Here is a 56,412-nt window from a genome sequence, read left to right on the forward strand (position 1 = left end):
ACGCGCAACTCCGTCCCGTCGACGGTGACGCGGTCGCCCGCCGCGACCTCGCGGTCGACGGGCACGCTGGGGGCGTAGTGGACGAACGCGCCGGGGAGTTCCGTGACCGTGTCGGCCGTCGAGGGCGCCATGCCGCAGCGCTCGAAGAAGTCGCGGAAGAAGGCCTGTTCGGCGTCAAGTCGGCCGGGGAAGTCCGCCATGATCGACGCCGCGTCGGGGTGGGCGACGACCGTCGCGCCGCGCTCGCGGAAGCGCTCGGCGAGCCCGAAGTGGTCGGGGTGGGGATGGGTGATCAGTAACTGCTCGATGTCCTCGGGAGCCAGGTCGCGCTCGGCCAGCGCGTCCGTGAGGTGCGACCAGGCCTCGTCGCTGTCGGGACCGGGGTCGACGAGCGTCCGACCGGTCAGGTAGGCGTTGATCGGCCCGACCTGGAACGGCGTCGGCACCGGTACCTGCTCGAACATGGCTCCCGCTACAGGGTGCGAGCGTAAGGGTGTGGCGGGTGGACGGTCCCGTTTGACCCCGAAAACCGGCCGCACACGGCGATGCCCACCGTCGCGTGCAAGCCTGACAGTATGGGACAGACAGCGGCGCGGGCCGTGGCGGCCCTGCGCCGACGTATTTTAGGTTGGCCTAAACATTGATAAACGTTGCGGTGGGGGAAACGCATATATCTGTTGGCTGCGTAAGGACAGATATGAACAGGCACTTCCAAGACACCCTGTACTACCTGAAGCGAGCGGGCGAGACGGCCAGGAAGGGCGTGAGCGAGGAGTTGGCGCCCGTCGAGAAGCGGGTCAGGGGCCTGACCGGACGCGAGCGCGAGCCGGAACCGGGACGTGTCGAGGCGGTCCGGGAGCGAGTCGCGGGTGAAGCGAACGCGGCGGTCGGCGACGTACGCGAGGCGGTCGGCCGGCGCCGGAGCCGGGACACCGGGTCGCAGTAGCGACCGCGGAAAGCAATTCTTAAGGGCGGTGCTGGATTACCGACGAGTGTCCGGGTTGGTGATCTAGTCCGGTTATGATACCTCCTTCACACGGAGGAAGTCGGCGGTTCAACTCCGCCCCAACCCACTTCTGATGGCGCAATCTGACGAGTGGTGCGAGCGGCATCGCCGCTCGCCCGTGAGTCAGCGCGCCGAGCGTGGGTAGTTGGAGTCGAACCCTGGAAGACGAGCGCAGCGAGTCTTCCTCCGGTTCAACTTCGTTTCAAGCCATGTGCGGTCCTGACCGTTTGGAAAATCCCGTATTATCAGTTTCCAGGCACTGGAGAGTACTATTCTGAAGTCTCCGTGGATACCGGTCTGAACACCGGTGAATGTATCAAAAAACAGGTGCGGTGTATCTCGCTACACCTACGTATCAGATAAATTGATATCGGACTGCGAGTTTAGCTGGTCACTCCCACTCGTAGGCCGATTCGTACTTAGCGTGTACCTCGAGGATGCGTCGAACACTCTCGGACGGATCTCCCCTCCGAAGCTCTTCGTATGTTTCTACTTCCTCTCTGACTATCTCGCGTGTTACGTCGGCATCGGCCATCATAATCTCCACCCACACCCGCGTCTCCTTGACTGTAAGTGGGTGTCCTGTTTCGATGATGCAATCGTACGCGACTCGGATATCGTCCGTACTGTCGAACACTCGTTGTAGTTCAGCGATAGCAGAATACGAGAGTCCGTCTTCCTCGAACTCCCGTTCAGGAAACATCTCGTAAACTCTCTCTGAACGCTCGATTTGAAGCCCGCTTGCCCCCTCGAGATCGATCTTTTCGGCGATCTCCTCATAGGAGAGTCCGGACTTGATCCGTGCTTTGCGGAAGATCCGTCCCCACTCCCACTTCTGCGTGACGCCCACGTAATCGTCTTTGAGTTCCTGAATCCGGTTCGACAGTTCATCGAACGAGACCTCTGTGGTATTGTCGAACGGAGTGTCAGGAATTTCCGGGCCAGTGGCCGGTCGTGTTTCCAGTGTTCGGTGATGGGCACAACGAACTTGCTCCGATCCGACAGCTGTGACAGTACAGTTTACAACGAGCGCTTCGTCTGGAGCCCCTTCGATACAGACACGCCGCCCATCGGCCAGGCTCAATTCACCGCTTCGCAGTCCACCGATGGTTAATCGGTCCCCTCTCTCGATTGGCTCAAAGCCGAACAGTTTCCGATGCACCTCGATGAAGCGCTCCGCTGGACGAAGGTCCGCTGTACTGGGTGTGAGCAGAGATTGATCGCGAAACTGGTTGAAGTAGTCATAGCCCGAGACAGTCTCGTCGCCCGCGACGACGATCCGGCGGTCGCCGTCGAGACTTAACCAGCCAGAATCGAACCCCCAGTGACAGCGTCGGCACAGCAGTAATCCATTTGTCTCCCTATCTGGTCCCCCGTGCTGGGCTGGATGGATATGAGCCGCTTCGGTCTCCGGATGCCCGAACGGAGATTCGTACCGTTGGCGACATATCGCACAACGATTCGAGTAGAGGTCCCGAAGGTTCTGCTTCGTATCGGCAGAGAACTCCCCTGAAAACCTGCTAGCCGTCCAGTCGCCAGCCATACCCCACCCCAAGAACCCGATAGGTGATATAATGCTCGAGGACGTTCCCGAACAACGATCCTCTCAGTGACGAGCCCCAGCCGCAAGCACGCGGTGTAGACCGGTGGATCGGTCCCCGTGGCCCCAACACGTAATCGGCTGGCACCGAGTACCGTGGTATGGGCGAGGAGCCACTGCACGAGCGGATGGCGGAGTACGAGCGGCTGGCGACCGAGGCCGCACAGACGGCACGAGAGCGCGACGCGGTCGGCGACGCGGTCGCCGAGCGGCTGGCGGGGACGGTCGCGGACGTGGCCACACAGGAACGGATCAACGTCGAGGCGGCAGGTCGGTCGGACGACGGGAACCGCCATCGGATCACCGCACGGCTGGACCGGGCGGCGCTGGTTGCGGCGGTGACCGAGGCGCTCCCGAACGGGTTCGTGGTGTCACACGTCAACGACGACGGGTCGCTGAGTATCGAGTGGACGGGCGAGCGGGAGACGCCGTCGAAGCGCGCTCGCGGTGCGGTACTGAAGGCGATCGTCGCCGAGGAAACCGTCAGCGACGACGACGGCCTCATCGAGTCGGTCCCGTCCCGCGAGCGGGTCCTCGAACGCGCGGTCGAGCTGGGGATCGACGAATCGGACGCGGCGGCCCGTCTCGACCGACTGGCGACGCTCGACGTGGTCGATATCGCCGACGGGCGAGTGTACCCCGATACGAACTTCTCGCGGTACTGAGACGCCGGCCACGGTGGTGGACCGACCGATATCGGCCGCCGGTCGTCGACGCTCGGGACCGGTCCGGGGCGAGACAGCAGAAATCGACGGCTGGAGGCGCTATCGCATCTGGTCGAGCGCGACGACGGTATCGGACATCAGATAGGCGGTGTCGCTGTCCTCGCGCTCGATGCTGAGCGCGTAGAACGAGTCACGTCCGCCGTCGACGGTGACGTGGTAGGCGGCGGTCGTCAGCGGATCCAGCGTCGACGGATCCTCGGTTTCGGAGGAGGTCACACCACTTCTCACCGATGGCCACGGATAACCGACTCGATCTCTGTTTTCTCGCCCGTGTCGACAGACATATTGGAACGAGAGGATAGACATGGATCCGACATTCGAACGACAGCCGCGATCGCTTCGATTAGAATCGCTGTCTCCGGGTCATTCCGTGCGGATACGTCGACCACCGATATCGCCATCAGTGGACATCGGTCTCCGAGAGACACACGTAGATCGCCTCTCGGGGGCTGAAACACATGCTCGCGTCTCGAGATGAATCGGAGCCGTGTTCGTTCACTCTCAGGTCTATTTCCTCGTATTTAGCAGAAACGATAGCAGTGTTTCAGGACGACAGTTAATCGCCGGAGAGCGTCGCCGTCCGGGGATTGAGGCTGCCGGTCTGGGAGTAGATGCCGGCGACGAGCAGACCGCCGGCGACGAGTGGTATCAGGGCACAGGCTGCGTAGACGGGGGCGAAGCCGACCGCTTCGACGAGAGGGAGCGAGATCATCGGGCCGAGACCGCCGCCCAGGTCGCCGAGGACGTTGTTGGTGGCCATCGCCCGGCCCGTGCGGCCGTTCGGCGTGAGATCCGCCAGCAGGGCCATCAGCGGGCCGTTAGCGCCGCCCTGGCCGGTACCGATGAGGACGCAGGCGGCGACGAGCCGTTCCAGACTGGCGGCCGTCGAGAGGGCGGCGAATCCGACGAAGGAGACGACGAGGAAGGCGAGCAGGGTGGGAACGCGGGCGCCGAGGTCGTCGCTGATCTTGCCGCCGGCGAGGGTGAACACCGAGGCCGCGAGGACGGTCACGGCCATGAGCAGGCCGGACATGCCCTGTGGGCCGTAGCCCCAGACCGCGATGTCCTTCGCGTCGACGAAGAGGACGAGCGTGGCGAACAGCGCGCCGAGGTAGGCGAAAAAGAGGCCGAAGTTGACGAGGCCGACGGTCAACGTGGGCAGTGCGGTGTCGATCTCCCAGGGCTTGACGGCGGTGCGCTCCTCCTCGACGTGGGTTTCGGGGATGGTGCGGTAGGCGACCGCGCTGGCGAGCAGTCCGAAGCCGGCGGCGAGGGCGAAGGCGGCGAACACGGAGTAAGCGTCGCTGACGACCCCGCCCATGACGAGGCCGGCGGGGAAGCCGAGCGTGATGCCGCCGCGGACGACGCCCATGTTCGTGCCGCGGTCGCCGCCGTCGCTCACGTCGGCGGCGATGGTGTAGGCGGTGGCGAACACCAGCGCGCTGCCGATCCCCCAGAGGACGCGAGCGAGGAGGAACCACGCTTCGGGCAGCGGCGCGCGGAGCGCGACGACGTAGCCCGTCGTCGCCAGCCCCTCGACGAACAGGCCGACGACGAAGGGCGTCCGGGTGCCGACGCGGTCGACGATCGACCCCGCCGGCGCGTTGGCGAGGATGCGGGTAAAGCGGTTGGCACTGAGGATGAACCCGACGAGGAACGGCGAGATACCGAGTACGGCGCCGAGGTTCGGCAGGATCGGGAAGACGACGCCGCCGCCGAGCCCGACGAGGAACGTGCTGACGATGACCGACGCGACGACCGTCCGGCGGCGTTCCATGGCCGCAGTGGGGTCGCCGGGCGAATAAGAACTGCGAGTCCGTCCGAGCGGTCGTCCCGGGTTCGTCGGGTCGGTCGAGAGCGCGGTCGCTCGGGAGCGATTCGGCGGGCGCAGAATGGGTGTCCGGACCCGCGGGCGACGGGTCCGAACGGGCGAACGGGCCGCCCCGCGGGCGACGGGACGGCCGGGCACGGGCGGCGGGCGGCCGCCCGGCCGTGTCGGGTCGCGGGTGGGGTTTTCGGGTACGCGGTTGGCCCGCCAGGTGGAGGGCGCGCCGACCGCATCCGAAGCGTGGGCCCCCGCCACAATAACCCCTCGCGAGACTAAAACAGCGATTTAACGTTTCACTCGGAAGCCCGAACCCGGGCCGGTCCCGGGAATAGACCCTTCGCGACGGCGTCTCGCCGGCTCACTCGCAGTCGTTGCGCTCGTCGCCGTCGGGCGTCGGGGCCGAGACCGGGTCGTCGGCCCGCACGGAGTCGTCGTCGGCCGCCGCGTCGTCGAACGCACGGTCCGATTCGAGGTCGGCCTCGACGGGGTCCTCGCCGCGGCCGGCGACCCGGCGGGCGACGACCGTCGCGACCGCGGAGACGACGACGCTCGCGACCGCCAACTTGACGAACCGACCGCGGCCGTCCGACGACTCCGTCCCGCGGCCGTCGAGGTCCGATTCGGCGTCGGCGACCGTCTCGGCGTCGGCGACCGTCCCGTGGCCGTCGACCGGTTCGCCGTCGGGCGCCCGCCGGCCGTCCGCGTCGGCTCGTCGACCGTCGGATCGACCGGCGTCGGCACTGAACTGGGCGTCGTCGAGGTGGACTTCGAACAGGGTGACGTTCTCGAATACCATGGAGACACCGACGACCGCTGATGACTTAACGACCCATTGAGCCGTGCTGACAGCGCGACCGGAGTCGCAGTGGCGGGCGAGCGGCGGTTCGAGGGGTCGGGGAACGGTCCGTGACGCCGCCCGCGGGGCCCGCGGCGGTCCTGTCGTCGGATCGACCAGAACGGTTAACCGCGCGATGGCCCAACTCCCGGGCGATGAACCGACGGAGATTCCTCCACTCCGCGACGGGCGCCGCGGCGGTCGGCCTCGCCGGCTGTCTCGGCGACGGCGGCGGTGACGCGACCGACACCGCCGCGACCGACACCGGATCGACGCCCACTCTGACCCGGTCCCCGACCGACGGCCCGGCGCCCACCTCGACTCCCCAGGGGCCCAGCGGCGTCTACGTCCAGTCGTTCCGCGAGACGATGGTGATGCCGGGGACCGCGACCGCCGGCGCGGGCGACTACCGCTTCGCCCTGTTGCTCGCGGTCCCCCATCGGTTCTGGACGGTCAACCTCGACGAGCGCTCGGTCACCGAGATCGAAGACGGGGACGACCTCCACCTGATGGCGACCGTCTGGGACCCCGAGACCCGGACGGTCCTCCCGGACTCGAACCTCTCGGTGGAGATCACCCGCGACGGCGAGTTGGTCACCCAGGAGGTCATCTACCGGATGCTCTCCCAGCGGATGGGGTTTCACTACGGCGCGAACTTCCCGCTCGACGGCGACGGGACCTACACCGCGCGGCTCAGCGTCGGCGGCGTGAGCGCCCGCAAGACCGGCGCCTTCGAGGGCCGCTTCGAGGACGGCGCGACCGCGACCGTCGAGTTCGAGTGGTCCAAACGGGTGCGCGAACGGCTCAAGACCGAACAGCTGGACCAGGCGGGCCAGCGCGGTGCGCTGCGGCCGATGGAGATGGGCGAGGTGCCCCAGCCCCGCGCGCCGAAGCCCGCCAACCTCCCCGGAACCGTCCTCGGCACCGGCCGCAGCGACGGCGCCAAACTCGTCACGACCCGGCTCCCCGCGGCCGACGCCGACCGGTTCACCGACGGGGCGCCCTACCTCGCCGTCTCGGCGCGGACGCCGTACAACCGGCTTGTCCTCCCGGCGATGGGGCTGTCGGCGGCGGTCGCCCGCGACGGCGAGACCGTCTTCGAGGGACCGCTCGAACCCACGCTCGACCCCGAACTCGGCCACCACTACGGCGCGGCGCTGCCCGAGCCGGTCCGGTCGGGCGACGAGGTGACCCTCCGGGCGGGGACGCCGCCGCAGCTGGCCCGCCACGAGGGCTACGAGCGGGCGTTCCTGAAGATGGAGCCGGCGACGATCACCGCCTGACATGTCGGGGACCGCTTCCCGTCGGGTCGCCGTCGCCGTCGCGCTGGCGCTGGCGCTCACCACGCCGCTGGCGGTCGCGACCGTCCAGGCCCACGGCGACCACGTCGCGGCCGATTCGCAGGTGACCGACGACGGGACCGTCGTCGTCGAGGCGGTGTCGGCGCTGCGGCCCGGGTTCGTCGTCCTCCACGCGGACGACGGCGGGCGTCCCGGCGCCCCGATCGGACACGAGTACGTCGGCCGGACGCCGGACCTGACCTACCTGACGAGCGTGCCGGTCCGGATCGACGACTCGACCTGGAGGGACTGGTCGGGCAATCGGACGGTCTGGGCGGTGCTGCACAACGACGTCGACGGCGACGAGACGTTCGACCCCGGGACCGACGTGTCGGCCGCGCGGCTCAGCCCGGCCGCCCGGACGGAGATCACGGTCCGAAAGAGCGATTCGGTGGCCCGGGTCCTCGGCATGCGGTTCGAGGCCCAGTCCGTCGCCGACGGGACGCTCACGGTCCGACGGGTCGACCTGTCGGCGCCCGGTCACGTCGCGGTGTACCCGCTCGGACGGAACGCCAGTATCGGGTCGCGCTCGCTGGCAGCGGGCGTCCACCGCAACGTCACGGTCGCGCTGAACGAGTCGTTCGTCGCCGAGCGCGAGCGCGACTTCCGGGTCCGCGTGGTCGCGCATCGCGACGACGGCGACGGCGCGTTCGGCCCCGCGGACCCGCAGATCGCCGCGGGCGACCGGCCGGTCGGGACGTATCTGACCGTCGCGCCCGGGAACGGCACTGACGACGGTCCCCTGATCAACACGCCGACGGTGACGACCGCCCCCGAGGCATCGCCCACGGCCTCACCGACCGGCGGACCGACAGCCGGCGGTTCCGGAACCGCCACGACCGCCCCGACGAGCGCACCGGCGGGCGGAGTGACCGACGGTGGCTCCGGCGCGACCGACGGTACCGCCGAATCCGGCGCCGGCTTCGGCGCCGCGCTCGCCGCGCTGGCGGTCGCCCTCGCCGCGCATGTCGCCGTCGCACGCTCCCGTCGGGCGGAGCGCTGACCGGGACAGCCGCGGACCGTCAGGGCTCGCCGACGGAGCCCCAGCCGTCCGGACAGAGAACACCGAAAACCGAACTGGCGACCGACGAGTTAGAGGTAGTCGCCGTCGACGGTCACCGTGACGGACTCGTCGCCGACGACCAGGTCGTAGTCGCCGGCCTCGACGCGGTGGCCGTCACCGGGCGCGTAGACGCCGAGGTTCTCGACGGGGACCTCGACGGTGACGGTCGCCCGTTCGCCGGCGTCCAGCTCGACGCGCTCGAACGCCTGGAGGCGCCGCTCGGGCATGACGAGCGTCTTCGACTCCGTCTCGCTGTACGCCTGGACCACCTCGGACCCGGGGCGGTCGCCGACGTTCTCTACCGTCACGTCGAGTTCGACGGTGTCGCCGGGCCTGACGACCGCCTCGTCGACCGAGAGGCCGCCCGTCTCGAAGGCCGTGTAGGAGAGCCCGTGGCCGAACGGGTAGAGCGGGTCGTAGGAGTCGGGGTGTTCGGAGTCGCCGATGGGGCGGGGCTGGTGGAGGTGGTCGTGATGCACGTCGACCTGCGTGCCCGAGCGCGGAACCGTGACCGCGAGTCGACCGCTCGGGTTGTTCTCGCCCACCAGCGTCTCGGCGACGGCCTTCCCGCCCATCGTCCCCGGGAAGTACGCCATCAGCACGGCCTCGGCCCGCTCGTCGAGGTGCTCGACCGCGAGCGGGCGGCCGGTGACGAGGACGCCGACGACCGGGGTCCCGGTCTCGGCGACGGCCTCGACGAGCTCCTGCTGGGCCTCGCCCAGCGCGATCCGCTCGCGGGTGGGGAACTCGCCGGTCTCGGTTCGGGGGTCGCCCGCGCCGAACTCGTGGAGGTACCACCCCTCGCCGAGCGCGAGGACAGCCACGTCGGCCTCGGCGGCTTTCTCGGCCGCCGCGTCGACGTCCAGCCGGTCGCTGTGGGTCGTCCCCTGCTCGTAGGTCACCTCGCCGTCGACGTGGGCGCGGATCTCCTCGGCGATCGTCGTCCCGTCGACGTGTTCCTCGCGCTCGACGGACCACCCGCCGACCTGGCTGACCAGATCGTCGGCGTTCGGTCCGCCGACAAACACGTCCTCCTCGCCCGAGAGCGGCAGGCAGTCGTCGTTTTTCAGCAGCGTCATCGCCTCGCGGGCGGTCTCCAGGGCGGCCCCCTGGTGGTCGTCGGACCCGACCGTCTCCAGCGCCGCCTCTTTCTCGACGTAGGGGTCCTCGAACAGTCCCATCCGGAACTTGCGTTCGAGGACGCGCTCGACGCTCGAATCGAGGACCGACTCGGACAGGTCGCCCGACTCGACGAGGTCGACCAGCTCTTGCTGTTCGAGGTCGTTACCGACCGAGGCCACGTCCAGCCCCGCGGTGCGGGCGTCGTAGGTCGCCTCGCGCAGGTCCGCCGCGGTCTTGTGGTCGTCGGTGAGGTGGCGGACGCCGCCCCAGTCCGAGACGATCGTTCCGTCGAAGCCGAGGTCGCCGCGGAGCAGGTCGGTCAGCCAGCGCTCGGAACCGTGGACGGGTTCGCCGTTGATGGAGTTGTAACACGGCATCACGGACTCGACGCCCTCGTCGAGAGCGGCCTCGAACGGCGGGACGAACGTGTTCCGAAGTTTGTACTCCGAGACGTCGACCGGCGCGGCGTCCTCCCCGCGCTCGGGCTCGCTGTAGGCCGGGAAGTGTTTCGCCGTCGCGACGACGGTGTCGTCGGCCTCGAGCCCCTCGCCCTGGTAGCCCCGCACCTTCGCGGCGGCCATCTCAGCGACCAGTCGCGGGCTCTCGCCGAAGGTCTCGAACACGCGGCCCCAGCGCGGGTCCCGGCCCACGTCGCAGGTCGGCCCGTAGTTCTGGTGGGCGCCGGTGGCCGCGACTTCCGTCGCGGTGACCCGCGCGCCGGCCTCGACCAGTTCGGGGTCCCAGGTCGCCGCCGCGCCCAGCCCGTTCGGGAACACCGCCGACCCGGCGACGTAGGCGTGACCGTGGACCGCGTCGACGTTGAAGAAGAGGGGGATCCCGAGTCGCGTCTCCTCGGTCGCGACCCGCTGGAGGTCGTTGACGATGTCGACGATCTCGCCGACTTCCGTCCCCGCCGAGCCGCCCCAGCCGAAGGGCGCCGCACAGCCGAGGTGGTTCTCGCGGACGAGCTCCGCGACCTCTTCGACGTCGACGTCTCGGTGCATCTGCCCGGCCCACGTTCCGACTAGCTGACCGGCCTTCTCTTCGACCGTCATCCGATCGAGCAGATCCGAGACCCGCCGCGATACCGGGAGATCCGGGCGTTGATACTCGGGATCCGCGTCATTCGATGGCATGTTCGGATGGATTTCCGACGCCCACATAAACATTGCGAGGTGAATGTCCGATCGAGCCGTCCGCGTGAGTCGAACGGTCACCCGTGGTATCGATATCCACACGTATTTGTCGCTCGGCGGGCTGGACTCCGGTATGACCGACGAGGAGTCCGCGCCACTGGAAGGAGCCGATATCGGTTCGGAAGCGCTCGACGACGAGGACCGCGACCAGATCCGTGAGGCGCTCACCTCGGAGACGAACATCAGGCGAAACGAGGCCGCACAGGCGCTGTCGCAGCTCGCCGAACGGGACCCCTCGACGGTGCGTCCGTTCGTCGACGACTTGCTCCCGCTGCTCGCCGACGAGCGCAACGCGGTCGCACAGCAGGCCGGGACGGCGCTGCTGGGCGTCGTCCGGGAGTACCCCGAGGACCTCGCCGGCTCGGTGCCCGCGGTCTTCGACCTGATCGATCGGGACCTCAACTCGCTGGAGCTGCTCGGGACCCAGGTCGTCGTCCAGGTCGTGCTGGAACACCCGGAGGAAGTGGCGCCGCACCTCGACCGCATCGTTGCGGTGCTCGACGGTCGCTCGCCGGCCTACGAGACCACGGACGGTATCGACATGGTCGACGACGAGGAGGCCCGCCAGACCATGCTCGAACACGACAAGCAGGAACACCAGCTGCTGGTCCAGTCACAGGGCCGGCTGGCCAACGTGATCACCGCCGCCGCCGAGGGCGACCCGGAGTCCGCCGCCGACCACGTCGACGCGCTCGTCGGACTGTTCGACACGCCCGACGTGACGGTCGTCGGCGCGGCCATCGACGCCGTCGCCGAGATCGCGCAGGCCGACCCCGACGCGGCCGCCGAGGCCTACGACCCGCTGGTCGCCTGTCTCAACCACACAAACGACACCGTTCGGGCCCGCGCCATCCAGGCCCTCGGCTACCTCGGGGACGACCGGGCGGTCGGACCGCTCGAGGACCGCGCGCGCGTCGAAACCGACGAAGACCTCGCCGACCTCGCCGCGGAGACCGCCACGTTCCTCGACGAGTCCTGACCGACGCGGCGCCCTTCTCCGCGGGACCGCTCGGTGGGACCCGCTAGTCGTCCATCGCGCGCCTCGTACAGTAGTAGTACGTGACGAGGAAGAAAGCCGTCGAGCCGACGATCAGCACCGCGTCGATGACGAGGACCGTGAACGCCTCGTCACCGGGTGAGACGAAGAGGAACGAGAACGCGAGCAGAATCCCCATCGATATCATGACCGCCAGTCCCACCGGGATGTTGTCGCGCTGAGCACAAACGAGGTCGACCGCGCTCGTTCCTCCGGGCACGTTCGAACCTGTCGACCGACGGTATTCAACCTCCCGGTTCCGCGCCTCGTCGCGAGCGCCCGCCGCGCGACGAGCGGCGCGCTACGTGAACCGGCTCCGCGAACCCGTGAAAACCGAGGAGACGCGTCCGATCGACTCGGTGAGACCGGTCGGGCGGCGGTGGTCAGTCGCCGGCGGTCTCGGCGCCGAAGTCGTTCGAGACGTCGTCGGTGTCGAACTCCTCGTCGGGGCCGATCCGCTCGGCGCCTTCGAGGGGTTCGCTGTCCCAGTACTCGTGGTCCGGGTCCTCCCGGAAGCACGCGGCGCCGTTGCCTTCGCCGCCTTCGACGTCGTACAGCGGCGGCTGCTCCTCCGTACAGGCCTCCCTGGCGACGGGACACCGGGTGTGGAACCGGCAGCCGCTCGGCGGGTCGACCGGGTCCGGCACGTCGATCGACCGCATCGGCGGCTCGCCCGCCTCCACCGCGTCGAGCTGGAGGGTCGGGGTGGCCCAGCGCAGCACCTTCGTGTAGGGGTGGCGCGGGTCCTGGATGAGCCGCTCGGCGGTGCCGACCTCGACGATCTCGCCGAGGTACATCACCGCGATGCGCCCGTCACCGTGCTCGGTGAAGTAGCGGGCGTTCGAGAGGTCGTGGCTGATGAACAGGAACGAGGTGTCGAACACGTCCTGCAGTTCGAGCATGAGGTCCATCAGCTCGACGCGCAGACTCACGTCGACGGCGCTGATGGCCTCGTCGGCGAGGATCGCGTCCGGATTCATCAGCAGGGCGCGGGTCAGCGCGACCCGCTGTTTCTCCCCGCCGCTCAGCTGATGGGGGTACCGGTCGGCGAAGTCGCCCGGCGGGTTCATGCCGACCCGGTCCAGCAACGAGTAGATCCGGTCGCGCCGTTCGTTGGGGCTGATGTTCGGGTGGGTGTGGTGCAGCGGCTCCGAGAGGATGTCGATGATCCGACGATTCGGGTTCAGCGACGCGCCGGGGTCCTGGTGGATGATCTGCAGCGCCTGGCGGATCTCGTCGTGCGAGATGTCGCCGTCCCCGTCTTTGGCCTCCCAGATGTCCTGCCCGCGGTATTTGACGCTCCCACCGGTCGGCCGCTGCAGGCCGATGGCGGTCTTGCCCAGCGTCGTCTTCCCGCAGCCGGACTCGCCCAGCAGCGCGACGACGTCGTTCTCGTAGATGTCCAGGTCGACGCCGTCGACCGCCTTGACGACCTCGGGGTCGTCGCCGAAGATGTCGAACAGGCCCTGGTCCTCCTCGAAGTGGACCTCGACGTCGTCGAGTCCGAGAACGGGTTCCTCGTCGGTCCGCGCGGTCACGTCGCGGCCCGAACCCGCCTCGTACTCGGGGTCGGCCGTGCTCTCGCCGTAGTTGAGGGTGATCTCCTCGCGGGCCTGCTCCCAGTGGTGACAGGCCGTCTGGTGGTCCTCGTCGATGTTCTCGAGGGGCGGGTCGTCGCTGACGCACTCCTCGGTCGCGAGCGGACACCGCGGGTGGAAGCTACACCCCTCCGGGACGTTGACCGGCGCGGGACCCTCGCCCTCGATGGGCTGCATCTCCGACAGCGGCGCGTCGAGGTTCGGCGTCGCGTTCAACAGCGCCCTCGTGTAGGGGTGGCCCGCGTCCGCGATGATCTGGTCGCGGGTGCCGACCTCGACGAACTGGAACGCGTAGATGATGCTCATCCGGTCGGCCAGCGCCGTGATCAGCGGCAGGTCGTGCGTGATGAACGCGAGCGTCAGGTCGTAGGTCTTCTGGAGGTCGTTCAGCAGCATCAGGATCGACCGCTGCATCAGCAGGTCCAGTGCGGCGGTCGGCTCGTCCATCACCAGTACCTCGGGTTCGAGCACCAGCGACAGCGCGATGAGCGCGCGCTGCTGCATGCCGCCCGACAGCTCGTGTGAGTAGGAGTCGAGGACGCGCTCCGGTTCGAGATACAGGTCCTCGAGCAGCTCGCGAGCGAACTCCATCCCCTCGTCGACGTTCGCGTCGTGGGCCTTCAGCGTCTCCTTGAAGTGGGTCCCGACCTTCATCGTCGGGTTGAACGAGGACATCGCCCCCTGGAAGACCATCGAGATCTCCTCCCAGCGGAACTGCCGGAGTTCCTCGTCGCTCTGTTCGAGCACGTCGATCGTCCGGCCGTCCTCGGCGTGGTAGAGGATCTCGCCGCTGAGAACCCCGGGGTCGGGGATCGAGTCGAGCAGCGCCGACGCGAACATCGACTTGCCCGACCCGGACTCGCCGACGATCCCCAGCACCTCGTCGCGTTCGATGTCGAGGCTCACGTCGTCGAGGACGTACGTGTCGCCGCCGTCGAATGTCACCTTCGCGTCGGTCACCTCGACGATCGGGTCCTCGACGGTGGACTGTACCGCCGCGTTCGAGCCGGATCGTTGATCGGTTGCCATCTAGAGCGTTCCTCCCGTTATCGTCTCGTCTTCTTCCGCGGTCGATTCGGACTCGCCGGCCATCCGGGTGCGGACCCGCGGGTTGAACACCCGGTCGAGGCCCTGACCCATGAGGATCAGCGCCAGCGCCAGGCCGACGATGAAGATCATCGGCGCGATCAGCCAGTGGGCCGCCTCGGGCACGAACAGCGCGCCGTTCTCCTGGGCCCGCGCCAGCGTCACGCCCCACGTCGGCTGGCTGTAGGGCAACACGCCCAGGAAGAACAGCCCGACCGACGCGAAGATGGTGTATCGGGCGGCGAACACGAAGTTCACCGTCACGTACGGCATCAGGTTCGGGATCACGTCCTTCCGGAGGATCCGGAAGGTGCTCGTCCCCATCGTCCGGGAGGCCTCGACGTAGCTGTCCTCGCGGATGGTCAGCACCTGCGAGCGCAGCGACCGGCCCAGCCCGGCCCAGTAGTTGATCGTCAGGATGACGCCGACGAAGATCGGGTTCTCCGGACTGAACGTGATCGCGAGGATGATCACCAGCGGGAGCCCGGGGATCGCCATGAAGAAGTCCGAGATGGACATCAGGACCCTGTCGACCCGCCCGCCTTTGTACCCCGCGACCGTCCCGACGAGGACCGCGAGACCGGTCGCCCAGACGCCGCCGGCCAGCACCATCAGCATGATGTCCGGCGTCGCGTGGACGAGTTCGGCTGTCAGGTCGACGCCCGCGGAGGTCGTCCCGAGCGGGTACGACCAGTTCTCGAACATCCCCAGGAGTCGCGGCGCCTGGCTCGACGACGGTTCGCGCCACAGTCCGAAGACGGCGACGGCCGTTATCGCCAGGTAGACGCTGAGCATCAGGAGCCCCACGCGGGTCCGCATGTCGGCCCACGCGACGACGGCGGGCTCGTAGATGCTCCGCTCGTAGAACTCACGGATCCGGTCTCCCCTGGTCATGTCCGCGCCGGTGCTCTCGGTCTGCCAGTCGAGCCCCTCGGTGGAGGCGTCGGATTCAGTATGCTTCACTGGAATCACCCGAGCTGATCCGCGGGTCGATCATGCTGTAGGTCAGGTCGGCGACGTACACCCCGATGACCAGTGCCACCGTGATGACGAGGAAGGTCCCCATCATCATCGGGTAGTCGTTGGAGTTGACTGCGTCCAACAGGTACAGCCCCAGTCCCGGATAGTTGAATATCTGCTCCAGAATCACCGTGCCGCCCAGCCGGAAGCCGAGCAGGAGCAGGAACCCGGTGTACATCGGCAGGATCGCGTTGCGCGCGACGTACCGGGTCGCGATCCGACCGTCGGACAGTCCCCGAAGCCTGGCGACCTCGACGAAGTCCTCGCCCAGCACCTGGATGCTGTTCCCGCGCATCGCCAACGCCTGTCCGCCGATCCCCACGATCGTGTACGACAGTATCGGTAGCGCGCCGTGGAGAACCACGCTGATAGCGTAGTCCAGGCTCCAGTGGTTCTCGATGTTGGGGTTGGCCGTCCCCGACGCCGGGAGCAGCCCCCAGCGGTACGACACGAACAGCAGCAGCAGGATCGCCGCCACGTAGAACGGGATCGACATCCCCACGATCGACAGCGAGGAGGCGATGGTGTCGAACTTCGACCCCTCCCAGTAGGCCTGGATCGCGCCCAGAAGGATCCCGAACACGAACATCAGTATCGTCGACGCGACGACGATGAAGATCGTCCACGGCGCCGCCTGGGCGACCACCTCCGTGACGGGACGGCTGTACTGGATCGACGTCCCCAGGTCGAGCTGGACCGCCGATATCATGTAGTCGATGTACTGTTGCCACAGCGGCGCGTCCGGCCGAACGTTCTGCAGGTTCCTGATCTGCTGGTTGACTTGCTCTGGCGGAATGCCTTGTTGAAGCAATTGCGTCCGCAGTAGCGTGAACGGTCCTCCCGGGAGCAGGCGGATCAGCCCGAAGGTGAGCGACATGACCCCGAAGATCGTGACGAACACCCGTGCTGTCCGCCGCACGTAGTAGTTAACCATGCGTCTTGATAGTCGTATTCTCTGCCGGCACTCTAAGGTCTAACGACTCGCGTCGTGAGAAGCGGTTCGGTGCGAGACCGATCGATACTCCCCCCATCGACTTGGTAGGAGTCCGTTACTCCTGAGCCGTCAGCTTACCCGTGCGGGGCAGCCAGAACGGCGGCCACTTGATCCCGCGCTCGGGGTCGCCTTCCTCGAGGTCGACGTTCCACTCGTCGGTGGTGAGCCACGACTGCTCGAACTTCGAGACCAGCGAGAGCATCGGCAGATCGTAGTTGTTGTGCCAGGCGGCTTCCTGAACGATCGGCCGCGCCTCCTCGTTGGTGGACTTGGTCGCGATCTCGTCGACCTTGGCCAGCGGACTGACCGTCATCTCGCCGTCGCCGCTCATGGCCGGGATGGTCTGCTCGGACTCGCCGTCGTAGTTGTGTCCGCCGTTGAACGCCTCCAGCGCGATCTGGTGTCGCAGCGGGAAGTACGGGAACGACGACCGGGCCTGGCCGGGCAGCCAGTACAGGGTCCCGACCTTGAAGTTGCCGTCGATGAACGCGCCCTGCCAGTCACTGGTCGGCCGGCTGGCGACCGAGAGATCGAAGCCGAACTCGTTGAGGCGGTCGACGATCGTCTCGGTCATCGTCGTGAAGTCCGTCCACCCGCCGGGCGTCAGGTAGTCGGCGCTGATGGGCTCGCCGTCGGGGCTCGTCCACGTGCCGTTCTGCATCGAGTACCCGGCGTCCTCGAGGATCTGTGTCGCCTCCTCGGTGTTGGTCGAGCCGACGCCGTAGTCCTCGAAGTTGCTCTGGGTATCGCCGAGCCAGTTCTCGATGTCCCGCGGGGCGATCCCGCAGGGGACCGACGCCGGGAACTTCGTGCGCGGACCCGCGTTCGCGACGAGTTCCTCGCGGTTGACGACGTGAGCGATCGCCTGGCGGACCGCGCGGTCGCCGAAGATGGGGTCGTCGTGATTGAAGATCATCCCGTAGCCCCACTTGGCCGGGATGGACCGGATCTCCATGACGTAGTCCTGGAAGGCGTTGACCGTCTCCGGCGCGGCGAACATGCTCCACTGGCTGTCGAAGCGCTTGCCGCCCGTGGTGAAGTCCTGCTGGGGGACCGAGGCCTCCTGGTAGGAGTCGAACCGGAAGTTCGAGAAGTTGACGTTGTCGATGCTGTGGAACTCCTCGTTGCGCTCGAAGTTCCACTGCTGCTGGTTCTTGTCGACGTAGGCCCACGCGCCGCTCGTGATGACCTCGGTGTCGCTGTCCTCCCAGTTCCACTGCTGGACCTCGGCGGCGTCGGCGTCGAGGAACTGCTCGAAGGCCGCCGCCGGCGTGTCGATCCACATGTTCCCCAGCTGGTGTTTGACCATCACGGGGTTGGTCGGGCCCGTGAGGTTCAGCTGGTACGTGTAGTCGTCGACGACTTCGGTGCTCTCGACGTAGCCCCAGATGGCGCTGCCGACCTTCTCGAGGATCTGGAACTGCACGTCGATGTCCTCGGTGGTCACGTCGCTGCCGTCGGACCACGAGAGGTCCTCGCGGAAGGTCAGCGTGACCGTCTCGCCGTCGAACTCCCAGTCGTCCAGCGCCGCGAGCTGGAACTCTCGGGTCTCGAAGGAGTACGCGGCGAACCGGTCGAACGCCAGCCGGCGTGCCGGTTCCGAGGAGATCTGCGTGTTGTGCGTGTTGAGTGTGCGGTTGGTCGGGTCGGCCTGGAGGGCACTTACGTGGGTCTTGTCGACGACGTTCGTGCTACCGCCGTCGGAGCCGTCCGAACCGTCACTGCCGTCGGAGCCGTCCGAGCCGTCCGAGCCGTCACTACCGTCGGAGCCGGACCCGTCGGTCGGTGTCCCGTCCCCGCCACCACACCCTGCGAGTGCCGCGGCACCGGACGCTCCTGCGAGTGTCAGGAACTTCCGGCGGTCTACGACATCGCTGTACTCATTGGTACTGTCAGACATGCCTCTGATTGGTTTACAATAACGAGTAATAAAGGTTTTGGAAGGAGGCGGACGTGTTCGGCCGATTTCAAACCGGCGACCGGCGGAGAACGCCCCCTCTGACACCCTAGACCCACGATATCGAGCGGTTACTGTTCGGGTGTTCGACCGCTCTCGACCCAGAGCTTCGCAGACGGGCGATATCGGACGCGTTTCGGAGAACGGAACCGATTCGGCGTCGGCTCCGCACCGTACGGTCGTAACTGACATCGTCTATCATCCGAATTTTCCGTCGCGAAGCCCGACAGTCCGATGCCGGACGGACCGGCCGACCCTCGAACTCGAGGAACGGTCGTTCGGAATAGCTGAACAAAACAGTGTCACGGGTAAAGAAGTTTTCGTCGGACACGCTCGCGCGCGGGCGCCACCGAAAGGTGTACGCAGTCGCTTCGACCGGGGAAACCCCGTAGGAGACGTGCCGGTCGGCGCGACCGTTCGTAGAAGGGTTTTTCACCCGGACCGACTAACCCTGTGCAAATGTCACCGGACAACGAGCGTGGCATCGGTCGTCGCGAGTTCGTCGCGGCGGCCGTCGCTATCGGTGGGGCGAGCGCGCTCTCTGCGTGTCAGGAACGGGAACGGGAGCTGGTGGGGACCGCCTCCGACGCGACCGAGGGAACCGAAGGGGGCGAGCGCCCCCGTCCGGGAACGGACACGGAGTTCGACCTGTCGGTCCCGTCGGGCGAGCCCGACGCGCTGTCCGAGCGCCAGCACGCCTGGAACTACGCCGTCGTCCACGACGCTCACGGCAACACCGTCATCCCCCAGCAGCAGCTGATCCTCGGGCTCTCCTACGAGGGGTCGAGCCCGCCGACCGAAGCCGAGCGCGACCAGGTCGAGGGCGCTCTTCGGACCCTCGAAACCGCCTTCCAGTGGGGGACCGGCGGGAACCCCTCGGCGTCGTTCACGCAGGGACTGCTGTTCATGCTCGGCTACTCGGCGACGTACTTCGAGCGGACCGGCGGCGTCCCCGAGCGGCTCGTCCCGGCCGAGGACGTGCTCCGCGAGGTCGGCGAGGACCCCGACAAGGCCGACGACTTCGACGCCGTCCTGCTGATGAACAGCGACATCGGCTCGGTCGTCATGGCCGCCGAGGCCGCGCTGTTCGGCGAGATCGAGACGGTAAACGGCGTCGAGGTGACCGACACCTTCGAGGGCGTCTTCTCGAAGGCCGACCGGCGGGCCGGCATGGTCGGCAAGGGCATCCCCGCGGACGTGCTGGACAACGACTCGATCCCGGAGTCGGCCCCGCTGTCGATGGGGTTCAAGTCCGGCTATCGCGACAGCCAGCCATCCGAAGACGGGATCACCATCCGCGAGGGGCCGTTCGCCGGCGGGACCACGATGGCCGTCTCGCGGCTGGGCATCGACCTCGACCGCTGGTACGACCAGTCCCACGAGGAGCGGGCCGCCGAGATGTTCTGTCCCGCCCACGACACCGACGAGATCGGCGAGATCGGCGAGAAACTCGGCGCCGAGAGCGGCATCACCGAGGAGAACGCCGAGAGCGTCGAGGAGTTCGCCGAGGAGTACGGTCGTGTGGGTCACACTCAGAAGGTCGCCCGCGCACGCGACGACGAGTTCGTCCCGACGATCCTCCGGCGTTCGGAGGGGGTCGCCACGGACGCCGCCCAGGGGACGGAGTTCAACTTCACCGGTCTCCAGGGCCACGTCGAGGACTTCGTCGAGACCCGCAAGGCGATGAACACCGACGAGTACGACGACGACGTGGCCGCCGAGGACCACGGGATCATCGACTACCTGGAGACGCACCATCGCGCGACGCTGCTCGTGCCGGCCCGCCCCCAGCGGGCGCTCCCGACCGGGACCGACGCATGACAGGTGACTCGCTTCGGCGGGCTCTCCTCACCGTCGCCGTCGCCGCCGCCCTCGTCGTCTCCGGCTGTGCCGTCGCCCCGGGTAACGACGACGGGGCGGGCGCCGACCGCGCGAGCGCCGAGATCGGGTTCGTCGACGCCACCGCCGAGGCCGGCCTCGCGTACAACGGGACCGGCACCGGCGCCGCCGGCAACGGCAACAACGGCGTCTACGTCGCCGATATCGACAACAACGGCTGGGAGGACATCCTCGCCGTCGGCGGCGAGCATCCCGCTCTCTTCCGTAACACCGGCGGCGCTTTCGAGCGCACGGGCGAACTCGACGGGCTCGAACGCGAGTACAAGAGCGCCGCCTTCGTCGACTACGACGGCGACGGCTGGCGCGACCTGCTCCTGCTCGCCAAGGACGGCCCCGCCGCCGCCTTCCACAACGACGAGGGGAGCTTCGAGCGGACCGACATCGGCCTCGGTAACTTCACGCACCCGCTCGGGGCGTCCGCCGCCGACTACGACGGCGACGGCGACCGCGATCTCTTCGTCTACCAGTCGGGCGACTGGGCCGACGAGCGCCCCGACGGGTACTTCTCGCCCAACAAGTCCATCGCCGACGACAACGGCAACCCCAACGTCCTCTTCGAGAATACGGGCGAATCGGGCGAGGACCGCTTCGAGCGCGTCGACGCGCCGGGTATCGCGGGCGACCGCTGGAGCCTCGCGGCCAGCTTCGTCGACCTGACCGGCGACGGGCGCCCAGACATCCACGTCGCCAACGACTACAACAACGACACCGTCTACCTCAACCGGGGCGACGGCTCCTTCCGGCAGATCCAGCTCGGCGGCGCCACCGCCCGCAACGGCATGGCCTCGGAGGTCAACGACATCAATCGCGACGGCCGCCCCGACGTGTTCGTCACCAACATCGACATCCCGGCCTCCCGGGAGACGCTCTCTCCGGACCGCTACGAACGGCTCAAGCGGTTCCTCCAGTACGTCATCCACTCCGGCCGGACGAAGGGCAACACCATGCTCGTCAACCAGGGCGACGGCGAGTTCGTCGACCGCGCCGGCGCCTACGGCGTCCGCGAGGGGGGCTGGGGCTGGGCCGCCAGCGTCACTGACCTCGACAACGACGGCGACCGTGATCTCATGCACACCACCCAGAACGTCGTCGCGCTCAACCAGTCCGACCCCGTCTTCACCCTCCCGATGGTCTGGGAGCGGGGCGGCGACAACTTCACCCGCCTCGACGCCGCCGACCGCGGCCTTGCCGAACAGGACGGCCGCGGGATGGTCACCGTCGACTACGACCGCGACGGCGACCGCGACGTGATCATCGCCGACTACCACGGCCCCTACGCCGTCTACGAGAACACCGTCCGGTCGCCCGGCACCGAAGGGGGCGCCGACGCGTCGGCCCCCGCCGGCGCCGTCCAGTTCGAGGTCGTCGACGGGAATGGCGCGGTCGCCATCGGCGCGAACGCGACGGTCACCGTCGACGGCCGGGAGACCGCGGTCTGGCAGAACTCCCGGACGGACTTCATCTCGCAGGGCTCGTCGGTCACCCACGTCGGCCTCGGCGACGCCGAGGGGGCGACCGTCGACGTGACCTGGCCCGACGGGACCGAGCGGACGGTCGACCTCGACGCCGACCGACGCTATCGGGTCGGTCCCGACGGCGTCGAGGTCGTCGCCAACTTCACCAGTCCAGATGCGGGCGGGGACTGACGGCGACGGGCTTCGGTCCGGCGAGAGAGACCGCCTCGTTCAGACCCGTTCGCTGTGCATGATCACGTCCTCGCCTCGCCCCGGACCCCACACGATCCGGAGCATCGACCCCTCGCTCGCCTGGACGACCGTGCTGTCGGATTCGGTCACAGGGTCGCTCCAGTCGGCCGCCCGGCGGTAGCTCTCGACGCGCACCGTGAGGTCGTCCGTTCGGACCGGCTCGCGGCCGGCGTGGGTGATCCGGACGGCCGTGTCGTTGACCCGCTCGACGGTCCAGTTCACCTCCGGGGCTTCCGTGTCTCCACTCCCGCCCGCGATGTTCAGTCCCACGACGACCAGCCCCCCGACCACGGCCACGACGATGGCCGCGCCAACCAGATTCAGCATCGTGTCCCCGTCCATGCGCCGAACGTGGGGACCGAACGGTATGAGCGTGTGGGCCGATTCGATCATCGTGGTCCGTTCGTGTCTCAGTTGTGCCGGCTGTTTCTGTTCGATTCGGTGTGGACGGAAGTCGAGCGGCGCTCGCGGACGACGGTTAGCGCTGAAAGCCCTCGACCCGCTTGCGGTCGCTGAGGCGGGATATCCGCGCTCTTCGCACGGCCCGCGCGGATAGTACCCGCTCAGGCGACTGAATAAACGCAAGCGCGCCTCGCCCTTTCAGTCCGCCAGGGACAGCACCACACCGCAATCACCCCGCACAGCACCGCGGCCGGCCACGAGCCTCCCCAGCCGATTCGGTGCTCGTCGCAAGCTCCTGCGCGCCTCATCCCTCGCGCGGCTGTTTCGAGCGGCTCTCACAGGGTTCGAGCACGCTCGACAGCACGCGCCGACCGCACCGCTAGCTCCACTACCTCTACTGAACGCCGCCAATTCGTGCGAACGTCTCGCGTTCGGTCGCCATCGCCGTGACACAGACCATCCGCAGGCAAGCGTTTTCACGCGCCCACACCGAGATCCGATATGCGCTGGGTGTTGCGCGGGCTGATGGCCGTCGTCGGGGTGCTGACGCTGGCGGTGTATCTGGCCGGCGCCTATTTCGCCTACGGACTGGCGCGAGCGGTCTGGTCGATCCGGCCGTCGCTGGGGACGCTGGCGCTGTACCTGGCGGTGCTGACGGTCGTCTTCGCGTTCGTCAGCTATCGGGTCGGCACCGCCCAGATCCTCCGGAGTCTGCAGGTGTGGGAACTCCCGGAGGGCCGAGCACCGATGCTCTACCGGCGGCTCGGGGGCTTCAGCGACGCGATGGGCATCCAGCGACCGGACGTGCTGGTCGCGGAGATGGGGCGGCCGAACGCGCTGGCGCTGGGCGGCGGGTTCGGTCCGGGCCACGTCGTCGTCGACCGGCGGCTGTTCTCGATCCTGACCTTCGACGAGCTGTCGGCGATCGTGGCCCACGAACTGGCCCACATCGAGCGCAAGGACAGCCTGGTCCAGACGGTCGGATACAGCGTGTTACAGACGCTGTCGGGGCTTGCGGTGCTTGCACTCGCGCCGGTGCTCGTCGTCGCGGCGGGGCTGGCCCGCGGGGTGGCGTGGATCCGCGGGCGGCCCGAGGCGTGGACGCGGACGGTCCCGGGCAAGCTTCAGCGGGCGGTCGTCGGCTCCGTGTCGCTCGCCTTCTTCGCGCTGACGCTGGCGCTGCTGGCCCACTCGCGGCGCCGGGAGTTCGCGGCCGACGACCGCGCGGCGGCGGTGACCGGCGACCCGCTGGCGCTGGCGCGGGCGCTCCGGAAGATCGAACGCGCGGGCGAGGGACCGTGGTCGCTGCTCTCCCCGCTGTACGTCGACGGCGAGGAGGAGGGACCGCTGACGCGGCTGCTGTCGACCCATCCCGCGACCGACGAGCGGGTCGAACGCCTCCGAGAACGGGCCGAACGCGACCGGGGGATCCGGGTCGAGCGCCGCCGCCCGTGACCGGCCCCGTCGCGCCCGCACGGCCCGACTGCGGCGGCCGGGACCGCGGTCACCGTGCGTGAACGAACGATCCGCCTGTTCCGTATTCGAAAACTCTATACTCGTCTCGGGAGACTGTGCATTCAGCATGAGTGAATCCGACGAGGGGACCGTACGCATCGGTCTGAACGGCTTCGGCCGCATCGGACGCAACGTCTTCCGCGCGTCGCTTGGGGACCCGCGCGTGGAGGTCGTCGGCATCAACGACGTGATGGACGACGAGGACATGGAGTACCTCGCGCGCTACGACACGGTGATGGGGACCCTCGACGGCGTGACCCTCGACGAGGGCGTCATGACCGTCGACGGCACCGATTTCGGCGCCTCCGTCCACGGGGAGACCGACCCCGCCGAACTCCCGTGGGACGAGCTGGACGTGGACGTGGCCTTCGAGGCGACCGGCATCTTCCGCAACTACGACGACGCGAGCAAACACCTCGACGCCGGCGCCGACAAGGTCGTCATCTCGGCGCCGCCGAAGGGGGAGAAGCCGGTCAAACAGATCGTCTACGGCGTCAACCACAACGAGTACGACGGCGAGGACGTGGTCTCGAACGCCTCCTGCACGACCAACTCCATCACGCCCGTCGCGAAGGTGCTCGACGAGCAGTTCGGGATCGAGGCCGGCCAGCTGACGACCGTCCACGCCTACACGGGGTCGCAGAACCTCGTCGACGGCCCCAAGTCCAAGACCCGACGCGGCCGCGCCGCCGCCGAGAACATCGTCCCGACCTCCACCGGCGCCGCCCAGGCCGCCACCGAGGTCCTGCCCGAACTGGCGGGGAAACTCGACGGCATGGCCATCCGCGTCCCGGTCCCGAACGGCTCGATCACCGAGTTCGTCGTCGACCTGAACGAGGAGGTCACCGAGGCCGACGTGAACGACGCCTTCCGCGAGGCCGCCGCCGGTGACCTGGAGGGCGTCCTCGGCGTCACCGACGACGAGGTCGTCTCGACGGACATCCAGGGGACCCCCTACTCCTCGCAGGTCGACCTCCAGTCGACCAACGTCGTGAACGGCATGACGAAGATCCTCACCTGGTACGACAACGAGTACGGCTTCTCCAACCGCATGCTCGACGTGGCCGAGTTCGTCACCGAGTACTGATCCTGTCGAACACCCAACCGCTTTTTGCCGTCCGCGTCTACGCGCCGACAGCGATGTCCCTCCGAGCGAAACTCGGTCGACGGCCGGACGAGTGGAACAGCGCGGGACGACTACAGTGGGTGGTCCCCAGCGGCGCGGGCCTCGGCGGCGTCGCCGGTGCCCTGCTCGCGCTCGCGGTCCAACCGTGGTCGCTTCCGGGCGGAGCCCTCGCGGGGCTGGGCGCCGGGTCGGGCGCCGCCCTCGCCGTCGTCCTCGCCGCCGCACTGGACTGAGTCCGCCGTGCGAACGGTCGGTTTTTTCTCGTCGCCGGGCGACGGTCCGAACAGACACATGGCCTCGTTCAAGACCCTCGACGACCTCGAAGACGGACAGCGCGTGCTCGTACGGCTCGACCTGAACTCCCCCGTCGAAGACGGCGAGGTACGGGACAACCGCCGCTTCGACCGCCACGCCGAGACGGTGCGCGAACTCGCCGACCGCGACTGCGCCGTCGTCTGCATGGCCCACCAGGGCCGCCCCGGTCGCGAGACGTTCGTCTCTCTGGAACAGCACGCCGACATCCTGGGACGACACGTCGGGAAGCCGGTCGGGTTCGTCGCCGACACCTTCGGCGACGACGCGCTCGCCGCTATCGAGGACCTCGACGGCGGGGAGATCCTCCTGCTGGAGAACACGCGGATGTGCGACGAGGAGCTGCCGGAGGAGGACCCCGAGACGAAAGCCGAGACGGAGTTCGTGCGGGCGCTGGCACCGGCGTTCGACGCCTACGTCAACGACGCCTACTCGGCGGCCCACCGCAGCCACGCCTCGCTCGTGGGGTTCCCGCTGGCGCTGCCCGCCTACGCCGGCCGCGTCATGGAGACCGAGTACGAGGCCAACACGGCCATCGCCGAGCGGGAGTTCGACGGGCCGGTGACGATGGTCGTCGGCGGAACGAAGGCGACCGACGTGATCGACGTGATGACCGCCCTGGAGGAGAAGGTCGACACCTTCCTGCTGGGCGGGATCGCGGGCGAGCTGTTCCTCCGGGCCGACGGCGTCCCCGTCGGCCGGGACATCGAGGGGATGGATCTCTTCGACGACCAGTGGGCCGAGAACGAGGCGACGATCGGTAGTCTGCTCGACGACTACGGCGACCAGATCCGGCTGGCGCTCGATCTGGCGTTCGAGGACGACGACGGCGAGCGGGCGGAGATCGAGGTGCTCGATATCGAGGAGAAAGACCGGGCCTTTCTCGACGTGGGGTCGAACACGGTCTCGGAGTACGCCGCCACTATCGAGGACTCGGAGGCCGTCTTCGTTAAGGGCGCGCTGGGGCTGTTCGAGGACGAACGGTTCGCCGACGGCACCGTCGGCGTCCTCGAAGCCATCGCCGAGACGGACTGCTTCTCGGTCGTCGGCGGCGGCGACACCTCCCGGGCCATCGAGCTGTACGGGATGAGCGAGGACGACTTCGGGCACGTCTCGATCGCCGGCGGCGCGTACATCCGCGCGCTGACGGGCGAGCGGCTGGTCGGCGTCGAGGTACTGCGCGAAGGGGAGTGAGCGGCGTCAGGCGCGGCGACACCAGGCGTGTCGCGCGCTCCAGTCGTCGGCGCGCGGGTCCGCACGGACGACCCGCCCGCCGGATCCCCCTCCGTTTTCCGGTGGCGTGCCACCCTGTTTACCCTCCCAGGTGAGCCGTGCGTGCCGCCGCGTCCAGTCTCCGCCGGTGTCTCCCATGTGTTCCGCTTGGTCCGAGTCAATAAATTTCTTTCTCCGAGACGTGAAATAAAATGACTCGGCGACGAGTTAATCTCTCCCGATCGTCGCCGGGTCGCAGTCGGCGGGTCGGAGCGGGGTGAGACCGCCGGAGCGGTCCCGCGGCGGTCAGGACGGCGGGGCGTCCCACTCGTCGGCGGAGTCGCGGGGGTCGTAGCCGATCACGTCGCGGGCGTGGTCGATGTCGAACCAGCGGTTCTCGTTGTCGCTGACGCCGTAGAACACGTCGAAGGAGACCGAATCGTCGGCGAGACAGCGCTCGACCATGTGGGCGATGTCCCGGCGTGACTGCCACATGCAGTGCATCCGGGCGACCTGCTCGTCGTAGGCCGCCGAGTCGGGCTCGAAGCGACCCCCGTCGACGCCGCGCCGGGCGTCGCCGTAGGGGTGGTCGTACTCGGGGTCGCGGACCGCGCAGATCCGCAGGGCGTACACCGAGAGGTCGGTCGTCTCGGCGGCGAGTCGGCCGACGCCCTCGCCGTAGACCTTCTCGACGCCGTACATCGAATCGGGCCGCGGCTGGACCGTGTGGTCGACCTCGAAGTCCGAACCGTAGTAGATGTCGGGGGCGGCCTCGACCTCGTACATCCCGACGGCGTGGTTCGAGGAGGCGTAGACGAAGCTGTCCAGGTCCGCGTCGACGGCCGCCTCGTAGGCGGTCGCGTGGAGCCGGAGGTTCTCGAGGTGCTCGTCGCTCCAGGCGATCGCCCGGTCGTTCGGACCGCCCTCGTCCATGTGGACCCGCGCGAGGTGGACCACCGCGTCCGCCGCTGCGACGTGTTCGCGGACGACCGCCTCGTTGGTCGCGTCGGCGACGACCGAGTCCACGTCGTCGTCCGGGTGTTCAACCACGTCGAGGCTGGTGAACGAGTACGCCTCGCGGTCGCCGAGTTCGTCGGTGATCGCCGTGCCGATGGTGCCCGCGCCGCCCGTTATCAGTACGTCCATGCCGGCGGTTCGACGGGGAGTCTCTTGAACCCGCGCCTCCCGGAACGCCGCGCCGCGAGCGGGTCGAGGGACACGTTGATGGCGCGACCGGGCGAAGTCCGCCCATGCGACTCGGTATCGTCTCCGACACGCACGACGACCTGGACGCGGTCGAGGCGGCCGTCGAGACGTTCGAACGCGAGGACTGCGACGTCGTCGTCCACTGCGGCGACATCGTCGCCCCGTTCTCGGCGACGCCGTTCGCCTCGTCGTTCGACTTTCACGCCGTCCGGGGCAACAACGACGGCGAGTGGGCGCTGGCCGACACGGTCGGCGACTTCGGCACCTACCACGGCGAGACGGCCGAACTGACCGTCGACGGCCGGGAGTTCGTCGTCTACCACGGCACCAGCGGCGCCGTCGTCGACGCCTTGGTCGAGTGCGGCCGCTACGACTACGTCCTGCACGGCCACACCCACCAGTTCGTCCACGAGGAGTACGAGTCGACCGTCCGGATCAACCCCGGGGGCGTCCCCTTCGAGGGCGCGCCCGGGCCCCACTACGCCGTCGTCCTCGACACGGGGTCCGACGCGGTCGTCGACACCGACACGGACGACGTCGAGCGGTTCACGCTCTCGGAAGGGATCGAGTAGGGGCGGCGCTCGGGGAGCATCGAGAACGAGCGGCGATCGAGTGTGAGACGGCGAGTCAGTCGTCGTCGCGGCCGCCGTCGGCGACGGCGGGCGAGCGAGCGACCGGGTCCCGCAGCGTCCCGCCGATCCGGCCGTCGAGGCCGATGGCGTCCTCGGTGAGGGTGGTGCTCTCCTCGCGGTCGGCGGTGTCGGCGACGGCGCGGACGGCGTCGACGTTCTCCGGGACCACGTCGGCCTCCTGGTGGATGGCCTGAAACAGGTACAGGTCGCGGCCCTCGACGGTGATCGAGTCGCCCCAGATGCAGTTCTCCCAGCAGTCCCCGCGCGGGCGCCCGGCGTCCTGGGCGAACTCCTTGAGCTTGCCCGCGCCGTCGATGTCGAGCTCCGGCGGGAGGACGAACAGGCGGGACTCCGCGTCGAGCAGTTCGCGGACCGACTCGGCGTCGGCCTCGCGCTCCAGGGTCACGTTGACCGAGTGAGTGTGCATCAGCGTCGCGGGCACCTTCATGCCCATGGTGTCCACGTCCAGGTCCGGGAAGACCGTGTTCAGGTCGGGCCCGTGGTGGGACGGGATCTCGACGGGGTCCGGCAGCGTGTCGTTGATCGGTCCGCGGTCGGTCTGGCCGGGGTCGCCCCCGCGACGGACGAGCGTGACGCGGGCCTTCTCGATCCCGTACGCCTCGGCGATGGGCGCGAACAGCCGCGAGAGTCCGGTCGTGTTGCAGGAGACGACCCGGACGGAGTCGGCGCCGCGGGCGGCCTCGTAGCTGGCGCGGGCGTTGAAGCTCACCTCGGCCACGTCGGGGTCCTCGCCGCCCTGAAAAATCGCGGGCGTGTCGTGTTCGCGGTACAGCTCGGCGTTCTCCGCGCCGACCCCGGCGGGCGTGGCGTCGACCACCACGTCGCTGTCCGCGACGAGTTCGTCGACGGTCCCGGCCAGGTCGAAGCCGGCATCGTCGAACGCCGCGGTCCGCTCGGCGTCGACCGCGTAGAGCGGGTACCCGCGTTCGAGCGCGACTTTCGCCTCGAAGTTCGGACTGGTCTTGGCGACGCCGGCGACCGCCATGTCCGGCTGAGCGCGTATCGCGTCCGCGACGCGCTTCCCGATCGTCCCGTATCCGTTGACGCCGACCTGGATCATATCCCCTCGTTCTCCGGCGACGGGCATAATTCTTTTCACGATATTTTACGAGAAATTAACTCGGAAGCGAAAAAGAATCCGGCGTGAGCGGCGCTGACGTGGTGATTGTCAGGGAATACCACGGGACTGGTCGGCGCGCGGGATCAGTCGCCGGCGGAGGCGTCGGCGACCGTCTCGGGCGGGACGCGAGCGGGGTCGTCGGTGGGCGTCGGCGAGGGGGCGGGCGTGGACTCGGGAACCCACTCGGGTCGGTCGACGGTCGTCTCGCCGACGCGGTCGTAGGTGTAGCGCCACTCGACGGCGATGCGCTCGTCGATGTTGCGCAGGTCGAACTCGTAGTGAACGGCCCGGACGTAGCCCTCGGGGGCGATCCACAGCGTGGCCGCGAAGTCGTGGACCGCGTAGGCGCTGTAGGTCTCGGGGATCTGCGGCGGGACGTTGCCCGAGACGACCCGCGCGTACTGGCGCCCGCCGCTGGTCACCACGTCGACCGAGTCGTACCCCTCGTTCAGGAACGTGAGAACCTCGAAGGAGACGGTCTCCGCGTAGCGCTGGCCGACGGGGTCGATGAACTCCACCGACGTGGGTACGGCACCGGTCCCGTTCGGCCCCTCGACGCGCCGGTAGGCGCCGGTCCGGTCGGCGTAGGTGACCGTCGTGTTCGTCCCGCCGTCCGCGTTGCGGACCAGAACGGTCCCGTCGGCTCCGACGGCGATCCGCCGGTCGTACTCCCTGGTGATCGTCCCGGACCCGCCGGCCGTCCGCCGCTCCCACTCCAGCGTGTACGAGTGGTCCGAGAGGTACGCGATGTGCGCGGCGTGTAGCCGGCTGACGTTGATATCGCCGTCCGCCGAGATCGCCGGGAACGCGCCCAGGCGCTCCCGAGGCGTCGCCGGCGCCGGCGTGTCGGTCGACCCCAGCTCCGGCACCGGCGCCGGCGTGACCGTCTCCGCCGGCGTCGGCCCGCCCCCGCCGGCGAAGACGCTACAGCCCGCGAGGACGACCAGCAGCGCGACGGCGGCCAGCAATCGACCGGATCCGGCCGGCCCCGGGTCGGAGGTGCGGCCCATCTATCGCTCCCCTCCGTCTGCGTGCGTCGCGGTCCGCGCCGACGCGTCGGTCGTCGCGGTCGGCGGGGAGGTCGGCGTCCCCACCGCAGCGGTCGGCGTCGCGGCCGCCGTCGACGGTCGCACCGTCGCCGTCCCGTCGTCACCGGCCGGGTGGGTGACCCAGCCGGGTCTGGACACCTCGGTGTCGCCGACGGCGCGGTACTCCGACCGCAGCGACACCGCGACGCGGTCGTCGGTGAGGGTGTACTCGTACTCGACGACGACCGCCCGGACGAGCCCCTCGGGCGTCACGTAGGCGGTCGCGGCGTAGTCGCGGATCGTCTGTTTCGCGTGCCCCTCCGTCAGGGTCCGCGGCGGACTGGTGACGTGGACGCGGTAGTAGGTCCGGCCCTCGCGCTCGACCGTCGAGACGGTCGACGCGTCGACCGAGAAGTACCGGCCGAGCGTCTGGCCCGTCCGCAAGTAGTGGCGATAGTCGGGGTCGCCGCTGGCGACGCGGTACCCGGACCCGTTCGAGCGCGCACCGCGCACGTATCGGCCGGTGTCGTCGGCGTACACGGTGCCGCCGGCCATCCCGGTCATCCGCCGGGTGAGGCGGTAGGACCCGTCGTCGCCGACTCGCAGTCGCCGTTCTGCGACGTCGACGGTGGCGTTCGACGCCGTCTCCCCGCCGACGGGCGCCGACCGGTCGATACTGCGCCGGTAGTCGAGGCGCCAGCTGAACGACCGGTCGCCGAGCGCCGCGAAGTGCGCCCGCACCAGCGCGCCGGGCGAGACGCTCCCGTCGGCCGCGACGCCCGGCGGCGGCGACAGCGTCTCGACGGGGGTGTCGGTCGGGACGGCCATCGGCGTCACGCTGTCGGTCGCCGCCGGGGCTCCGCCCCCGCCGCCGGGAGCCAGCGCGCTACAGCCGGCCAGCGCCACCGCGAACACCGCGACCAGCGCGAGCCGTCGGTCCATTGGCGAGCGTTAGGACGAGGGACACATAAGCGGCGCGGCGAGGTGCGCGCCCGCCGGGCGATCGCGCCGCGAGGGGCGCCCGCGGACCGAGTCCTCGGGCGGTCCCGAAAGGGCCAAGACGGCGGGGACGAATCGGCCACTGTGCGCATCGAGAACAGCTTCATCCCGGTCGACGGCGTGGGCGAGCAGACCGAGCGGTCGCTGTGGGAGTCGGGGGTCACCCACTGGGACGCGTTCGACCCGTCGGCCGTCGGCGCCCGGCAGGCCGAGAACATCGAGTCGTTCGTCGCCACGGCCGCCGAGCGCCTCGACGACGGCGACGCCGCGTTCTTCCGCGAGCGGTTCCCCTCCGGCAGCCACTGGCGGTGTTACGAGAACTTCCGCGAGGAGACCTGCTTCCTCGACATCGAGACGACGGGCCTCGACCAGCAACGGCACGACGTGACGGTCGTCGGGCTCCACACCCCCGGCGAGACGACGGCGCTGGTCGCGGACCGGGACCTGACCGCCGAGCGCCTGCAGACCCACCTCGACGACGCGAAACTGCTCGTGACGTTCAACGGCAAGCGCTTCGACGTGCCGTTCCTCGAATCGGCGTTCGGTGTGGACGTCGAGGTTCCCCACGTCGACCTGATGTACCCCTGCCGGCGGCTGGGGCTGACCGGCGGGCTGAAACGCATCGAGCGGGAGACGGGCATCGACCGCGACCGGCCGGACCTCTCGGGCGAGGACGCCGTCCGGCTCTGGCGGGAGTACGAACGGGGCGACGAGTCGGCCCTGGAGACGCTGGTGTCGTACAACCGCGACGACACGGAGAACCTCCGCGCCCTCGCCGACCGCGTCACCGACCGCCTCGACAGCGACGTGTTCGTCGCGCGGGAGTGAGAAGTATCCGCAGCGCCGGGACGCTCGGCCGAACGCCGGCGATTCCGGGCGGACGCAACCGACTCGCAAGCGGGATCTAAAGAAACTTAACGGTCCCTTACACACGGGTAGGACATGGACGGCCCCTCCAAACGACTCGCTCGCGCGCTGTTCGCCGCCGTGCTGGTCCTCGCGGCGGGAGCGGTAGCGAGCAGCTACGCGACGGCGGAACCGAACGTCGCGCGGACACACGGGTCGCTCGCCGACGCGGGCGGGTCCGCGCCCGGCGCGACCGGCGTCGCGGGTCCCGAAGCGTCGCCGACCGGCGTCTCCGCGGGCCCGGGCGACTCCCGGCTCACCGACCCCGGCGGCTCGCCGGACGGCGCGGCCAGCGACGCCGACGGCCCCGTCCTCGTCGACCCCGCGGAGCACGACCAGCTCGACCTGACGGTCGTCGGAACCCAGGGGTTCTACGCCTCCGACGAACAGGCCGAGCTGGTCGCGTTCGACCGCTCCGGCGACGTGGCCTACTACGAGGACGACTACCGCGTGTACTTCGACGTCGACCCGGTCGAAGGCCGACCCTACACCGTCGAGTACCTCGCCGCCGAACACCGCGACGGCGAGGCGTGTGCGACGGTTAGCACCGACCGGTGTACGTACAACGTCTTCGAGCGCGTGAACCTGACCACCGGCGAGACCGAGACCGTCTACGGCGAGCTCACGCCGAAGATCTACTCCGGCCGCTGGCACGACGTGGACCGCATCAACGACACGCACGTCGCCGTCGCGGACATCCTCCGCGACAGCGTCCGCGTGGTGAACGTGACGACCGACGAGACGGTGTACGAGTGGAACGCCTCCTCGTACTTCCCCGACGACGTGGGCGGCGCCGCCGGCGACTGGACGCACATCAACGACGTGGAGGTGCTCGCGGACGGGCGGTTCATGGTTAGCGTCCGTAACATGGACCGGGTCGTGTTCCTCGAGCCCGGCGAGGGCGTCGACGCCAACTGGACGCTCGGCGAAGAGGACAACTACGACATCCTCTACGAGCAGCACAACCCCGACTACATCCCGCCCGAGCGGGGCGGCCCCGCCATCACTGTCGCCGACTCGGAGAACAGCCGACTGCTGGAGTACCAGCGCGTCGACCCCGAGACGGGCGAGGCGACGACGGCGGCCGACGGCGAGTGGCGCCGGTCGTGGGGCTGGCGGGACAGCCGCCTCCAGTGGCCCCGCGACGCCGACCGCCTCCCGAACGGCAACACGCTGATCGTCGACACGCACGGCGACCGCATCGCCGAGATCAGCCCGGACGGGAGCGTGAACTGGAGCCACACCGTCGGCATGCCCTACGACGTCGAGCGACTGGGGACCGGCGACGAGAGCGCGGGCGGGCACAGCATGCGGTCGATCCGGGACGAGCGCGGCACGACCGCCGGCGGGTCGAGTTCGCGCTCGGGCGTCGGCGTCCCCCTGTTCCAGCCGGCCAACCCCGACGTCGGGTCCGATACCGTGCCGCCGGCCGGCCAGATCGTCCACCCCGACCGCGGCCCCGCCGAGACCGTCTGGGTCGCGCTCAAAGAGCTGACCCCGAGTCTCCTCGTCAACGGCGCGCTGTACGCCGCCCCCTCCTGGGTCCGGTTCACCGACCTGGCCTTCGGCGGGCTCGCCGTCCTGACCGTGCTCGCCTGGACCGGGACCGAGCTGTACTGGTCGCGATACGCCCCCCTCGCGTCCCTCCGGAACGGACTGCGCCGCGCCCGCGGTTCCTGACGACGGCCCACTGTTCTCACCGGCGTCCCCCGACCGACCAGCCGTTCGTGCCGTCTATCTCCGCCAGTCGTATCCGTATCACAGAATACTACGAGATCTGCCCGTTCGGATGAAGTACGAGTTCTTCGCACTTTTCGAAACCTTCGTTCGGATGTTCGAAACACTGATTCAAGCACGTATCACCACGCTGTACGGCGATTTTCGGGTATCGGACGCTCCGGTGAAGGCGTCGACAGGTCGTCCAGATAGGATAGTCGAAACGTCGAGATCTCTGCCGTGCGTATCTCTTCCGTGTCGTATTTCCGGATCCGACCCGAGACACCGTTCCGGACGCCACGGATCCGGATTGATACCAGAATACGTATACGACTTCAGAAGTCTACGATTCTAAATATTCACTACGTATCGAGTAAACATCTGTGGTAACGGAACGGGAACCGGCGCGCTCGGTCCCTGGACGGACGGTGACAGGACGAGTGGTAGCAGAACGGACAGTGGCGGAGTCGACGATGGTGGAGCGAGCGACGACAGCGGGGGAGGTGACGGAGGAGCGGGCTCAGACTTCGGTGACGCGCTGGTAGTCGTCGTCGAGCGCCTGGGCGTCCTCTTCGAGCAGGGCGACGACGACGTACTCGGCGTACTCGGAGACGTAGTCGACGAGACGGGAGATGCGGTCGGAGTCGATGGCCTCGATGGAGTCCAGCAGGAGGAACGGGCACGTCTCGTACACGTCGTGGGTGAGATAGCCGGCGAGTGCGAAGATGAGCCCCGTCACTTCGCGTTCGGACTCGCTGAGGTGGTCGATGGAGTCCTCGTAGGTCGTGCCGTCGTCCGTCGAGCGGACGACGTGGAGGTCGAAGACGGACTTCTCGACGCGGCGGCGTCCCTCCTTGACGCGCTCCTGTTTGCGCTCGATCCAGATCCGTTCGAGGTTCTCGTAGCCGAGCATCTCCAGCACCGACTCCATGTGCTCGTTGAACTGGTCGACGGCTTCGGTCTCGATGCGGTCGATCCGGGTGCGGAGGTCCTCGATCCGGTCCTGCAGCTCCTCCCGCTCGGCCTTGAGGTCGTCGCGCCGGTCGAGTTCGGACTCGATGCGCTCGATCTCCTCGGAAACGTCCTCCAGGTCGTCCTGGCGGCGGCTGATCTCGAACTCCAGCTCGTTGGCCTCGCGGTGCAGGTCCAGCAGGTCGCTCTGGGTCTCGTCCTGGAGCTCGTTGACCTCGCCCTCGAGTTCGTCGATGCGGTCCTCCAGGCGGTCGCGGTCGGCCTCCAGGTCCTCGACGCGCTCGCGGCGCTGGCTCAGTTCGGACTCGGCGCGCTGGCGTCGGTCCTCGAGCTGCGAGCGCTGGCGCTGTTTCTCCTGATAGGTCGCCTTCTCGGTCTTCAGGTCGTCTATCTCCGACTGCAGGTCCTGGCGCTCGGAGAGCTTCGACTGGCGCAGGTCGCGGATGCGGTCGAGCGTCGTCTCCACGTCCGACTGGTCAACCTCGCTGCCGCAGGTCCAGCAGACGACCTGGTCGTCGACGAGCCGCTCGGTCAGCTCCTCGGCGTCGTCCTCGCCCCGCAGCGCGGCGACCACGTCGGAGCTCGTCCCCTCCAGCATCTCCTCGTTGAACTGGATCACCTTCTGCAGTTCGTTGACCGTCGAGTCCAGCGTCTGGCGCTGGTCGCGCAGTCGCCCGATACGGTCCTCGACCTCGCTCACGTCGCCCGCCACCTCCTCGGGGAGCTCGGCGAGCTCCGTCTCGACCTCCTCGATCTCCGACTCCAGCGCGTCGATGCTCTCGCGCTCGCTGTCGAGGTTGTAGCGCACGTCCTCGAGGTCCGAGCGCGCTTCGCGGAACGACTCCAGCGCGTCCTCGAGTTCGGCCTTCTGGTCGCGGGTCGTCCCCACGTCCTGGTCGGCGTCGTCGATCTGCTCTTTCTTCTCGGTGAGCTCCTCGCGCTTGTCCTCGATCTCACGCTCCAGCTCCTGGCGGCGCTCCTCCAGCTCCGGCAGAGAACTGCGCAGCGACTTGAGGTCGTCGAGGCGCTGCTCGAGCTCGTCGCGCTCGCCCTGCAACTGGTCGATCTCGGACTCGATGGCGGCGGTGTCCACCGGCCGCATGATGAGCTCGCGCAGGTTCTCGGTGCGTTCGACGGCCCGCCGGGCCTCGTTTGACTCCAGCAGGAAGACGAACAGATCGGCGATCTCCGCCTCCTCCAGGTAGGGGTCGCCGTTCGTGACGACGGTCCCGTTCTGTCGGGTGAGCGTCCGCGTGTACGTCTCCTCGCCGACGGTCAACTCGACGCGGCCCTCGTCGGCGTCACCTTTGAGCGAGACGTTGTCGCTCCCGAGGCCCGCCATGATGGCCTGCAGCAGCGACGTGCGATTCGTCGCGTTGCGACCCGTGAGGATCGTCACGCCCGCGGAAAACGACACGTCGGTCGCGTCGATCCCCCCGACGTTCTCGACGGCGACGTCTACTGACTTCGTCTTACTATCGGTCGCTCCCATGTGTACCGGTGGCCGTCAGCGGCGGATAAAGGTATTGCATCGTCGCTCCCGCTCGGATCCCCCGCCCGTCGAGACCACGCGATCCCAGTGCCGTCGCGGCGGAATTACACACATACGAGTGTAATGCTACTCGTCGACACGGCAGCGACAGCCGCCCCGTTCGATGAGGTCGATCGGGTCGTCCTGGCGGCCGCACTCCTGGCAGACTACCTGTACGTCGGCGATCACGTCGACGGGACCGACGTCCAGTCGCTCGGTCGACCGGAGGTTCTCGACGTTGCGCCGGGTGACCGCGTTCAGTCGACTGGTGAGTCGCTGGATGGTCTCGACGGATTTCTCGCGCTGGTCGCCGTCGTCGCCGCCCTCGTACTCCGCGTTCCGGTAGTCCCGCAGGTAGGTGTGGACGGCGTAGTGGCTCACGAAGTCGTTCTGGAGGTCGTCGACGTCGATCCCCTCCCGTTCGAGCCGGTTGCGGGCCTGGGTGCGAGCCCCCTCGGTCACGTCGTCGCCGGTGAGCAGGTCGTAGATGTTCTCCAGTTCCCCCTGTAGCGTCACGACGCCCGCCTCGTCCATGGCGCTCTCCAGCACGCGCCGGTTGAAGAAGTCCGCGAGGTCGCGCAGGCTCTGCCGTTCCCGCCCCTCCCCCGTCCACCGTCGCTCCAGTTCCCGGCCCAAATCCCCCAGCTCGTACTCGCGGACGACCCGCTCTACCTTGTTGTCCGGGCGCTCGTCCTGTCGATTCGTCATGCACACCCGCTACCACGGACTCGCTGATAGGTCTTCCGTTCGTCGCCCTCCCCACCGACCGCGGCCCGGTCGGCCGGAACCGGACCGCTCCGACGGCCCGAATCTCGACCCGACCACTCACCCAGAAATGTCCGATCCCAATAATACAATTATTTTTATGTTTTTGAGTGGTCCTATTCTCGCCCTCGTTTGGTATTTTTGGGGGTTATAGTCACTACAGCGCGCTAAATTGCGGAAACATGCGGGCCTATCGGATCGTCGCGACTCGCGCGGAGTTGTTCGTATATCGGCGCTTATAGCCGCTCCGTAGGATATATTCGTGCCCTTCCGTATCGAACGCCGATAGTGCGAGATATGATCGTATTCTGTCTATTAGTATTTCGTAAAATATATCTCATGTTTCGAGCGAGCGGTCGCGGTGTCTCCGGTTCAGACGATCGCGGTGTCCCCGGTTCAGGAGGTCACGGTGTCACCGGTTCAGGCGGTCGCGGGGTCGGGGCGGAGCCGGGCGAGTCGCATGGCGTTGCCGGTGACGGCGGTGGTCATGCCCACGTCGCCGGCCAGGACGACGAACCAGAGGGGGACGGCGACGAACGGGAGCGGGATGGCGACGGCCAGCGCGGCCTTCACGAGGAGGCTCCCCCAGACGTTCTGGCGGATGATCCCGTTGCCGGTGCGGGCGAGCCGGTGGAGGTACGGGAGCTTCGAGAGGTCGTCGCCCATCAGCGCCACGTCGGCGGTTTCCAGCGCGGTGTCGGTCCCCGCGGCGCCCATCGCGACCCCGACGGAGGCGGTCGCCAGCGCGGGCGCGTCGTTGATGCCGTCGCCGACCATCGCGACGGTGTCGTACTCCTCGCGGAGCGCCTCGACCCGGTCGACCTTCTCGTCGGGGAGCAGGTCGGCGTGGAACTCGTCGACGCCGACCCGCTCGGCGACCGCGCCGGCGGTCCGCTCGTTGTCGCCGGTGAGCATCACGAGGTGGTCGACGCCCTGCTCGCGCAGGCGCTCGACGGTCCGGCGGGCCTCCGGACGCACCTCGTCGGCGATGGCGACCACGCCCTCGATCTCCGCCTCGGTGCCGACGAGCACGACCGTCTTCCCCTCCGACTGGAGTCGGGGGACCGTCTCGACGAGGTCGACGCAGTCGTCGCGGTCCGCGCAGGGCGACTTCGCCGCCTCGACCGCGACACCCCCGTCGGTCACCGCCTCGCCGCCGGTCAGGTGGACGTGGCCCAGATCGAACCCCAGGTCCGCGAACAGCCCGGGCTTGCCGGCGTAGTGCGTGCGGCCGTCGAGGTCCGCGCGGACGCCCTTGCCGGTGATACTCTCGAAGTCGGTCACCTCGCGGTCCGCGACACCGCGCTCGTCGGCGTGGGCGACGATGGCGTCGCCGATGGGGTGTTCGCTCCGACGCTCGATAGCGCGGGCGCAGGCGAGTACGTTCGCCTCGTCGTTACCGTTGAGCCCGACCACGTCGGTCACCGACAGCTCGCCCGTGGTGAGCGTCCCCGTCTTGTCGAAGGCGACGGCGTCCACCTCGCCCATCGCTTCGAGGTGGTTGCCGCCCTTGATCAGCACGCCGTTTTTCGCCGCGCTCGTGACGCCCGAGACCACGGTGACGGGCGTCGAGATGACGAACGCGCACGGGCAGGCGATGACGAGCAGGGAGATACCGCGGACGAACCACGTCGCCCAGCCGCCGCCGAGGACGACCGGCGCGACGAACGTCGCCAGCAGGGCGGCGGCGACCACCGCGGGCGTGTAGTAGTCGGCGAAGCGCTCGACGAACTGCTCGCGGTCGGTCTTGTTCGCCTGGGCGTCCTCGACGAGTTCGACGATGCGGTCGATGGTCGTGTCGCCCGCCGCGGCGGTCGTCTCCACCGCGAGGAAGCCCTGTTCGTTGATCGTCCCGGCGAACACCTCGTCGCCGACCGCCTTGTCGACGGGGACGCTCTCGCCCGTGATCGGCGCCTGGTTGACCGCGCTCGACCCCTCCGTCACCGTCCCGTCCATCGGGATCTTCTCGCCCGGCTCCACGAGGACGGTCTCGCCGACGGCCACGTCCTCGACGGGCACCTCGACGCGCTCGGTCTCGCCGTCGGGGCCGGTCGCCCGGCGGACCGTGGCGACATCGGGCGAGAGCGTCAGCAGCTCTTCGAGGGAGTTGCGTGCGCGGTCGACGGAATACCGTTCCAGCAGCTCGGCGACGTTGAAGAGGACGGCCAGCGACGCCGCCTCGACGTAGAAGTGCAGGTCGGGGACCGCCAGCGAGATCCCGGTCGCGCTCAGGATGGCGACCGACATCAGGAAGTCGATGTCGAGACTCAGGTTCCTCGCGGAGTAGTAGCCGTTGCGGACGATCACCTCGCCGCCCGCCAGCACCGCCAGCAGGTACAGCGCGTCCGCGACGGCCAGCTCCCGGCCCGCGACCGCGACGAGCGACCCGTTCAGCCCCGCGAGGCCGAACTGGACGAGCAGGCCGAGCCCGAGGAACAGACCGCTGAGCGCGGTCCTCTTCGCGCGGGCGCTCCGGAAGACGCTCCCGGCCCCGACCGCGGCGTCGTCCGCATCGCCGCTCGCGCTCGCGCTACCGTCGTCGGCGACCGGGTAGCCGGCGCTCTCGACCGCCGCGACGAGGTCGGCTCGGGTCGTCCGCTCGGCGTCGTAGGTGACCGTCGCCGTCCCCGCCGTCGGCCGCAGGTCCGTCGCGACGACGCCCTCGCGGTCCGAGAGCGCCGCGTCGACCTTGCTCGCACAGGACGAGCAGTCCATCTCCGGGACCGAGAAGCGCACCTCCGCCCCCTCGTCGGCGTCGCCGCTCGCCGCCCCGGCGGCGGTGTCGCAGCCGTCGGACCCGCAGCACGCCTCCCCCGCGTCGGCAGCGTCGTGGTCGCCCCCGTCGGGGCGGTCCGGGTCGTCGTTCGTCATTACTCGAAGCTAGCCCGCCGGGACGTATTAACCCCGCTGCTACGATACGGGGGTAGATTAATTCATGTTGCTAAAATTATCGCGCTCGGTTAACAACCGCTATCGGTCCGGGTCGGTCTGTTCGTCGTCGGGGCCCCAGAGGTCGGTGTCGTCGGGGTCGCGGGCGCCCAGGTCCATCGGTCGGATCCAGACGAACCATGCGGCGAGGACGACGCTGCCGTAGCCGACGGGCCAGACGAGGCTACCGAGCCCCTCGTAGCCCGCCGACTCGACGAGGCCGGCGATCTGGCCGGTCAGCGCGACCCCGACGAGCAGTGCGAGCGCGAGCGTGATGTCTCCGCGGTCCATTACCCGTCGATAGGACCGCTCGGCAGGTAAGCGGATCGGTCCGGTCGGGCATCGGTCGCCCGGTTCGATGCGGCAGCCGTCGAGTTCGCGGCGACGCCCATCCAAAACGACTTACTCGCCCCCGCCGTGGCTCCGGGCATGACCGCCGCGCGCGAAGTCGAGTTGGAGGGCCACATCATCGACTCGGGGATGATGCAGGCCTCGTTCGGTATCATCATGGACATGGGCGGCTCCTTCGAGGTCGAGGAGTTCGCCATCGGCCGCGAGAAGACCGAGGAGTCCTACGCGCGTCTGCTCGTCGAGGCCGACGACGAAGAGACCCTGCAGTCCATCGTCCACGAACTCCACCAGAACGGCGCCAACCCCTCCGACCCGAAAGACGCCACGCTCCAGCGCGCCCCGAAGGACAAGGTCGTCCCCTACGGCTTCTACTCCACCACGAACCACCCCACCGAGGTCCGCATCGACGGCGAGTGGATCGAAGTCGAGGACATCGAGATGGACTGCGCGGTGATAGTGGAGGACCGCGAGGGCGAGGACGGCGGCCCGCGCGCCTACACGGAGGTCCTCAGCGGCGTCGAGGAGGGCGACGCCGTCGTCACCGGCGAGACGGGCATCCGCGTCAGTCCGCCCGAGCGCCCCCGGGATCGGGAGGGCGCCTTCGGGTTCATGCAGGGCGGCGTCTCCTCGGAACGACCCTCCGAGTCGACCATCCGCCAGGTCGGCGACGCCATCGAGGAGACCAAGCGCGAGGGCGGCGACGTGCTCGCGGTCTGTGGCCCCGCGCTCATCCACTCGGGCGCCCGCGAGGACCTCGCTCGCCTCGTCCGCGAGGGATTCGTCGACATGCTCTCGATCGGCAACGGCTTCGCCGTCCACGACCTCGAACGCGACCTCTACGGCACCTCCCTCGGCATGGACACCGAGAGTCTCGACCACCCGCGGAAGGGCCACAAACACCACATCTACACCATCTCCGAGGTCATCCGCGAGGGCGGCATCGAGGAGGCCGTCGAGAGCGGGACCGTCGAATCGGGCGTCATGTACGAGTGCGTCGAGAACGACGTGCCGTTCGTCATCGCCGGCTCGATCCGCGACGACGGCCCGCTGCCCGACACCATCACCGACTCGATGGAGGCCCAGAACGCCATCCGCGAGCAGGCCCACGAGGCCGATCTGGTCCTGATGCTCTCGACGCTGTTGCACTCCGTCGCCGTCGGGAACTGCCTGCCCTCGACCACCCGGACCGTCTGCGTCGACATCAACCCCGCAACCGTCACCCAGTTGCTCGACCGCGGCAGCGACCAGGCCGTCGGGATGGTCACCGACATCGGCACGTTCGTGCCGATCCTCGCCGACCACCTGCTCGACGAGTAGCGAAGGCGAGCGGAGCGAGCCCTCGGAAAACCGAGCGGCGACTGAAAGGAGCCGCGAGTGGCGCTCGCACCGAGTGAGCCTGATGCAGCCGTGAGCGTCTGACGCCGCTCAAAGCCCGATTTAAGCATCCGCCGGTGATACTTCCCAGTCGACAGTAGCAGGAGGTGGGATGCACGCAGACCGCCCACCCCGCGACCGAATCGAGACGGACGGCCTCCCGAGGTCCGTCCGTAGACACCCCTCTCGCCGGACAACCGGGGTGAACCGATGAATCGCACCTACGGCACGGTCGGCGCCGTCGCCGTCGTCCTCGTGGCCGCCGTCGCCGCGGTGTCGGCCGGCGGCGTCCCGCTCGGCGGCGACGGCCCCGCGGACGCGACCGGCGCGCCCGGCGCGACGGAGACGCCCGCTGGCGACGGGACGACCGTCGACCGCGAGGGCGCCCACCTCTCGCTCGACGGAGCGCCGAATCAGACCGTCGCCGGTGAGACCGACCTCGCCCCCGGGACGGAACTCGCGGTGCGGATCGTCTCCGACGACGCCGCGAACCCCTTCCTCGTCTCGCGGACGACGACCGTCGGCGAGGACGGCGCGTTCGCGGCGACGGTCGACCTCTCGGGCGTCTCCGAGGACGCCGCCGCGCGAGCGACGGTCGTCCGCGACGGCGCCGAGTTGGCGAACGTGAGCGCCCGCGTCAGCGCCGTCGACGGCGTCACACCCGACGACGACGCCGGGCCCGAATCCGAGCGCGGCACCGCCTTCGACTACGAGGGCGACCGACTCACGCTCGCCGCGCTCGAAAACGAGACGGTGCGCGGCGAGACGGACCTCCCGTCCGGGACCGAGGTGACCGTCCGGCTCGCGTCCTCGTCCGGCGCGTCGCCGTTCCTCGTCCAGCGGTCGGTGACGGTCGGCGACGACGGCACCTTCTCCGCCGCGGTCGATCTCGTCGGCGTCGACAACGGGACGACCTTCGACGCCAGCGTCCGACACGAAGACGAGACGGTCGCCGCCACCGAGGGCGTCGTCGTCGGCGGGAACAACGACGTGTCGCCGACGGACGCGAGCGAGGGCAACTGGACGAAGGTGCCGGTCAACGATACGAGCCCGGTCGCCGACGAGGACCACAACACGACCCTCGACTACGACGGCGACGCGCTGACCGTCGAGTCCGCGCCCGGGCAGACGATCGCCGGCGAGACGAACCTGTCGGCAGGGACCGAGGTGGAGCTTCGGATCAAGTCCACCACCGACACGAGCCCGTTCATCAAGTTCACCACGGCGACCGTCACCGACGACGGGCGGTTCAGTACCGCGGTGAACACGAGCGCGGTCGCCCCCGGCGCGACCTTCGAGGTCACCGTCCGCCACGACGGCGACACGATCGCACTCGCCGACGGCGAGGTGGTCGCGTAACGCCGGCCGACCCGCTCGAACGACTGTCAGGCTTCCACGCTTCCGTTCCGTTCCGTTCCGTTCTCTCCCTCTGGGTGGCGCCGCTCCGTCACTCACGTTCCGCTTCGACGTACCCGCACTCGGCCGCGACACCGCGGCCACCGCCCGGGCTCCCGGCGGGTCGCCAGCCGCTCGTCGAACCCGTCGGTCCCGACCGGGGCCATCCGAACGGTGTCGTTCACCGCGACAGCGACCCCCTCGACTACCGGGAGAGTATCGTTCCGGGCGGTTCGCTCGCACCACGTATAAATCGCTGGCCGTCGAAGGGAGACCAATCGCGATGTCTCGCACGACGATTCCGGACCTCTACGAGAAGCACGAGGGCGGCGAGCCGCTGACGATGCTGACGGCGTACGACGCGCCGATCGCCGCCCAGGTGGACGCGGCGGGCGTCGACATGATCCTCGTCGGCGACAGCGCCGGCGACAACCACCTGGGGTACGACGACACGCTCCCCGTCACCCTCGAGGAAGCCCTGTCGAACGCCGCCGCGGTCGTCCGCGGTACCGAGGACGCCTTCGTCGTCGCCGACCTGCCCTTCCTCACCTACGGCACGTCGATGGCCGAGTCCGTCGAGAACGCCGGCCGCTTCCTCAAGGAGGCGGGCGCCGACGCCGTCAAGCTGGAGACCGCGCCCTACGGCGAGACGACGGTCGAGATCGTCGACCGGCTGACCGAACTCGGCATCCCCGTCCAGGGCCACGTGGGGCTCACACCCCAGCGGAGAAAGGAGATCGGCGGCGCCTACGTCCAGGGGCGTGACACCGACACCTCCTCTCCGGGCGAGGCGCTGGTGGAAACCGCACGGCGGCTGGAGGACGCGGGGGCGTTCTCGATCGTCCTCGAGACGGTCAGCGAGGGGGTCGCCCGGGAGGTGACCGAGGCCGTGGACGTGCCGACGATCGGCATCGGGTCGGGCCGCTACGTCGACGGGCAGGTACTCGTCGTCTCGGACGTGCTCGGCCTGGGCGGCGAGGGGTACAGCCTCGCCAAGCAGTACGCGGACCTCGATTCGGAGATCCGCCGGGCCGTCGAACAGTACGTCGAGGAGGTCGAAACCGGGGAGTTCCCGACGCGGGACAACGCCTTCGACCCCGTCGACGAGGAGTGACCGCCGACGGCTCCATCGCCGACCCATCCCCGAATCGAGTTGCACTGCCGCGGCCGACCGGACCCGCCCCGGGCACCGCTGTCGCCGTTCCGAAACTACTATACCCTGAATTAGGCTTACCTAAAACATGGACGAAGACAACGACTCTCGACTGACGCGTCGGAAGTGTCTCGCCGGCGGGAGCGCGCTCCTCGGGAGCGCGCTGCTCGCTGGGTGTGCCGGGAACGGCGACGGGACGCCCGGCGAGGGAACCGCGACCGACGGGGCCGCCGGCGGGGAGACTGCCGCCGGCGAGCCGACGGCGACAGCGACCGAGGCGCCAGCGACCACCGAGCCGTCGATGGCGACCGCGACCGCCGACGGCGGGTACAGCGCGACGCTCTCCCCGGCGGGCGAGGTGACGCTCGACTCCGAACCGGAGAACGTCTTCACGATGTACAACCAGTTCGCGGACATGCTCGTCGCGCTCGGGTACGGCGACACCGTCAACTCGATGTTCGTCCCGGACATGGCCGGGCCGACGATGAACCACTACTACGAGCGCCTCGACGGCGTCTCCTTCGACTGGGAGGGGCTCGCGAACCCCTTCAACGACTTCTCGAAGGAGTTCTTCTACAGCCTCGACAGCGACATCCACCTCCTGGACCCGGCCTGGGCGACCACCCAGGACAACTGGAGCCGGGACGACGTCGCGGAGATCACCGACTCCGTCGGTCCCTTCTTCGGGAACTTCTACAGCGGGACCCACGCCGCGCCCCCCGACTCCTACGGCGAGGACTACCAGTACTACACGCTCTGGGATCTGTTCGGGCGCGTCGCCGACCTCTTCCGGGAACGCGAGCGCTACGAGCGACTCGACGCCGTCCACGGCGACCTGGTCGAGACGATCGAGGCCGACCTCCCGCCGGAGGACGAACGCCCGACCGCCGTGCGCGTCACGCTCGGCGACGGGCAGTTCTGGACGTACCACCTGAACAGACCCGGTTTCTGGCTCGCCGACACCCGGCCGCTCGCCGCCGTCGACGCCTTCGGGAGCGAGCAGTGGGACGGCCTGTGGGGGTCGGTCGGCTACGAGACGATGATCGAGGCCGACCCCGACGTGATCCTCCACCTCTGGGGGATGACGCCGCGCTACGACATGGCGAACGTCCGCGAGCAACTCCGCTCGGACGACGTCGGCGCGGAGCTCTCTGCGGTGCAGAACGACCGCGTCTACGCCCAGGGGATGCGCTACCAGGGCCCGCTGATGAACCTCTTCCAGATCGAGATGACCGCGAAACAGCTCTACCCCGACATCTTCGGCGAGTGGCCCGACTACGAGAACGGCAGTCACTACCCCGAGATCCCCGCCGAGGAACAGCTGTTCGACCGCGAGCGCGTCGCCGACATCGTCACCGGGAACTGACGCCGCCCGCCCCGCTCGCGGGGGCCGGACTGTCCGCCCCGTCGCTCAGGGGAACCGGACCGACCGCTCGTCGGTATCGATCGCGACCGTCCCCCCCATCGGTACCGGCGCCGTCGGGTTCGTGTGGCCGAACTCGAGGTCGAAGACGAGCGGAGTGTCGGGATTGTACCCGCGGACCCACTCGCCGACCGCCGCCCGCTGGGCCTCGCGGTACGCCGTCCGCTCCTCGTCGCTCCGTCGGTCTTCCCGGCTGCGCGTCTGCGGGCGACCGACGAGGACGGCGTCGAACCGCGCCAGCAGGCCGCGCTCGCCGAGGACGGTGAGTTTCCGCCGCACGTCCTCGGCGGTGGGGAGTTCCTCGGAGGTCTCCAGCGCGAGGACCGCACCCTCCAGAGCGTCCGGCTCGGGAACCGCCCGGTCGGCGGCCAGCAGCCACGGCAGGACGGTGAGACAGCCGCCCCAGAGCCTGCCCGTTATCACCTCGCCCTCGCGGCCGTCGGGCACGTCCCAGCGCCACCCGTCGCCGTCCTCGTATTCGGGCTCGACCGCCCGGAAGTCGTCGCGACCCCACTCGATCGGATCGTCGGTCCACGTCGCGGCGGGGTCCAGTTCGCCCAGCGACGCCTCGAACAGCGCCCGTCGGAGGTACCGCTCGGTGTACTCGGGGAGGGAACCGGCGGTCGCGACCTGGTTGAGCAACTGCCCGCCGTACCACGAGACGACCCCCTGCGTCCAGAGGTAGCTGGCGAGGCAGGTGTTGTCGCTCATCCCGAAGAACCGCGTGGGATTCGCCCGGAGAACCTCGGCGTCGAGGTGTCGCAGCACGCGGACCTGGTCGTCGCCGCCGATGGTGGCGAAGACGGCCGAGATCTCTGGGTCGCGGAACGCCTCGTGTACGTCCGCGGCGCGCAGTTCCGGGCGTTCGCGAAGCTCGTCGGGGTCGGCTTCGGCGGTCTCGAAGACCACGGGTTCGAGGTCGAACCGCTCGCGCAAGCGTTCGATCGCCAGTTCGAGCACGTCCGGGAACACCGTCGCCGCGCCGCCGGAGGGCGCGATCACGGCCACCCGGTCGCCCGGCTCCGCGGGCGGCGGCGTGACGAACCCGTCGGGCGCGCCGGTCTCGCCGGCGCCGCTCTCTCGGCCGCTGCGGTCGCTCATGACCGTCCGATCCGGTGCCGAGCGAAAAGCGTTTGCGCCGCCGTGGGGGGGGGGAGTTGGCACGGGCTACCGGCCGCGGCCGCGCCGGTCGGCGAACCAGGGGCGGTGCCACCACTGCCAGAGCCGCTTGGTGAGTCGCGTCACCGGGAACGGACCGTGGCCGAGCATCGTCGTCGCGAAGCCGACCGCGAGCGTGCCGACGAAGACGACGGCACCCGCCCCGGTCGACAGAACCCAGGGGTTCGCGGCGTCGACCCACGGGTCCACCGCGAAGAAGAGGACGGTGAGCGCGGCGACGACGGAGGGGACGAGGGCGTCGACGACGCTGAGGAAGGCGACGCCCACGACGCGGAGGGCCTTCATGGGACGATCCCGCTCAGTCGTCGGCGGAGGCCGGGTCCGGATCCGGGTCCGGGTCCGCGCCCGCGGCCCGGGCCACGTCGTCTTCGATGCTGGGCGGGTACTTGCCGCGGTCGAGGACGAGATCCGACTGCGGGCGGGCCATGCAGGTCAGCGCGTAGTTCTCGGCCTCCGCCTCGGTGAACCCGCGGGCGGCCGGTTGGGTGACCTCGCCGTCTTCGATCTTCGCCGAACAGGCGAGACACATCCCGACGCGACAGGAGTACTCCTGGGCGATGCCCTCCTCGATGCACCGGCTGAGGATGGTCTCCGTGTCCGAGACCGTGATCGCCTCGCCGGTCCCAGCGAACTCGACGGTGTACTCGGTCATGGCCCCCGATTCGACGCTCTCCGCCTAAACTCTTCCTCTAGAAGTACTCGTCGACGATGTCGCCGAGCGACTGGCTCTCGCGGTCGAAGGTGAAGACGAGGCCGGACCACTCGCGGACGGGGAAGTGGGCGACGACGACGGAGTCGTACCAGCGGACGGTGGCGTCGAGCGTCCCGAAGTCGAACAGCGCGCCCTCCTGAGCGGGGTCGCCCAGTCCCTTCATGACGAGCGTCTCGACGCGCTCTTCGAGTTCGGCGTCGGTGAACTGCGCCGCGATATCCTCCCGGAGGTAGACGACCTCGTGGTCGTCGCCCCCGTAGCGGGCCGCCGCTCGGAGCGCGCCCTCGTCGCTCTCCCGTATCCCGTCGACGATCTCCCTGCCCTCGTCGCTGGCGTCGGCCAGGTCGGACTCGATGTCGTCGAGTTCCTCGTCGGGGGAGTCTGTCATGTCCGCTCGATGGGCGGCGACGGACATAAAGCCACCCCGCCGGGACTCGACGGCGACGGCTCCGCGCGACTCCCTCCCCGGGCCGAGACCGAACCACTCAAGCGCGATTCGACCGATCGATCGGCCACAATGGGCACGCCGCTTCCTTCGCGCGCGGAGCAGGCCGAGGAGGTCGTCGAACGGCTCTGGGAGGAGTACCCCGACGCCACGATCTCCCTGAACTTCTCGAACCGCCTCGAGCTGCTCGTCGCCGTCGTGCTGTCGGCCCAGTGTACCGACGAGCGCGTCAACCAGGAGACGGAGGACCTCTTCGAGAAGTACCGGTCCGCCGAGGACTACGCTGAGGCCGACGTGGACGAGCTCTCCGAGGACATCGGGTCGATCACCTACCACAACAGCAAGGCCGACTACCTCAAGACCTCCGGGCGGATCATCGCCGACGAACACGACGGCGAGGTGCCGGACACGATGGAGGAGTTGACCGACCTGAAGGGCGTCGGCCGGAAGACCGCGAACGTCATCCTCCAGCACGGCTACGACCTGGTCGAGGGTATCGTCGTCGACACGCACGTCCAGCGGCTCTCGCGGCGGCTCGGGATCACCGAGGAGGAGCGCCCCGAGGCCATCGAAGAGGACCTGCTCCCGGTCGTTCCCGACGAGGAGTGGAAGTGGTACACCCACCTGCTGATCAGCCACGGGCGAGCGGTGTGTACGGCGCGCAACCCCGACTGCGGCGAGTGCGTCCTGGCGGACATCTGCCCGTCGGCGAAGGGCGATTCGGACGTGGACCTCGCGAGCGGCGATCCCTGGGAGTGAGCGGCGGACGCGACCGGACGCGACAGGATCGGACGGGACACGACCGGACGGGACGCGACTGGACGCGACGGTTCAGGCGTTCACGTCTTCGAGGTGGTTCGAGACGACGACGCGGCCCTTGGGCGTGAGCGTCGGGCCGTCCTCGCCGTCGACGACGAGTTCGTCCTCCCGGAGGTCGTTGAGGACCATCGTCAGCTGACTGCCCTCCATGTCGAGGACGTTCGCCAGCGAGACGCCCGGGCCCGTCGAGTAGACGGCCACGAGTAGTTCGACCTGTTCCTCCGAGAGGGTCACGTCCTCCAGGTCGGCCATGAGGTCGCTGTACTCCAGGCGGAGGTAGCGGCCGAGGATCGACATCTTGCGCGGGGACTCCAGGGCGGCCAGCGAGAGGCTCGACTGGCCGCTCGCCAGGTGCCGGACCGCCAGAACCGACCGCTCGCTGCCGTTGATGTCGCGGGACGACCGCTCGAAGTCGGTGACCGTCGACAGGTCCACGTCGACCGTGTCGTCGGCGCGGCGGAAGCGGACGGTACCCGGCTTGAGGAACAGTTTCGCGGGCGTGAACTCCTCGTCGGTGACGCGCCCGCCGACGCGGGCGGGGTGTTTGAGAGTCGCGTCGGTACCGTTGAGGACGGCCTTGAACAGGACCGTCGTGAACTTCTCGATCTTGTCGTCGTCGGCCTCGACGGCGGCGACCATGCGGTCCCCGCCCTTCTCGAAGGCGACCGTCACCGTCGAGTTGAAAAAGTCGCCCAGGTCGTCGGGGACCTGACCGACGGCGATGTCGAAGATGGCGGACAGGGGGATGGTCACTTTCCCCTCGTCGGCCGCGAGGACGAGCCGCTTCTCGCTGAGGAGGATCCGCCCTTTCACCGGCTCGGCTCGGGACGAGGCCTCCGAGTTGAAAGTGGCGACGAAGTCCGCGATGACTGATTCCGACATGGGCGGCGTTAGCAGTCCCTTCCGCCCCCCGAATATTGAGCGTTTCGTGCCAGTATCACTGGCGAGAACGGTCGAATCCGGTCACACACCCCCTCACGAGGCGCCCGTGTGCCACGAGCGGCCGAATCGGGCCGCCAGCAGCGATATCCCGACTACCCCGGCCGCGACGCAGCCGCCGTAGACGAGCCCGAACGCGCCCAGCAGGAACGGGTTACCCGGCAGCGGGAAGAACGGGGTCACGTCGGCGTACAGCGTCGCGTCGAGGAGGACGTGCGACCACGCTCCGACGAGCGCCCCCGCGGCGACGGCGGCCGGCGTGGCCGTCGCCCCCGGGCGTACGCGGTCGACCAGTCCGTCGAGGCGGGCCGGTAGCGCCAGCACGACGCCGGCTACCAGGGTCGCGACGACGGTCGCGCCGAGGACCGTCGTGAGGAAGCCGTGAACCGGCCCGCCGAGCGGACCGAAGACGACGAGCGCCGCTCGCACGTCGATCACGACGCTGGCGATCAGCAGCGTCGGGAGGTCCAGCCGGCGCGGTGCGAGCGCGCCGAGGAACAGCGCCGGGCCGAGGTGGAAGGGGGTGAGTGGCATGGGTGGTCTGCGGCGTCGAAGCGGAGCGTACCGGAGCCCGACCTCACTCGTCGAGGTACCGCGGTCGGCGGACCGACTCGTCGCTGCCCTCGACGAAGGGGAGCGCGGCGCGGGTCGCGGGGCGTTCCTCGCCGTCGACGCGGACCGCGAGCGAGTCGCCGACCGCCGTCTCGTCGCTGTCGACGGCGGCCAGCGCGACGGGCTCGTCGCGGGTCGGGCTGTCGGCGGCGCGGGTCACTTCCCCGACGGCGGCGTCGCCGGCGAACACCGCCGCGCCGCCCTCGGGGACGGCGCCCCCCGCGTCGGCCGTGCCGTCTTCGACAGCCGCGTCGACGACGAGTCCGACGAGCCGCTGGCTCGGCCGCCCGCGGTTCTCGACGCGGGAGACGACCTCCTGGCCGACGTAACAGCCCTTCTCGAAGTCCAGGGCGTTGCGGACGCCGCAGACGTTGGGGATCCGACCGGATAGCTCGGTCTCGAAGAGGGGGGTGCCGGCCTCTAGCGTCAGCGTCTCCCAGGTGCGATAGCCGAAGGGCGCGGCTGCCTGGCCGCGGTTCTCCAGGGTGTCGAACACGTCGGCGGCCTCGCTCGCGGCGCAGACCACCTCGTAGCCCTCCTCGCCGGCCAGCCCGTCGTCGCGGATCACGGTGACGCCGGCGTCGGCCATCGTCCCGCGAACGAACGAGAGGGGGCGCTCGGGCGAGGCGGCCTTGTTGAGGACGCTCGCGATCTTCTCGGTGGCCTGGGGGCCGTAGACGCCGAAGACGCCGAAGTCGTCGGAGGCGTCGGTGATCGTCACGTCCTGGATGAACGTTTTGCCCTGCCAGTCCTCGGCGACGCGCTCGTGCTCGGAGGCCGGGAGGAAGACGAGCAGGCGGTCGCCGGCGGCGGCGTTGTAGACGTACATGTCGGTCTCGGCTTTCCCCTGCGGGTCCAGCAGGAGTGCGTAGCAGCCCTCGCCGTCCGCCGTCGGGACGCGGTTCGAGACGGCGTTGTCGACGAACTCGACGCGGTCGTCGCCCTCGACGGTGAGGACGCCGTAGCCCCGTTCCGTGACGCCGACGACGTTGCGGACGGCGGCGTGGCTCCGCTCGGGGCGGCCGTAGTGGGCCACCACCCGGCGGTCGCCCCGTTCTGCGAACGTCGCGCCGTGGTCCGCGTGGACCGACTCGATGACCGTCATTGCCCGATTTGGGGCCGGTGTCGGGTTACGTCTTGCGGAGCGGGAAACGGTCGGGACCCGCGGCGAGTCGCGAGGGGACCGGGCGCGTCACCGCATCACCGCGTCACCGCGTCACCGCGTCGCGCCGGCGCGGTACTGTCCGTGCGCGACGCCGATCGCCAGACAGATCAGTCCGAAGACGATCATCGACGGCGCGACCATCATCAGGATCGTATCGGTTCCCATCGGGATCGGCGCACCGACCAGTCCACCCACGCCGACCGCGATCAGGGCGACGAACGCCACAGCCGTCTTCGGCAAGTCGAGTTCCATAGCGGCCGTTCGGAACCCTCTCAAATCAGCGTTGCGACGATTCTCACCCGTCCGTTCGAGTCCCGAACTTCAGTCGACTCGGCGCTCACCCACGTAACAGCGACTTGAGCTGGTCGAACGAGAAGACGGTCGTCGGTCGGTCCATGTGGACGCCGATCTCGCCGGCGAACGCCCGGAAGCCGACCCGCTGGACGGGCTCGGGCAGCGAGTAGGCCCGCCGGACCCAGTGGCCGAGTTCGATCTCGCGTTCGAGGTCGTCGCGCCACGCGGCCTCGTAGGCGGCCAGCGTCGCCGGATCGCGGGGGGCGATCTGCCGGGCGGCGTGGTCGGCGGCGGTCATGCCGTAGCGGATGCCGCCGCCGGTGAACGGTTTGGTCTGGGCGGCGGCGTCGCCGACCAGAAACGCCCGGCGGCTCGTCACCGAGTCGGGCGGGCCGACGGGGATCAGGCCCGAACAGCGGCGGTCGGTCTCGACGCCGTAGTCGGCGGTGAACCGGTCGAACCGCTCGCGCACGTCCGCGCTCGGCGGCGTCGCCAGGCCGTACTCCACGCCGGCCCCCCCGCGGGGGATGCGCCAGGCGAAAAAGTCCGGGACGGTGAGGTGGACGTCGACGAAGTCGGTGGCGTCGTCCTCGTCGCTGAACCCGAGGACGCCGTGGAGCAGTTCGTCGGGTTCGGGCATGTCGAGCTCGCGCCGGACCCGCGATTTCGGCCCGTCGCAGCCGGCGACCATCCGCGCCTCGTGGGTCTCGACGCCGTCCGGTCCCCGCACCTCGACTTCGACGCGGTCGCGGAACTCGGCGACGCCGACGACGGTGTGGTTCTCCCGGAGGTCGACTCCCGCCTCACGGGCGGCGTCGGCCAGCTCCCGGTCGAGGCCGACGCGGTCGATGACGTTCGACACCTGTTCGTCCTTGTAGAAGGGGTAAGCGGTGGCCGGGAACTCGCCGTCGCGGTCGGTCGAGGGAGCGCGCTCGTCGGCAGCGGTGCCGTCGCGGCCGGGGGGTGCGCGGCCGTTCGGACGGGGGTCGCCCGGCGGGCCGCCCCGCGGGGCGCCGAGGTGGAAGCGGGCGCCGTAGACGACGTTCTGCAGGAGCCGGTCGCGGGCGCCCGCCGGAGTGAACTCCCAGACGTCGGTGGAGACGTGGCCCGAGCAGGCCAGCGGCTCCCCGACGTCGCCCTGCTCGAAGGCGAGCACGTCGTGCCCCCGCTCGGCGGCGCGGCGGGCGAACCGCGAGCCGGCGGGACCGCACCCGACGACGACGAAGTCGTGCATACACGCTCCGTCGCGTGTCACGATGAAATATCTTTCAGTCCGGCCGGCGTGCCGCCGGCCGCCGTCGGCCCCGTCTCGGCTCCGGTCTCGCCCACGCGTGGGTTTATCGGCGGCCTCGGCGTACCGCCGTCATGGAGTGGCGCAACGAGCCGCCGTCGTGGAACCGCTCGAGCGACCGACTGACCGTCGACGCGGCCGGCGAGACGGACTTCTGGCGGACGACGAAACACGGCTTCGTCGCCGACGACGGGCACTTCTGCCACCGCGAAGTCGCCGGGGACTTCACCGCGACGGTCGAGGTCGCGGGCGAGTACGACACGCTGTACGACCAGGCGGGGCTCATGGTCCGCGAGGACGCCGAGACCTGGCTGAAATGCGGCGTCGAGTACGTCGACGGCGTCCAGCAGGTCGGCGCCGTCGTGACGAGGGGCGTCTCCGACTGGTCGAAGTCGCCGCTGGACGACGACCCCGACTCCGTCTGGGTCCGGGTCGAGCGCACCGGCCCGACCGTCGAGGTGTCGTTCTCCCCCGACGGCGACGCGTACACGATGATCCGACAGGCGACGCTGAGCGACGCCGAACGGCTGCTGGTCGGGCCGATGGCGGCCGCACCGAAAGGCGACGGGTTCCGAAGCGTCTTCGAGGGGTTCACCGTCGAACGGGCGTGACCGCCGGGACTCGGCGACCGGGGAGTCACGCGGTCCATCGGTCGGCGTACCGACGCTGTTTGCTGGTGGGCTTATACCGGGTCGGTCCACAGACACGGTCGTGAGCGAGTATCAGCCGGGCGTCTGCAACATCGGGCGCGACGAGCGGCGCAAGCGACGGACGCTGGGTGCGGTCTCCTTTCTCGCGGCGGCGGCGTACGTCGGCGTCGTCCTCGGGACGGGCCGCCCTGCCGGACTCCTGCTGGGGTCGTTCCCGCTACTCTTCGGCGGGTTCGTGGGCGTCGTCCAGGACCGGATGGGCTTCTGCGCGGGCTTCGGCGCGCTGGCCCGCTACGACCTCTCGGGGTCTGGCGGCGGCGCCGGGTCGGTCGCCGAGGAGGAAGCCGTGAAACAGGACCGGATCAAGGCGTTTCAGGTGGTCGCCGTCGCGGCGGCCGCGGCCGTCCTGGCGACGATGGCGGTCTACGGCGTCGGCGCGGCGCTGTGAGCGGCCGGGCGCGAGCCGGGTCGACGGCTCCCGCTCAGACGACGGCCAGCCCGCGCGGGGTCTGTGACTCGTAGGCGTCGGGCCACGCCAGCGGAAGCCGCTCCCACGACGCGCCGGCGTCGGCCGAGCGGTAGCACCCGCGGTTGTTGAGCGCGAACAGGACCGACCCGCCGGCGGCGGCGAACACCGACCGAACGGTGCCCTCGGGCTCGGGGAGGCCGTCCATCGCGAGGGTCCACTCCGCCGGGTCGTCGCCGCCGGCGTTCGTCGTCCGGTAGACGTACGCCTCGGCGGTCGATACGGTGTGAGCGCTCCGGGCGCCGCCGGCCGCGCTCACGACGACGGTGTCGGGGTCGGCCCGCGGGACGGCCAGCCCCCAGACGTAGCCGTGGTCGAGCCCGTCCGTCGGGTAGGCCCAGGTGTCGCCGCCGTCCTCGGACTGGGCGTAGCCGTCGCCGGCGGCGGTGTAGAGTCGGCCCTCGGCGTCGGAATGGGTGGCGAGCGTGTGGTTGTCGTAGCGGGCACCCGCCGGTCGGTCCCGCCAGGTTTCGGTACCGTCGACGTCGTCCGCCGCCGCGGCCCCGAGCGCGTCGTCGGTCCGGACGAGCGCGCCGGCCTCGATGGCGACGTACAGTCGGTCGGGGTCGCCCGGGTCCGGTTCCAGCCAGCGGACGTGGTGGGTGTGGGGTCGCGGCGGGAACGACCACTCCGATTCGGAGGGCAGCCCGGTCAGCGGCGGGAGCGCGACCCACGAGTCGCCCCCGTCGGCCGAGCGATAGACGGCCGAGGGCTCGGTCCCGGCCCACACCGTGTCGGGGTCGTGCGGGCCGACGGCCAGCGCGGTGACGCGGTCGTCGACGGTCGGCGCGACCCGTTCCCAGGTGTCGCCGCCGTCGCCGGTTCGGTGGACCCCCGACTCGACGGTGCCGACGAACGCCCGGCCGGGCCGCTCCGGGCTCGCGGCGACGCACTGGAAGTCGCGGCCGACGAGGCGTTCGGTAGCGGTCCAGTCGCTGTCGTCCGCCGAGCGCTCGTCGTCGGTCGAGTCGGACGCGTCCCCGCGGACGACCAGCACGCGGTCGCCGAGCGCGGCGTAGACGGTGGAGTCGGCCATAGCCGATCGGAGTGCCGCGACGCTCTTAACGGCTCGCCGAAACCGATTTCGGGACTGCGCCGGCCGCGCCGCCGGTCACCGCGACGTGCCGTCCCACACCGACAGGTCCGCGACCCCCTCGACGGCGTCGCCGCGGGTCACCGCCGACCAGAGCCCGTCGAACGGCGGCCGGTCCACGTCCGTCTCGGTCGTCTGTCCGTCCCACGCATCGAGGCGTCGGCCCTCGGCCGACGACCCGGCCGCGTCCGCGCCATCTGAGACGCCGACGCCGGTCGAGTCGTCACCGGTACCGTCCGCGTCGAGACCCCCGCCGGCACCCCCGGTATTCGGGTCCAGTCCGTCGGGGCCGTCGTCCAGCCCGATCCCGGTCGCGCCGGCCGGTTCGGACCCACCGGTCCCCCCGTCGCCGATGTCGTCGCCGACCCCCTCGTCACCGTCGGGCGGCGACAGCCCGTCGTCGGCGTCCGTCGACCCGACCAGCGGGTCGTCCTCCGGCGTCCCCTCGGCCAGTTCGCCGTCGAGCGCGTCCGCGACCGGCTCGCCGGCGGGCGCGTCATCGACGCCGAGTTTCGACCGGAGGTCGTCGCCGTCGGCGACGGTCACGTCGTGGGCCGCGGCGGCCGACTCGGCGACGCCGCCCGCGCCG

The 56,412-nt window shown here is 69.2% G+C and carries 52 protein-coding genes and 1 tRNA gene (2 of these 53 only partly in view); 22 read left to right on the top strand and 31 right to left on the bottom strand.

From position 1 onward, the window contains the following. Positions 1 to 464: the 5' end (the start) of an MBL fold metallo-hydrolase gene (locus HZS55_RS21540; protein ID WP_179909579.1), read on the bottom strand. Its footprint begins 487 nt before the window's first position; 464 of the gene's 951 nt are visible here — the first part of the coding sequence; the start codon lies at positions 462 to 464; its stop codon lies off the left edge, out of view. A gap of 233 nt (positions 465 to 697) precedes the next feature. On the opposite strand from HZS55_RS21540, the gene HZS55_RS21545 reads away from it, so the two are divergent. Continuing rightward, positions 698 to 946: a DUF7553 family protein gene (locus tag HZS55_RS21545; protein ID WP_179909580.1), complete on the top strand. Its 249-nt coding sequence runs from the start codon at positions 698 to 700 to the stop codon at positions 944 to 946. Positions 947 to 998: 52 nt separating this feature from the next. Further along, a tRNA-Val gene (locus tag HZS55_RS21550) sits at positions 999 to 1,073 on the top strand. A 324-nt stretch (positions 1,074 to 1,397) separates the two neighbouring features. On the opposite strand, the gene HZS55_RS21555 is transcribed toward HZS55_RS21550, so the two are convergent. Next, complete coding sequence (locus HZS55_RS21555) at positions 1,398 to 2,549, bottom strand: HNH endonuclease (RefSeq protein ID WP_179909581.1); 1,152 nt, start codon at positions 2,547 to 2,549, stop codon at positions 1,398 to 1,400. A 158-nt stretch (positions 2,550 to 2,707) separates the two neighbouring features. On the opposite strand from HZS55_RS21555, the gene HZS55_RS21560 reads away from it, so the two are divergent. Further along, complete coding sequence (locus HZS55_RS21560; protein WP_179909582.1) at positions 2,708 to 3,271, top strand: hypothetical protein; 564 nt, start codon at positions 2,708 to 2,710, stop codon at positions 3,269 to 3,271. 99 nt (positions 3,272 to 3,370) lie between these two features. On the opposite strand, the gene HZS55_RS21565 is transcribed toward HZS55_RS21560, so the two are convergent. From HZS55_RS21565 to HZS55_RS21575, 3 genes are all read right to left on the bottom strand, one after another. Next, the gene (locus HZS55_RS21565; protein WP_179909583.1) at positions 3,371 to 3,547 is read right to left on the bottom strand and encodes a hypothetical protein; all 177 of its coding nucleotides are present in this window, start codon (positions 3,545 to 3,547) and stop codon (positions 3,371 to 3,373) included. A 340-nt stretch (positions 3,548 to 3,887) separates the two neighbouring features. Further along, a complete protein-coding gene (locus tag HZS55_RS21570; RefSeq protein ID WP_179909584.1) occupies positions 3,888 to 5,108 on the bottom strand; it encodes an MFS transporter in 1,221 nt (406 codons plus the stop codon). 409 nt (positions 5,109 to 5,517) lie between these two features. Beyond that, positions 5,518 to 5,955 carry a hypothetical protein gene (locus HZS55_RS21575; protein ID WP_179909585.1) on the bottom strand — a complete coding sequence of 146 codons (438 nt, stop codon included), beginning with the start codon at positions 5,953 to 5,955 and terminating at the stop codon, positions 5,518 to 5,520. A gap of 194 nt (positions 5,956 to 6,149) precedes the next feature. Between HZS55_RS21575 and HZS55_RS21580 the strand changes: the two genes are divergently transcribed. Beyond that, positions 6,150 to 7,277, top strand: coding sequence for a DUF7350 domain-containing protein (locus HZS55_RS21580; protein ID WP_179909586.1), 1,128 nt, complete (start codon positions 6,150 to 6,152; stop codon positions 7,275 to 7,277). Between the two features lies 1 nt (position 7,278). Then, entirely contained in the window at positions 7,279 to 8,337 is a 1,059-nt protein-coding gene (locus tag HZS55_RS21585; RefSeq protein WP_179909587.1) for a DUF7282 domain-containing protein, read from the top strand. Positions 8,338 to 8,426: 89 nt separating this feature from the next. On the opposite strand, the gene HZS55_RS21590 is transcribed toward HZS55_RS21585, so the two are convergent. Then, entirely contained in the window at positions 8,427 to 10,655 is a 2,229-nt protein-coding gene (locus HZS55_RS21590) for a glycoside hydrolase family 3 N-terminal domain-containing protein (RefSeq protein WP_179909588.1), read from the bottom strand. A 133-nt stretch (positions 10,656 to 10,788) separates the two neighbouring features. On the opposite strand from HZS55_RS21590, the gene HZS55_RS21595 reads away from it, so the two are divergent. Continuing rightward, positions 10,789 to 11,694 carry a HEAT repeat domain-containing protein gene (locus tag HZS55_RS21595; protein ID WP_179909589.1) on the top strand — a complete coding sequence of 302 codons (906 nt, stop codon included), beginning with the start codon at positions 10,789 to 10,791 and terminating at the stop codon, positions 11,692 to 11,694. 43 nt (positions 11,695 to 11,737) lie between these two features. Here HZS55_RS21595 and HZS55_RS21600 read toward each other — a convergent pair whose 3' ends face one another. The 5 genes from HZS55_RS21600 to HZS55_RS21620 all read right to left on the bottom strand — a co-directional run bounded on the left by HZS55_RS21600 (position 11,738) and on the right by HZS55_RS21620 (position 18,349). Continuing rightward, the gene (locus HZS55_RS21600) at positions 11,738 to 11,971 is read right to left on the bottom strand and encodes a hypothetical protein (RefSeq protein ID WP_179909590.1); all 234 of its coding nucleotides are present in this window, start codon (positions 11,969 to 11,971) and stop codon (positions 11,738 to 11,740) included. 163 nt (positions 11,972 to 12,134) lie between these two features. After that, positions 12,135 to 14,378, bottom strand: a complete 2,244-nt coding sequence (locus tag HZS55_RS21605; protein ID WP_179909591.1) for an ABC transporter ATP-binding protein — start codon at positions 14,376 to 14,378, stop codon at positions 12,135 to 12,137. Beyond that, positions 14,379 to 15,407: an ABC transporter permease gene (locus tag HZS55_RS21610; protein WP_179909592.1), complete on the bottom strand. Its 1,029-nt coding sequence runs from the start codon at positions 15,405 to 15,407 to the stop codon at positions 14,379 to 14,381. Next, positions 15,385 to 16,389, bottom strand: coding sequence for an ABC transporter permease (locus tag HZS55_RS21615; protein WP_179909593.1), 1,005 nt, complete (start codon positions 16,387 to 16,389; stop codon positions 15,385 to 15,387). Before HZS55_RS21615 ends, HZS55_RS21610 begins: the two co-directional genes overlap by 23 nt. A gap of 115 nt (positions 16,390 to 16,504) precedes the next feature. Further along, positions 16,505 to 18,349, bottom strand: coding sequence for an ABC transporter substrate-binding protein (locus tag HZS55_RS21620; protein WP_179909594.1), 1,845 nt, complete (start codon positions 18,347 to 18,349; stop codon positions 16,505 to 16,507). 516 nt (positions 18,350 to 18,865) lie between these two features. Between HZS55_RS21620 and HZS55_RS21625 the strand changes: the two genes are divergently transcribed. Beyond that, positions 18,866 to 20,227, top strand: coding sequence for a DUF7405 family protein (locus tag HZS55_RS21625; protein ID WP_179909595.1), 1,362 nt, complete (start codon positions 18,866 to 18,868; stop codon positions 20,225 to 20,227). After that, positions 20,224 to 21,951 (top strand): CRTAC1 family protein, encoded by a 1,728-nt coding sequence (locus HZS55_RS21630; RefSeq protein WP_179909596.1) that lies wholly within the window; start codon positions 20,224 to 20,226, stop codon positions 21,949 to 21,951. The genes HZS55_RS21625 and HZS55_RS21630 overlap by 4 nt, the downstream gene beginning before the upstream one ends. A 39-nt stretch (positions 21,952 to 21,990) precedes the next feature. Here the strand turns inward: HZS55_RS21630 and HZS55_RS21635 are convergent, their stop codons facing one another. Continuing rightward, positions 21,991 to 22,353 (bottom strand): hypothetical protein, encoded by a 363-nt coding sequence (locus HZS55_RS21635; protein WP_179909597.1) that lies wholly within the window; start codon positions 22,351 to 22,353, stop codon positions 21,991 to 21,993. A 561-nt stretch (positions 22,354 to 22,914) separates the two neighbouring features. Here HZS55_RS21635 and HZS55_RS21640 point away from each other — a divergent pair. The 4 genes from HZS55_RS21640 (at position 22,915) to HZS55_RS21655 (ending at position 26,560) form a co-directional block, all read left to right on the top strand. Then, the gene (locus HZS55_RS21640) at positions 22,915 to 23,868 is read left to right on the top strand and encodes a M48 family metallopeptidase (protein WP_179909598.1); all 954 of its coding nucleotides are present in this window, start codon (positions 22,915 to 22,917) and stop codon (positions 23,866 to 23,868) included. Between the two features lie 127 nt (positions 23,869 to 23,995). After that, on the top strand, positions 23,996 to 25,015 hold the full coding sequence (gene gap, locus HZS55_RS21645; protein ID WP_179909599.1) for a type I glyceraldehyde-3-phosphate dehydrogenase: 1,020 nt from the start codon (positions 23,996 to 23,998) through the stop codon (positions 25,013 to 25,015). Positions 25,016 to 25,068: 53 nt separating this feature from the next. Further along, positions 25,069 to 25,287: a hypothetical protein gene (locus tag HZS55_RS21650; RefSeq protein WP_179909600.1), complete on the top strand. Its 219-nt coding sequence runs from the start codon at positions 25,069 to 25,071 to the stop codon at positions 25,285 to 25,287. A 58-nt stretch (positions 25,288 to 25,345) separates the two neighbouring features. Further along, complete coding sequence (locus HZS55_RS21655) at positions 25,346 to 26,560, top strand: phosphoglycerate kinase (protein WP_179909601.1); 1,215 nt, start codon at positions 25,346 to 25,348, stop codon at positions 26,558 to 26,560. A gap of 324 nt (positions 26,561 to 26,884) precedes the next feature. Here HZS55_RS21655 and HZS55_RS21660 read toward each other — a convergent pair whose 3' ends face one another. Then, positions 26,885 to 27,724: an NAD-dependent epimerase/dehydratase family protein gene (locus HZS55_RS21660; RefSeq protein WP_179909602.1), complete on the bottom strand. Its 840-nt coding sequence runs from the start codon at positions 27,722 to 27,724 to the stop codon at positions 26,885 to 26,887. Between the two features lie 104 nt (positions 27,725 to 27,828). Here HZS55_RS21660 and HZS55_RS21665 point away from each other — a divergent pair, with 104 nt between their 5' ends. Continuing rightward, positions 27,829 to 28,356, top strand: coding sequence for a metallophosphoesterase (locus HZS55_RS21665; protein WP_179909603.1), 528 nt, complete (start codon positions 27,829 to 27,831; stop codon positions 28,354 to 28,356). A gap of 55 nt (positions 28,357 to 28,411) precedes the next feature. Here HZS55_RS21665 and HZS55_RS21670 read toward each other — a convergent pair whose 3' ends face one another. The 3 genes from HZS55_RS21670 to HZS55_RS21680 form a co-directional block, all read right to left on the bottom strand. Then, on the bottom strand, positions 28,412 to 29,497 hold the full coding sequence (locus HZS55_RS21670) for a type II glyceraldehyde-3-phosphate dehydrogenase (RefSeq protein WP_179909604.1): 1,086 nt from the start codon (positions 29,495 to 29,497) through the stop codon (positions 28,412 to 28,414). A 143-nt stretch (positions 29,498 to 29,640) separates the two neighbouring features. Next, complete coding sequence (locus HZS55_RS21675) at positions 29,641 to 30,567, bottom strand: DUF7537 family lipoprotein (protein WP_179909605.1); 927 nt, start codon at positions 30,565 to 30,567, stop codon at positions 29,641 to 29,643. Continuing rightward, positions 30,568 to 31,527: a hypothetical protein gene (locus HZS55_RS21680; protein ID WP_179909606.1), complete on the bottom strand. Its 960-nt coding sequence runs from the start codon at positions 31,525 to 31,527 to the stop codon at positions 30,568 to 30,570. Between the two features lie 141 nt (positions 31,528 to 31,668). On the opposite strand from HZS55_RS21680, the gene HZS55_RS21685 reads away from it, so the two are divergent. Beyond that, positions 31,669 to 32,412 carry a ribonuclease H-like domain-containing protein gene (locus HZS55_RS21685; protein WP_179909607.1) on the top strand — a complete coding sequence of 248 codons (744 nt, stop codon included), beginning with the start codon at positions 31,669 to 31,671 and terminating at the stop codon, positions 32,410 to 32,412. Positions 32,413 to 32,526: 114 nt separating this feature from the next. Then, entirely contained in the window at positions 32,527 to 34,170 is a 1,644-nt protein-coding gene (locus HZS55_RS21690) for an arylsulfotransferase family protein (RefSeq protein WP_179909608.1), read from the top strand. 556 nt (positions 34,171 to 34,726) lie between these two features. Here the strand turns inward: HZS55_RS21690 and HZS55_RS21695 are convergent. From HZS55_RS21695 to HZS55_RS21710, 4 genes are all read right to left on the bottom strand, one after another. Continuing rightward, positions 34,727 to 36,670, bottom strand: coding sequence for an archaea-specific SMC-related protein (locus HZS55_RS21695; RefSeq protein WP_179909609.1), 1,944 nt, complete (start codon positions 36,668 to 36,670; stop codon positions 34,727 to 34,729). A gap of 126 nt (positions 36,671 to 36,796) precedes the next feature. Beyond that, entirely contained in the window at positions 36,797 to 37,417 is a 621-nt protein-coding gene (gene rdfA / locus HZS55_RS21700; RefSeq protein WP_179909610.1) for a rod-determining factor RdfA, read from the bottom strand. A 477-nt stretch (positions 37,418 to 37,894) separates the two neighbouring features. Further along, positions 37,895 to 40,345, bottom strand: coding sequence for a heavy metal translocating P-type ATPase (locus HZS55_RS21705; protein WP_179909611.1), 2,451 nt, complete (start codon positions 40,343 to 40,345; stop codon positions 37,895 to 37,897). A gap of 99 nt (positions 40,346 to 40,444) precedes the next feature. Further along, on the bottom strand, positions 40,445 to 40,693 hold the full coding sequence (locus HZS55_RS21710; protein WP_179909612.1) for a hypothetical protein: 249 nt from the start codon (positions 40,691 to 40,693) through the stop codon (positions 40,445 to 40,447). A gap of 138 nt (positions 40,694 to 40,831) precedes the next feature. Here HZS55_RS21710 and HZS55_RS21715 point away from each other — a divergent pair, with 138 nt between their 5' ends. From HZS55_RS21715 to HZS55_RS21730, 4 genes are all read left to right on the top strand, one after another. Next, entirely contained in the window at positions 40,832 to 42,070 is a 1,239-nt protein-coding gene (locus tag HZS55_RS21715) for an ornithine cyclodeaminase (protein WP_179909613.1), read from the top strand. Positions 42,071 to 42,337: 267 nt separating this feature from the next. Continuing rightward, positions 42,338 to 43,486, top strand: a complete 1,149-nt coding sequence (locus HZS55_RS21720; RefSeq protein WP_179909614.1) for a BGTF surface domain-containing protein — start codon at positions 42,338 to 42,340, stop codon at positions 43,484 to 43,486. Positions 43,487 to 43,805: 319 nt separating this feature from the next. Then, entirely contained in the window at positions 43,806 to 44,636 is an 831-nt protein-coding gene (panB, locus tag HZS55_RS21725) for a 3-methyl-2-oxobutanoate hydroxymethyltransferase (RefSeq protein WP_179909615.1), read from the top strand. Positions 44,637 to 44,763: 127 nt separating this feature from the next. Beyond that, complete coding sequence (locus tag HZS55_RS21730; RefSeq protein WP_179909616.1) at positions 44,764 to 46,041, top strand: ABC transporter substrate-binding protein; 1,278 nt, start codon at positions 44,764 to 44,766, stop codon at positions 46,039 to 46,041. 45 nt (positions 46,042 to 46,086) lie between these two features. On the opposite strand, the gene HZS55_RS21735 is transcribed toward HZS55_RS21730, so the two are convergent. From HZS55_RS21735 to HZS55_RS21750, 4 genes are all read right to left on the bottom strand, one after another. Further along, the gene (locus HZS55_RS21735; protein WP_179909617.1) at positions 46,087 to 47,199 is read right to left on the bottom strand and encodes a S66 family peptidase; all 1,113 of its coding nucleotides are present in this window, start codon (positions 47,197 to 47,199) and stop codon (positions 46,087 to 46,089) included. A gap of 66 nt (positions 47,200 to 47,265) precedes the next feature. Beyond that, positions 47,266 to 47,562 carry a hypothetical protein gene (locus HZS55_RS21740; RefSeq protein ID WP_179909618.1) on the bottom strand — a complete coding sequence of 99 codons (297 nt, stop codon included), beginning with the start codon at positions 47,560 to 47,562 and terminating at the stop codon, positions 47,266 to 47,268. Between the two features lie 13 nt (positions 47,563 to 47,575). Continuing rightward, positions 47,576 to 47,929 carry a 2Fe-2S iron-sulfur cluster-binding protein gene (locus HZS55_RS21745; RefSeq protein WP_179909619.1) on the bottom strand — a complete coding sequence of 118 codons (354 nt, stop codon included), beginning with the start codon at positions 47,927 to 47,929 and terminating at the stop codon, positions 47,576 to 47,578. Between the two features lie 37 nt (positions 47,930 to 47,966). After that, the gene (locus HZS55_RS21750) at positions 47,967 to 48,377 is read right to left on the bottom strand and encodes a hypothetical protein (RefSeq protein ID WP_179909620.1); all 411 of its coding nucleotides are present in this window, start codon (positions 48,375 to 48,377) and stop codon (positions 47,967 to 47,969) included. A gap of 129 nt (positions 48,378 to 48,506) precedes the next feature. Between HZS55_RS21750 and nth the strand changes: the two genes are divergently transcribed. Beyond that, positions 48,507 to 49,193: an endonuclease III gene (nth, locus tag HZS55_RS21755; protein ID WP_179909621.1), complete on the top strand. Its 687-nt coding sequence runs from the start codon at positions 48,507 to 48,509 to the stop codon at positions 49,191 to 49,193. 72 nt (positions 49,194 to 49,265) lie between these two features. Here nth and HZS55_RS21760 read toward each other — a convergent pair whose 3' ends face one another. From HZS55_RS21760 to HZS55_RS21780, 5 genes are all read right to left on the bottom strand, one after another. Next, complete coding sequence (locus HZS55_RS21760; RefSeq protein ID WP_179909622.1) at positions 49,266 to 50,135, bottom strand: CheF family chemotaxis protein; 870 nt, start codon at positions 50,133 to 50,135, stop codon at positions 49,266 to 49,268. A 93-nt stretch (positions 50,136 to 50,228) separates the two neighbouring features. Further along, positions 50,229 to 50,726, bottom strand: a complete 498-nt coding sequence (locus HZS55_RS21765) for a hypothetical protein (protein WP_179909623.1) — start codon at positions 50,724 to 50,726, stop codon at positions 50,229 to 50,231. Between the two features lie 43 nt (positions 50,727 to 50,769). Next, positions 50,770 to 51,909: a CAF17-like 4Fe-4S cluster assembly/insertion protein YgfZ gene (gene ygfZ / locus HZS55_RS21770; protein WP_179909624.1), complete on the bottom strand. Its 1,140-nt coding sequence runs from the start codon at positions 51,907 to 51,909 to the stop codon at positions 50,770 to 50,772. Positions 51,910 to 52,020: 111 nt separating this feature from the next. Continuing rightward, entirely contained in the window at positions 52,021 to 52,221 is a 201-nt protein-coding gene (locus HZS55_RS21775; protein ID WP_179909625.1) for a DUF7333 family protein, read from the bottom strand. A gap of 85 nt (positions 52,222 to 52,306) precedes the next feature. Next, on the bottom strand, positions 52,307 to 53,497 hold the full coding sequence (locus HZS55_RS21780) for an FAD-dependent oxidoreductase (protein WP_179909626.1): 1,191 nt from the start codon (positions 53,495 to 53,497) through the stop codon (positions 52,307 to 52,309). A gap of 131 nt (positions 53,498 to 53,628) precedes the next feature. Here HZS55_RS21780 and HZS55_RS21785 point away from each other — a divergent pair, with 131 nt between their 5' ends. Together HZS55_RS21785 and HZS55_RS21790 are read left to right on the top strand one after the other, a co-directional pair. Next, a complete protein-coding gene (locus tag HZS55_RS21785; RefSeq protein ID WP_179909627.1) occupies positions 53,629 to 54,165 on the top strand; it encodes a DUF1349 domain-containing protein in 537 nt (178 codons plus the stop codon). 100 nt (positions 54,166 to 54,265) lie between these two features. Then, the gene (locus tag HZS55_RS21790) at positions 54,266 to 54,652 is read left to right on the top strand and encodes a hypothetical protein (protein WP_179909628.1); all 387 of its coding nucleotides are present in this window, start codon (positions 54,266 to 54,268) and stop codon (positions 54,650 to 54,652) included. A 34-nt stretch (positions 54,653 to 54,686) separates the two neighbouring features. On the opposite strand, the gene HZS55_RS21795 is transcribed toward HZS55_RS21790, so the two are convergent. Both HZS55_RS21795 and HZS55_RS21800 read right to left on the bottom strand, forming a co-directional pair. Next, positions 54,687 to 55,766, bottom strand: coding sequence for a WD40/YVTN/BNR-like repeat-containing protein (locus tag HZS55_RS21795; protein WP_179909629.1), 1,080 nt, complete (start codon positions 55,764 to 55,766; stop codon positions 54,687 to 54,689). A 75-nt stretch (positions 55,767 to 55,841) separates the two neighbouring features. Beyond that, positions 55,842 to 56,412 carry the 3' portion of a hypothetical protein gene (locus HZS55_RS21800; protein WP_179909630.1) on the bottom strand. It continues 323 nt past the right edge of the window, so 571 of the gene's 894 nt are visible here — the last part of the coding sequence; its start codon lies beyond the right edge, outside the window; the stop codon is at positions 55,842 to 55,844.

This window comes from Halosimplex rubrum, assembly GCF_013415885.1.
In the GTDB taxonomy this organism is placed as follows: Archaea; Halobacteriota; Halobacteria; order Halobacteriales; family Haloarculaceae; genus Halosimplex; species Halosimplex rubrum.

Bases quoted from the DNA above. Each gene is read 5' to 3' on its own strand.
- HZS55_RS21545 (WP_179909580.1), top strand. From the start codon at position 698: ATGAACAGGCACTTCCAAGACACCCTGTACTACCTGAAGCGAGCGGGC.
- HZS55_RS21555 (WP_179909581.1), bottom strand. From the start codon at position 2,549: ATGGCTGGCGACTGGACGGCTAGCAGGTTTTCAGGGGAGTTCTCTGCC.
- HZS55_RS21560 (WP_179909582.1), top strand. From the start codon at position 2,708: ATGGGCGAGGAGCCACTGCACGAGCGGATGGCGGAGTACGAGCGGCTG.
- HZS55_RS21570 (WP_179909584.1), bottom strand. From the start codon at position 5,108: ATGGAACGCCGCCGGACGGTCGTCGCGTCGGTCATCGTCAGCACGTTC.
- HZS55_RS21575 (WP_179909585.1), bottom strand. From the start codon at position 5,955: ATGGTATTCGAGAACGTCACCCTGTTCGAAGTCCACCTCGACGACGCC.
- HZS55_RS21580 (WP_179909586.1), top strand. From the start codon at position 6,150: ATGAACCGACGGAGATTCCTCCACTCCGCGACGGGCGCCGCGGCGGTC.
- HZS55_RS21585 (WP_179909587.1), top strand. From the start codon at position 7,279: ATGTCGGGGACCGCTTCCCGTCGGGTCGCCGTCGCCGTCGCGCTGGCG.
- HZS55_RS21590 (WP_179909588.1), bottom strand. From the start codon at position 10,655: ATGCCATCGAATGACGCGGATCCCGAGTATCAACGCCCGGATCTCCCG.
- HZS55_RS21595 (WP_179909589.1), top strand. From the start codon at position 10,789: ATGACCGACGAGGAGTCCGCGCCACTGGAAGGAGCCGATATCGGTTCG.
- HZS55_RS21605 (WP_179909591.1), bottom strand. From the start codon at position 14,378: ATGGCAACCGATCAACGATCCGGCTCGAACGCGGCGGTACAGTCCACC.
- HZS55_RS21615 (WP_179909593.1), bottom strand. From the start codon at position 16,389: ATGGTTAACTACTACGTGCGGCGGACAGCACGGGTGTTCGTCACGATC.
- HZS55_RS21620 (WP_179909594.1), bottom strand. From the start codon at position 18,349: ATGTCTGACAGTACCAATGAGTACAGCGATGTCGTAGACCGCCGGAAG.
- HZS55_RS21625 (WP_179909595.1), top strand. From the start codon at position 18,866: ATGTCACCGGACAACGAGCGTGGCATCGGTCGTCGCGAGTTCGTCGCG.
- HZS55_RS21630 (WP_179909596.1), top strand. From the start codon at position 20,224: ATGACAGGTGACTCGCTTCGGCGGGCTCTCCTCACCGTCGCCGTCGCC.
- HZS55_RS21635 (WP_179909597.1), bottom strand. From the start codon at position 22,353: ATGGACGGGGACACGATGCTGAATCTGGTTGGCGCGGCCATCGTCGTG.
- HZS55_RS21640 (WP_179909598.1), top strand. From the start codon at position 22,915: ATGCGCTGGGTGTTGCGCGGGCTGATGGCCGTCGTCGGGGTGCTGACG.
- gap (WP_179909599.1), top strand. From the start codon at position 23,996: ATGAGTGAATCCGACGAGGGGACCGTACGCATCGGTCTGAACGGCTTC.
- HZS55_RS21650 (WP_179909600.1), top strand. From the start codon at position 25,069: ATGTCCCTCCGAGCGAAACTCGGTCGACGGCCGGACGAGTGGAACAGC.
- HZS55_RS21655 (WP_179909601.1), top strand. From the start codon at position 25,346: ATGGCCTCGTTCAAGACCCTCGACGACCTCGAAGACGGACAGCGCGTG.
- HZS55_RS21660 (WP_179909602.1), bottom strand. From the start codon at position 27,724: ATGGACGTACTGATAACGGGCGGCGCGGGCACCATCGGCACGGCGATC.
- HZS55_RS21665 (WP_179909603.1), top strand. From the start codon at position 27,829: ATGCGACTCGGTATCGTCTCCGACACGCACGACGACCTGGACGCGGTC.
- HZS55_RS21670 (WP_179909604.1), bottom strand. From the start codon at position 29,497: ATGATCCAGGTCGGCGTCAACGGATACGGGACGATCGGGAAGCGCGTC.
- HZS55_RS21675 (WP_179909605.1), bottom strand. From the start codon at position 30,567: ATGGGCCGCACCTCCGACCCGGGGCCGGCCGGATCCGGTCGATTGCTG.
- HZS55_RS21680 (WP_179909606.1), bottom strand. From the start codon at position 31,527: ATGGACCGACGGCTCGCGCTGGTCGCGGTGTTCGCGGTGGCGCTGGCC.
- HZS55_RS21690 (WP_179909608.1), top strand. From the start codon at position 32,527: ATGGACGGCCCCTCCAAACGACTCGCTCGCGCGCTGTTCGCCGCCGTG.
- HZS55_RS21695 (WP_179909609.1), bottom strand. From the start codon at position 36,670: ATGGGAGCGACCGATAGTAAGACGAAGTCAGTAGACGTCGCCGTCGAG.
- rdfA (WP_179909610.1), bottom strand. From the start codon at position 37,417: ATGACGAATCGACAGGACGAGCGCCCGGACAACAAGGTAGAGCGGGTC.
- HZS55_RS21705 (WP_179909611.1), bottom strand. From the start codon at position 40,345: ATGACGAACGACGACCCGGACCGCCCCGACGGGGGCGACCACGACGCT.
- HZS55_RS21710 (WP_179909612.1), bottom strand. From the start codon at position 40,693: ATGGACCGCGGAGACATCACGCTCGCGCTCGCACTGCTCGTCGGGGTC.
- HZS55_RS21715 (WP_179909613.1), top strand. From the start codon at position 40,832: ATGACCGCCGCGCGCGAAGTCGAGTTGGAGGGCCACATCATCGACTCG.
- HZS55_RS21720 (WP_179909614.1), top strand. From the start codon at position 42,338: ATGAATCGCACCTACGGCACGGTCGGCGCCGTCGCCGTCGTCCTCGTG.
- panB (WP_179909615.1), top strand. From the start codon at position 43,806: ATGTCTCGCACGACGATTCCGGACCTCTACGAGAAGCACGAGGGCGGC.
- HZS55_RS21730 (WP_179909616.1), top strand. From the start codon at position 44,764: ATGGACGAAGACAACGACTCTCGACTGACGCGTCGGAAGTGTCTCGCC.
- HZS55_RS21735 (WP_179909617.1), bottom strand. From the start codon at position 47,199: ATGAGCGACCGCAGCGGCCGAGAGAGCGGCGCCGGCGAGACCGGCGCG.
- HZS55_RS21740 (WP_179909618.1), bottom strand. From the start codon at position 47,562: ATGAAGGCCCTCCGCGTCGTGGGCGTCGCCTTCCTCAGCGTCGTCGAC.
- HZS55_RS21745 (WP_179909619.1), bottom strand. From the start codon at position 47,929: ATGACCGAGTACACCGTCGAGTTCGCTGGGACCGGCGAGGCGATCACG.
- HZS55_RS21750 (WP_179909620.1), bottom strand. From the start codon at position 48,377: ATGACAGACTCCCCCGACGAGGAACTCGACGACATCGAGTCCGACCTG.
- nth (WP_179909621.1), top strand. From the start codon at position 48,507: ATGGGCACGCCGCTTCCTTCGCGCGCGGAGCAGGCCGAGGAGGTCGTC.
- HZS55_RS21760 (WP_179909622.1), bottom strand. From the start codon at position 50,135: ATGTCGGAATCAGTCATCGCGGACTTCGTCGCCACTTTCAACTCGGAG.
- HZS55_RS21765 (WP_179909623.1), bottom strand. From the start codon at position 50,726: ATGCCACTCACCCCCTTCCACCTCGGCCCGGCGCTGTTCCTCGGCGCG.
- ygfZ (WP_179909624.1), bottom strand. From the start codon at position 51,909: ATGACGGTCATCGAGTCGGTCCACGCGGACCACGGCGCGACGTTCGCA.
- HZS55_RS21775 (WP_179909625.1), bottom strand. From the start codon at position 52,221: ATGGAACTCGACTTGCCGAAGACGGCTGTGGCGTTCGTCGCCCTGATC.
- HZS55_RS21780 (WP_179909626.1), bottom strand. From the start codon at position 53,497: ATGCACGACTTCGTCGTCGTCGGGTGCGGTCCCGCCGGCTCGCGGTTC.
- HZS55_RS21785 (WP_179909627.1), top strand. From the start codon at position 53,629: ATGGAGTGGCGCAACGAGCCGCCGTCGTGGAACCGCTCGAGCGACCGA.
- HZS55_RS21795 (WP_179909629.1), bottom strand. From the start codon at position 55,766: ATGGCCGACTCCACCGTCTACGCCGCGCTCGGCGACCGCGTGCTGGTC.